This window comes from Winogradskyella sp. (assembly GCF_965228925.1).
Taxonomy (GTDB): domain Bacteria; phylum Bacteroidota; class Bacteroidia; order Flavobacteriales; family Flavobacteriaceae; genus Winogradskyella.
Window position 1 is genome coordinate 3,229,599 of record NZ_OZ245845.1, and the last position, 57,671, is coordinate 3,287,269.

Annotated in this window: 40 protein-coding genes (1 of these 40 only partly in view); 25 read left to right on the forward strand and 15 right to left on the reverse strand. The window is 39.8% G+C overall.

Annotation, left to right across the window (positions count from 1 at the left end; genetic code table 11):
* Window positions 1-10: 10 nt before the first annotated feature.
* The 4 genes from ACO052_RS13320 (at window position 11) to ACO052_RS13335 (ending at window position 2,212) form a co-directional block, all read left to right on the forward strand.
* Window positions 11-547 carry a hypothetical protein gene (locus ACO052_RS13320; protein ID WP_422104268.1) on the forward strand — a complete coding sequence of 179 codons (537 nt, stop codon included), beginning with the start codon at window positions 11-13 and terminating at the stop codon, window positions 545-547.
* Window positions 548-627: 80 nt separating this feature from the next.
* Window positions 628-1,047, forward strand: coding sequence for a type II 3-dehydroquinate dehydratase (gene aroQ, locus ACO052_RS13325; protein ID WP_422104269.1), 420 nt, complete (start codon window positions 628-630; stop codon window positions 1,045-1,047).
* A 1-nt stretch (window position 1,048) separates the two neighbouring features.
* The gene (locus tag ACO052_RS13330) at window positions 1,049-1,522 is read left to right on the forward strand and encodes an outer membrane beta-barrel protein (protein WP_422104270.1); all 474 of its coding nucleotides are present in this window, start codon (window positions 1,049-1,051) and stop codon (window positions 1,520-1,522) included.
* 144 nt (window positions 1,523-1,666) lie between these two features.
* Window positions 1,667-2,212 (forward strand): porin family protein, encoded by a 546-nt coding sequence (locus ACO052_RS13335; protein ID WP_422104271.1) that lies wholly within the window; start codon window positions 1,667-1,669, stop codon window positions 2,210-2,212.
* Between the two features lie 60 nt (window positions 2,213-2,272).
* Here ACO052_RS13335 and lpdA read toward each other — a convergent pair whose 3' ends face one another.
* The 3 genes from lpdA to msrB all read right to left on the reverse strand — a co-directional run bounded on the left by lpdA (window position 2,273) and on the right by msrB (window position 5,015).
* Entirely contained in the window at window positions 2,273-3,649 is a 1,377-nt protein-coding gene (gene lpdA / locus ACO052_RS13340) for a dihydrolipoyl dehydrogenase (protein ID WP_422104272.1), read from the reverse strand.
* A 128-nt stretch (window positions 3,650-3,777) separates the two neighbouring features.
* Complete coding sequence (locus ACO052_RS13345) at window positions 3,778-4,332, reverse strand: DUF1572 family protein (protein ID WP_422104273.1); 555 nt, start codon at window positions 4,330-4,332, stop codon at window positions 3,778-3,780.
* A 152-nt stretch (window positions 4,333-4,484) separates the two neighbouring features.
* The gene (gene msrB, locus ACO052_RS13350; protein WP_422104274.1) at window positions 4,485-5,015 is read right to left on the reverse strand and encodes a peptide-methionine (R)-S-oxide reductase MsrB; all 531 of its coding nucleotides are present in this window, start codon (window positions 5,013-5,015) and stop codon (window positions 4,485-4,487) included.
* A 178-nt stretch (window positions 5,016-5,193) separates the two neighbouring features.
* On the opposite strand from msrB, the gene glgA reads away from it, so the two are divergent.
* From glgA to ACO052_RS13400, 10 genes are all read left to right on the forward strand, one after another.
* The gene (gene glgA / locus ACO052_RS13355; RefSeq protein WP_422104275.1) at window positions 5,194-6,396 is read left to right on the forward strand and encodes a glycogen synthase; all 1,203 of its coding nucleotides are present in this window, start codon (window positions 5,194-5,196) and stop codon (window positions 6,394-6,396) included.
* Between the two features lie 5 nt (window positions 6,397-6,401).
* Window positions 6,402-7,670 (forward strand): glucose-1-phosphate adenylyltransferase, encoded by a 1,269-nt coding sequence (locus tag ACO052_RS13360; RefSeq protein ID WP_422104276.1) that lies wholly within the window; start codon window positions 6,402-6,404, stop codon window positions 7,668-7,670.
* Window positions 7,671-7,798: 128 nt separating this feature from the next.
* On the forward strand, window positions 7,799-9,739 hold the full coding sequence (locus ACO052_RS13365) for an alpha-1,4-glucan--maltose-1-phosphate maltosyltransferase (protein WP_422104277.1): 1,941 nt from the start codon (window positions 7,799-7,801) through the stop codon (window positions 9,737-9,739).
* 3 nt (window positions 9,740-9,742) lie between these two features.
* The gene (locus tag ACO052_RS13370; protein WP_422104278.1) at window positions 9,743-11,377 is read left to right on the forward strand and encodes a trehalose synthase; all 1,635 of its coding nucleotides are present in this window, start codon (window positions 9,743-9,745) and stop codon (window positions 11,375-11,377) included.
* A 4-nt stretch (window positions 11,378-11,381) separates the two neighbouring features.
* Window positions 11,382-13,292 (forward strand): 1,4-alpha-glucan branching protein GlgB, encoded by a 1,911-nt coding sequence (gene glgB, locus ACO052_RS13375; RefSeq protein ID WP_422104279.1) that lies wholly within the window; start codon window positions 11,382-11,384, stop codon window positions 13,290-13,292.
* A 377-nt stretch (window positions 13,293-13,669) separates the two neighbouring features.
* Window positions 13,670-16,069 (forward strand): glycoside hydrolase family 31 protein, encoded by a 2,400-nt coding sequence (locus ACO052_RS13380; RefSeq protein WP_422104280.1) that lies wholly within the window; start codon window positions 13,670-13,672, stop codon window positions 16,067-16,069.
* Window positions 16,070-16,164: 95 nt separating this feature from the next.
* Entirely contained in the window at window positions 16,165-16,998 is an 834-nt protein-coding gene (locus ACO052_RS13385) for a M48 family metallopeptidase (protein WP_422104281.1), read from the forward strand.
* Between the two features lie 68 nt (window positions 16,999-17,066).
* Entirely contained in the window at window positions 17,067-18,410 is a 1,344-nt protein-coding gene (locus tag ACO052_RS13390; protein ID WP_422104282.1) for an MFS transporter, read from the forward strand.
* 18 nt (window positions 18,411-18,428) lie between these two features.
* Window positions 18,429-19,343 (forward strand): hypothetical protein, encoded by a 915-nt coding sequence (locus tag ACO052_RS13395; protein WP_422104283.1) that lies wholly within the window; start codon window positions 18,429-18,431, stop codon window positions 19,341-19,343.
* Between the two features lie 205 nt (window positions 19,344-19,548).
* Entirely contained in the window at window positions 19,549-20,139 is a 591-nt protein-coding gene (locus ACO052_RS13400; protein ID WP_422104284.1) for a DUF4136 domain-containing protein, read from the forward strand.
* 74 nt (window positions 20,140-20,213) lie between these two features.
* Here ACO052_RS13400 and ACO052_RS13405 read toward each other — a convergent pair whose 3' ends face one another.
* Genes ACO052_RS13405 through ACO052_RS13420 form a run of 4 tightly spaced genes read right to left on the reverse strand, consistent with a single transcriptional unit; the run spans window position 20,214 to window position 23,181 of the window.
* Window positions 20,214-20,930: a head GIN domain-containing protein gene (locus ACO052_RS13405; RefSeq protein WP_422104285.1), complete on the reverse strand. Its 717-nt coding sequence runs from the start codon at window positions 20,928-20,930 to the stop codon at window positions 20,214-20,216.
* A 52-nt stretch (window positions 20,931-20,982) separates the two neighbouring features.
* Window positions 20,983-22,071, reverse strand: coding sequence for a hypothetical protein (locus ACO052_RS13410; protein WP_422104286.1), 1,089 nt, complete (start codon window positions 22,069-22,071; stop codon window positions 20,983-20,985).
* Window positions 22,049-22,618, reverse strand: coding sequence for a hypothetical protein (locus tag ACO052_RS13415; RefSeq protein WP_422104287.1), 570 nt, complete (start codon window positions 22,616-22,618; stop codon window positions 22,049-22,051). The genes ACO052_RS13410 and ACO052_RS13415 overlap by 23 nt, the downstream gene beginning before the upstream one ends.
* 11 nt (window positions 22,619-22,629) lie before the next feature.
* Window positions 22,630-23,181: an RNA polymerase sigma factor gene (locus tag ACO052_RS13420; protein ID WP_422104288.1), complete on the reverse strand. Its 552-nt coding sequence runs from the start codon at window positions 23,179-23,181 to the stop codon at window positions 22,630-22,632.
* A gap of 227 nt (window positions 23,182-23,408) precedes the next feature.
* Here ACO052_RS13420 and lon point away from each other — a divergent pair, with 227 nt between their 5' ends.
* The 4 genes from lon (at window position 23,409) to cmk (ending at window position 28,616) form a co-directional block, all read left to right on the forward strand.
* Window positions 23,409-25,862, forward strand: coding sequence for an endopeptidase La (lon, locus tag ACO052_RS13425; protein ID WP_422104289.1), 2,454 nt, complete (start codon window positions 23,409-23,411; stop codon window positions 25,860-25,862).
* Window positions 25,846-26,661, forward strand: a complete 816-nt coding sequence (locus tag ACO052_RS13430; RefSeq protein ID WP_422104290.1) for a LysM peptidoglycan-binding domain-containing protein — start codon at window positions 25,846-25,848, stop codon at window positions 26,659-26,661. Before lon ends, ACO052_RS13430 begins: the two co-directional genes overlap by 17 nt.
* Window positions 26,662-26,896: 235 nt before the next feature.
* Complete coding sequence (gene porQ / locus ACO052_RS13435) at window positions 26,897-27,931, forward strand: type IX secretion system protein PorQ (RefSeq protein WP_422104291.1); 1,035 nt, start codon at window positions 26,897-26,899, stop codon at window positions 27,929-27,931.
* The gene (cmk, locus tag ACO052_RS13440; protein ID WP_422104292.1) at window positions 27,912-28,616 is read left to right on the forward strand and encodes a (d)CMP kinase; all 705 of its coding nucleotides are present in this window, start codon (window positions 27,912-27,914) and stop codon (window positions 28,614-28,616) included. The genes porQ and cmk overlap by 20 nt, the downstream gene beginning before the upstream one ends.
* 23 nt (window positions 28,617-28,639) lie before the next feature.
* On the opposite strand, the gene ACO052_RS13445 is transcribed toward cmk, so the two are convergent.
* Both ACO052_RS13445 and ACO052_RS13450 read right to left on the reverse strand, forming a co-directional pair.
* Window positions 28,640-29,617: a hypothetical protein gene (locus tag ACO052_RS13445; protein ID WP_422104293.1), complete on the reverse strand. Its 978-nt coding sequence runs from the start codon at window positions 29,615-29,617 to the stop codon at window positions 28,640-28,642.
* A 97-nt stretch (window positions 29,618-29,714) separates the two neighbouring features.
* Entirely contained in the window at window positions 29,715-30,092 is a 378-nt protein-coding gene (locus ACO052_RS13450) for a LysM peptidoglycan-binding domain-containing protein (RefSeq protein ID WP_422104294.1), read from the reverse strand.
* Between the two features lie 387 nt (window positions 30,093-30,479).
* Between ACO052_RS13450 and rpsA the strand changes: the two genes are divergently transcribed.
* Window positions 30,480-32,315 (forward strand): 30S ribosomal protein S1, encoded by a 1,836-nt coding sequence (rpsA, locus tag ACO052_RS13455; protein ID WP_422104295.1) that lies wholly within the window; start codon window positions 30,480-30,482, stop codon window positions 32,313-32,315.
* A gap of 64 nt (window positions 32,316-32,379) precedes the next feature.
* Here rpsA and glgP read toward each other — a convergent pair whose 3' ends face one another.
* A complete protein-coding gene (gene glgP, locus ACO052_RS13460) occupies window positions 32,380-34,029 on the reverse strand; it encodes an alpha-glucan family phosphorylase (RefSeq protein WP_422104296.1) in 1,650 nt (549 codons plus the stop codon).
* 175 nt (window positions 34,030-34,204) lie between these two features.
* Between glgP and pyrR the strand changes: the two genes are divergently transcribed.
* From pyrR to ACO052_RS13480, 4 genes are read left to right on the forward strand one after another with little or no spacing between them, the layout of a single operon-like run.
* Window positions 34,205-34,744, forward strand: a complete 540-nt coding sequence (gene pyrR / locus ACO052_RS13465; protein WP_422104297.1) for a bifunctional pyr operon transcriptional regulator/uracil phosphoribosyltransferase PyrR — start codon at window positions 34,205-34,207, stop codon at window positions 34,742-34,744.
* Between the two features lie 11 nt (window positions 34,745-34,755).
* On the forward strand, window positions 34,756-35,685 hold the full coding sequence (locus tag ACO052_RS13470; protein WP_422104298.1) for an aspartate carbamoyltransferase catalytic subunit: 930 nt from the start codon (window positions 34,756-34,758) through the stop codon (window positions 35,683-35,685).
* A 3-nt stretch (window positions 35,686-35,688) separates the two neighbouring features.
* Complete coding sequence (locus tag ACO052_RS13475; RefSeq protein ID WP_422104299.1) at window positions 35,689-36,021, forward strand: ribonuclease Z; 333 nt, start codon at window positions 35,689-35,691, stop codon at window positions 36,019-36,021.
* A gap of 3 nt (window positions 36,022-36,024) precedes the next feature.
* Entirely contained in the window at window positions 36,025-36,930 is a 906-nt protein-coding gene (locus ACO052_RS13480) for a ribonuclease Z (RefSeq protein ID WP_422104300.1), read from the forward strand.
* Here the strand turns inward: ACO052_RS13480 and ACO052_RS13485 are convergent.
* Entirely contained in the window at window positions 36,927-37,340 is a 414-nt protein-coding gene (locus ACO052_RS13485; RefSeq protein ID WP_422104301.1) for a hypothetical protein, read from the reverse strand. The genes ACO052_RS13480 and ACO052_RS13485 overlap by 4 nt on opposite strands.
* Before the next feature lie 96 nt (window positions 37,341-37,436).
* On the opposite strand from ACO052_RS13485, the gene pdxH reads away from it, so the two are divergent.
* Complete coding sequence (pdxH, locus tag ACO052_RS13490; protein WP_422104302.1) at window positions 37,437-38,084, forward strand: pyridoxamine 5'-phosphate oxidase; 648 nt, start codon at window positions 37,437-37,439, stop codon at window positions 38,082-38,084.
* Window positions 38,085-38,283: 199 nt separating this feature from the next.
* Complete coding sequence (locus ACO052_RS13495; protein ID WP_422104303.1) at window positions 38,284-38,778, forward strand: CAP domain-containing protein; 495 nt, start codon at window positions 38,284-38,286, stop codon at window positions 38,776-38,778.
* 61 nt (window positions 38,779-38,839) lie between these two features.
* Here ACO052_RS13495 and ACO052_RS13500 read toward each other — a convergent pair whose 3' ends face one another.
* From ACO052_RS13500 to ACO052_RS13515, 4 genes are all read right to left on the reverse strand, one after another.
* Window positions 38,840-39,739: an ATP-grasp domain-containing protein gene (locus ACO052_RS13500; RefSeq protein WP_422104304.1), complete on the reverse strand. Its 900-nt coding sequence runs from the start codon at window positions 39,737-39,739 to the stop codon at window positions 38,840-38,842.
* 88 nt (window positions 39,740-39,827) lie between these two features.
* Window positions 39,828-41,729, reverse strand: coding sequence for an OmpA family protein (locus tag ACO052_RS13505; protein WP_422104305.1), 1,902 nt, complete (start codon window positions 41,727-41,729; stop codon window positions 39,828-39,830).
* A 12-nt stretch (window positions 41,730-41,741) separates the two neighbouring features.
* Complete coding sequence (locus ACO052_RS13510) at window positions 41,742-42,677, reverse strand: type IX secretion system membrane protein PorP/SprF (protein WP_422104306.1); 936 nt, start codon at window positions 42,675-42,677, stop codon at window positions 41,742-41,744.
* A gap of 9 nt (window positions 42,678-42,686) precedes the next feature.
* A protein-coding gene (locus tag ACO052_RS13515) for a DUF7507 domain-containing protein (RefSeq protein WP_422104308.1) crosses the window boundary here: on the reverse strand, window positions 42,687-57,671 show its 3' portion. Its footprint extends 1,740 nt past the window's final position; 14,985 of the gene's 16,725 nt are visible here — the last part of the coding sequence; the start codon falls outside the window, past its right edge — the gene reads right to left on this strand; its stop codon occupies window positions 42,687-42,689.

Genomic DNA, 57,671 nt, shown 5'->3' on the forward strand with positions numbered 1-57,671 from the left:
CTTGAAACAAATGAAAAAATTATTACTTATGGCTGCAGTTGCAGTGTTCGGATTTACAAACTTAAATGCACAGGATGATGAAGGTGGCCAAACTTCAGAAGGTACTTGGTTGGTCGAAATCAATACTGGCTTTGGTGAATCTTCTACGTCCAATACAGGTTTTTCATTAAGATCTATTGATGGTACTACAGCTTGGTCTGTTGGAGGTGAAGCAGGCTACTTTGTAATTGACGACTTAGCCGTTAAAGCTGGTCTTGGATACTCAGATCTTGGTATCGATGGCATTGATGGTACATTTAACTGGAAATTAGGTGCTAAGTATTATGTGGCGAGCCAATTCCCTGTTGGAGTCGATGTTAATGGTTCGTCAGGAAATGACGTATCTCCTCTATGGGTAGGTTTACAAGCAGGTTATGCATGGTTTGTAGCAGACAATGTGAGTATTGAACCAGGTATCCGTTATGGTATTGGATTAAACGAAGATGCAGGTGATGGAGACTTCAATGTTTTTGGTGTTAACATCGGATTTAATATTTTCTTCAACTAGAAGAATTCCATAATTGAATTAAAAAAACCGAAGTTAATAGCTTCGGTTTTTTTATACACATATTTTAATATCTTTACTTTATGAAGCGACTTATCATTATTAATGGCCCAAATCTCAATTTATTGGGTAAGCGCGAACCAGAGATCTACGGCAGCCAAACATTTGAAGATTACCTCCTAGTATTGCAATCAAAGTATAGTAATGTACGAATAGATTATTATCAATCTAATATCGAAGGGGAGCTTATAGATAAGATACAAGAAACAGGCTTTAACTATGATGGAATCATCCTTAATGCGGCCGCTTATACGCATACTTCCGTTGGTATAGGCGATGCTGTAAAAGCTGTTGAAACGCCTGTAGTAGAGGTACATATTTCCAATACCTTTTCTAGGGAAGAGTTTAGACATCAATCTTTTATATCACCAAATGCTAAAGGAGTCATCCTTGGTTTTGGACTTAAGAGTTACGACCTAGCAATAGAAAGCTTTATTAAATAGGATGAAAAAAGCGGTTTTACTTTTCATTTTTGTCATTGCATTTAGTCATATATATGCTCAAACTGATTTTGGTATAAAAGGAGGCCTAAATATTACCTTTTTTAAAGTGGTTGAAGGTGACTTTGGAACGAATCCAAGTGAAGAAATCGGTTATTATGGTGGCGTTTTTCTTGATATGAAGTTCGAAGATAAACTACATCTTCAGCCAGAATTGCTTTACATTCATATCAGGGATTTTCAATTTTTAAATGCTCCTATTTATTTGGAATACGATATCAATAAAGACTTCCATATTCTTGTAGGCCCTAGTCTGAACTACTTTTTTGACTTTTTTTCAAATAAATTCAAGGTGCGGGTAGATATGAGTTTGGCTTATAATTTTACTACCAATTTGGATATGCACATGAAATATACTATTGGTTTTGAAGAACTCTCTCCTAACGTACTATTTCTTGGTTTGGGCTATAGGTTGTAAACTGCACGTTATTTTTATCATAAAATATCAGGCCTTTTTCACACACAATTAACCTTTTTTTTCGGTTTGATTATGATTTGATTGGTACTAATTAACATTTGACATAGTTAGGTTTGTCAATATTAATTCTAACACCAATCAATTATGAAAAACTTTTTATTTTCAGTAGTCGTACTATTTTCTATTTCTAATGGACTAGCACAAGAAGTTACAGAAGCTAAATCAAAAACTTATGATTTTGGAGTAAGAATAGGGTATAACAATTATACTATAAATTCTACTGGTCAAAATCCAAGTGGACACGGCTATTATGGTGGCTTATTTCTTGAACGGTCGCTATCAGAAAAATTGGCGCTTCAAATAGAAATAAATTACAATTATTCAGGATCTTCGACCTTGCAACTTCCATTATTATTAAAATATAGGATTGCTGATAAGTTTGAAATCTTTTCAGGACCACAGCTAGACTTTTCTTTCGAACAAAAAACGTTAAATGAAGAGTCTAGAAACAAACGTTGGGGAGCATCCTTACTTTTTGGTGTACAATACAACATTAATTCACATTGGTTTGCTGATATGCGTTATATTCTAGGTTTAACCGACCAATTCCCGATTTTTCAAGGTGTTAATGTCGAGTCAATTTATGGAAAAAGGCGCTCATTTAATATAGGATTAGGCTATAAGTTCTAAAAAAAATGCGATTCATTTGAATCGCATTTTAATATCTAACGGTCTAATTTTTTAAATAATTTATAAATGAATAACTTCATCATAAGCATCTGCAACAGCTTCCATAACGGCTTCACTCATCGTTGGATGTGGATGAACAGCTTTTAAGACTTCATGACCTGTAGTTTCTAGTTTACGACCTAGCACGGCCTCTGCTATCATATCAGTAACACCAGCACCAATCATATGGCAACCTAGCCATTCGCCGTACTTAGCGTCAAAAATAACTTTTACAAAGCCTTCTTTGTTTCCACCTGCACTGGCTTTACCTGACGCAGAGAACGGGAACTTACCAACTTTAATATCATAGCCTTGTTCTTTGGCTTGGGCTTCAGTTAAACCAACACTAGCCACTTCTGGCGAGCAATAAGTACAACCAGGAACATTGCCATAATCTAGGGCTTCAACATGATGCCCAGCTATTTTTTCAACACATAGTATACCTTCTGCTGAGGCTACGTGAGCCAAAGCCTGACCTGGTGTCACATCTCCTATGGCATAATAACCAGGAATGTTGGTCTGGTAGTAATCGTTGACCAAGATTTTATCCCTGTCCACTGCAATACCAACGTCTTCAAGCCCAATATTTTCGATATTTGATTTAATACCAACCGCAGATAATACAATATCGGCTTCTAAAACCTCTTCTCCTTTTTTGGTTTTTACAGTTGCTTTGACACCTTTACCAGAGGTATCTACAGAAGTCACTTCTGCCGAGGTCATAATTTTTATGCCCGATTTCTTGAAACTACGTTCGAGTTGCTTTGATACTTCGTCATCCTCAACAGGAACAATTTTTGGCATGTACTCGACAATGGTGACTTCGGTTCCCATGGAGTTGTAGAAATAGGCAAATTCAACACCAATGGCGCCAGACCCCACAACAATCATTTTCTTTGGTTGTTTGTCTAAAGTCATTGCCTGTCTGTAACCAATAACCTTTTTACCGTCTTGAGGTAAACTCGGTAACTCGCGAGAACGTGCTCCAGTAGCAATAATGATATGATCTGCTTCATAATCCTTACCATCGACCTCAACTTTTTTGCCTGGTTTTACCTTTCCATAGCCTTCTATAACATCGATCTTATTCTTTTTCATTAAGAACTTCACGCCATTACTCATACCATCTGCAACACCTCGACTTCGTTTTACAACAGCATCAAAATCATGTTCAGCATCTTTAACCTTCAAGCCATAATCCTCAGCATGCTTGAGGTATTCAAAAACTTGAGCGGATTTTAAAAGTGCTTTAGTTGGGATACAGCCCCAATTTAAACAAACACCACCTAGACTTTCTTTTTCGACAATAGCAGTTTTAAATCCTAATTGGGAAGCTCTAATAGCTGTAACATAACCACCAGGACCGCTTCCTAATACAATAATATCGTATTTACTCATGCGTAAGTTTTTTAGTTGAATTTTTGAGAGTACAAAAGTAACAAATTCCAAACACAATAAAGAAGCCTCGGAATTGAAATCTAAGCCAACGGACGGTACTTATTCCAATGGCTTATCACAAGTTAATTCTAGAGGTCATCCGTAAAGTGTCTTTTCGCTCTATCCTTAGAAAACTTTTCCGAATTATAAGCTTTTGATTTGCCCTTCGGAATGGAGAGCGATTGCCAATCTTTTCCTTTTATGATCTTCCCTAAGAATACAATTTGCCCCGTATGATAGGCATAGTGCATCATCTGTCTATTGATGGCTTCTGTTACCGTATGGCCTTGATTTCTTATGTAAATAACCCTTTCTAAATCACTTGTAGAAAGTGGCCTAATAGCGTTGAATAGGCAATTCCATCCCTTCTCCCAAGAATTAATGATAGCGTCTTTTGAATTAAGAGTATCCACAAACTCATCATCGCGATACCGCCATTCTTTTTCACCATCTTCAGTTAGAAAGTTGGTCCAGCGGCTTAACATGTTCCCGACCATGTGTTTGACTATGATTGCAACTGAGTTAGAATCTTCAGCAAATTCCTTTTTTAAATCCTCGTATGTTAATTGTCCGATGGTTTTGTCACCGAGGCTCTTGTAGTAGCTAAATTGTTTGATCGCACTAGTTAGATAAGAGTTTTCCATAAACTTAAAATTATAACTAAAAATAGTGCTATAAATTCATAAAAACTATACGCTATTATAGTTTGAATTTATAGCACTATTTCGTTAAAAAAGACGGTGTCTTATTCCCTTAAGGAACAAACTTTAAATTTATATCAGCTTATGATATTGATTTAGTTCCCATATTTTTCACTCCATTCTTTTACGATTTCAGGCAATTCCTCGCCATCAGCAACAAATAGTAAAGAAGCAGAGTTCATGCAATACCTTAATCCTGTTGGTTCTGGACCATCATTAAATACATGCCCTAGATGTGAACCACTTCCGCTATCGACGACTTCAGTTCTAACCATGCCATGACTTCTATCAACCAATTCTTCGACAGCATTTTCGTCAATTGGTTTATAAAAACTAGGCCAACCCGTACCCGATTTAAACTTGTGCTCAGAGCTAAATAGAGGCTGACCAGTTGCAGCAGAATAATAGATTCCTTTTTTCTTATTGTTCCAGTATTCTCCGGTAAAAGCTCTTTCAGTTCCAGCCCTGCGCAAAATGTAATACTGCTCTTCCGAAAGCTGATCTTTCCATTCGGCTTCGGTTTTTGTAATTGGATAGGATTCTTTTTTGTTGGTGTCTTTTTTTTGAGCGGTACTATTGCAACTAAATAGTACTGCCGCAAATGCAAATGCTAAAATCTTTTTCATATGGTAAAATTACAAATTTTTGACTGATTGTTTTGTCGTTAGCAACCATCGGAAATTACGAAATCGTTAAAGTTTATGTTTTTGTTAAGTAATTTGCTTTTATAGCTGGTAAAATCACATTATTTCGTTATTTTACAGTTTGATTTGTTAAAGTAATTTTCTTCCTAAACAGGAGTCCATGAAAGTATTATTTCTTACAAGAGAATTCCCGCCCTATGTCTATGGTGGTGCAGGTGTACATGTTGAATATTTAGCTAAAGAATTAGCCGAGCTTATAAAGGTCGAAGTTAGAGCTTTTGGAGATCAGGATATTCAAGGTGACCAAGTAAGCGTAAAGGGATATCCATTTATTGATGGACTATTTGCAAACAGTGATGAGAGGTTAAAGTCCGTATTTAAAACCTTAAGCACAGGCCTGCATATGAATGCTGATGCTATCGATGCAGATGTTGTGCATTGCCATACTTGGTATTCGCATTTCGCCGGAATAATGGCCAAATTATGCTATGGTACGCCATTGGTTGTAACAACACATTCCTTGGAGCCATTAAGACCTTGGAAGCGCGAACAGCTAGGGCGAGGTTACGATGCGTCTTCTTGGTTGGAAAAAACAGCAATTGAAATGGCAGACTGTCTAATTGCGGTTTCGGAGGAAACCAAGGACGATGTGTTGAAGCATTTCGATGTCGATGAAGATAAGGTCAAAGTGGTCTATAATGGCATAGATTTAAAAGAATACGTCGTTGTTGATGAAACCGATGTTTTAGAGACCTATGGTATAGACCAATCCAAGCCCTATGTGCTCTTTGTTGGGAGAATTACAAGACAGAAGGGAATTATTCATTTGGTGAATGCCATAAAATATATAGATGCCGAAACGCAAATCGTTCTATGTGCTGGGGCACCTGATACTAAAGAGATTGCCAAAGAAATGGAAACCGCTGTGGCTGAGGCTTCAAAGCATAGGGATAATATCTTCTGGATTGACAAAATGCTGGATAAAAAAGATGTGATTCAATTGTACTCGCATGCCGATATATTTTGTTGTCCGTCGATTTACGAGCCTTTTGGAATTATCAATATAGAAGCCATGGCTTGTGAGACCGCTGTAGTGGCAAGTGCCGTTGGAGGCATAAAAGAAGTGGTGGTTGAAGGTGAAACCGGATTGCTAGTTCAGCTCGAGCAGCAGTCGTCTGCACCTTTCGAACCCGTAAATCCGGATCAATTTTCGAGAGATTTGGCCAATGGTATCAATACACTGACATCGGATAAGGTATTAAGAGATAAAATGGCTAAAAATGGAAGACGACGCGTTGAGGACTTTTTTGATTGGAGAGCCATAGCAAAACAAACCGTAGATATTTATAAATCGTTAACATAGATGCAATGATTAATCAAAAAGTAATTAGCATTATTCTCGGGGGCGGTCAAGGATCGAGGCTTTACCCTTTAACTGAAAATCGATCAAAGCCTGCCGTGCCTATTGCCGGTAAATATAGATTAGTGGATATACCCATATCCAACTGTATTAACTCGGACGTAAAACGTATGTATGTGTTGACACAGTTTAATTCGGCATCCTTAAACAGGCATATAAAAAACACCTATCATTTTAGCTTTTTTAGTTCGGCTTTTGTCGATGTCCTGGCTGCAGAACAAACCATAAACAGCGACAAGTGGTTTCAAGGGACGGCTGACGCTGTACGTCAAAGTATGCACCATTTATTGCAACACGATTTTGAGTATGTGCTCATCCTCTCAGGGGATCAGTTGTATCAAATGGATTTTAACGAAATGATAGAAGCCCATGAAAAAAGCGGTGCTGAAATATCTATAGCGACGCAACCCGTAAATGCAAAAGACGCTACGGCGTTTGGAATTCTAAAAACAGACGATAACAGTATTATAAAGTCTTTTATAGAAAAACCGGATGCCTCTTTGCTGCCAGAATGGACCTCTCCTGTTAGTGATGACATGAAGCGCGAAGGGAGGCATTATTTAGCGTCCATGGGTATATATATCTTTAATCGGGATTTGCTGGTGGAACTTATGGAAGAACCCAATAAGGTCGATTTCGGTAAGGAGATCATTCCCGATGCCATAGAGAAGCATAAAACACTAAGCTATCAGTTTGAAGGCTATTGGACGGATATAGGGAATATTGATTCTTTCTTTGAAGCCAATTTAGGCTTGACGGACGAAATCCCAAAGTTTAACCTTTATGATAATACACAACGTATTTATACAAATGCCAGAATTTTACCTACATCAAAAATTTCCGGCACCTTATTAGACAGAACCGTCATCTCTGAGGGATGCTTAATCCATGCGGCTAAAATTGAGCGTTCTGTTATCGGAATACGCTCTAGAATTGGCGCTGAATCTACAGTGATAAATTGCTATATGATGGGTAATGATCACTATGAGTCCCTAGAAGAAGTTGAGAAACATAAGATTAGTATTTTTATGGGAATAGGGGAGCGGTGTTTTATAAAAAATGTCATTCTAGATAAAAATTGCAGAATTGGGGATGACGTTCGAATAAATGGGGGTAAACATCTTAAGGATGTTGAGACGGATAGTTATTTGGTAAAAGATGGCATAGTCGTGGTGAAAAAGGACGCTATAATTCCTTCAAAAACCATTATTCAGTAGGTATTTTTAGTTGTTTTTTAAATAGTTATCCAATTCAAACGTTGTAGTACCTGGGCTGGTCATATCCTCTTTTTATATGTCAATATTCTATAGTACTTTCGTGCTGTAATTAACAATCAACCGAAACTATGTATAACCAAAAGCGAGTAGTTATTGACGCAGTGAAACCTCAAATTAACTGCGGAGAGTTTTTCATAAAACGAATTGTAAACGAAGTTGTAAATGTTGATGCACATGTGGTCGTAGATGGACACGATGTTATTGCGGCTTCCGTTTTGTTCAAGCATGAAAATGCTAAAAAATGGAATGAAGCCCGAATGTACCATGTCGTTAATGACGAATGGAAAGCTGCATTTACAGTAGAAAAACAAGGCTTTTACAGTTACAAAGTTCAAGGTTGGGTAGATCATGCCTTAAATTGGCAGCATGGAATAGAGCGCAAAATTGATGACGATCAGCATGTTAAATCCGAACTTCTAGAGGGTATTACATACTTAAAGCCCTTAGTAAAGAAAGCGACAAAAGAAGAGCAGCAATATCTTGAATTCTGCATCCATGCTTTTGGGGATGAAACTAAGTATGATGAGGCAATCAAAGAAGCTGTTAGTTCAGAGCTACACGATATTTTTGTAAAGTATCCTGAAAAACATTTGGCAAACGAATCTAAAGAATTGCAGGTTTATGTGGATCGCAAGAAAGCGCTGTTTAGTACTTGGTACGAGTTTTTTCCTAGATCGTCTTCAGAAGTACCAGGCGAGCATGGCACATTTAAGGATTGTGAACGTTTATTGCAACGCGTCGTAGATATGGGGTTTGACACGCTTTATTTTCCTCCCGTGCACCCTATAGGTGAAGTCAATAGAAAAGGTAGAAACAATACTACGGATGCTAAGGAAGGTGATTCGGGGTCGGCTTGGGGCATTGGGTCTAAACATGGTGGGCATAAAGATATACATCCACAATTAGGAACTGTTGAAGATTTTAAGGCGCTCGTTCAAAAAGCTAAAGATCTTAATTTAGAGGTGGCCATGGATTATGCCTTGCAGGCTGCGCCAGACCATCCTTGGGTTACTGACCATCCAGACTGGTTTAAATGGCGACCAGATGGAACGGTGCAATACGCCGAAAATCCACCTAAGAAATACCAAGATATTTTACCGATTTATTGGGAAGGTAAAGACTACAAGAATCTTTGGAAAGAGTGTTTGGACATCTTACTTTACTGGATTGAAGAATGTGGTATTCATATATTTAGAGTAGATAACCCACATACAAAACCTTATTATTTCTGGAATTGGGCTATTTCTGAAGTGAAAAAGAAACATCCTGACGTGTTGTTCTTATCAGAAGCCTTTACAAAACCCAAGGTCATGCAACAGTTGGCCAAACAAGGATATACACAGTCTTATACTTATTTTACCTGGAGAAATACAAAGTACGAGCTCACTGAATATATGACAGAATTGACGCAGACCGACCAGCGGGAATATATGCGTCCAAATTTTTGGCCGAATACTCCAGATATCAACCCATATCATCTACAAGCTTCTAATGAGTCAAAATATATTCAACGCTATGTTTTAGCAGCTACATTAAGCTCAAATATAGGGATTTACGGACCTGTATTTGAACAAATGATTGATGAGGCGATTCCAGGTAAAGAAGAATATTACATGTCTGAAAAATTTGAGGTAAAGCATTATGATTGGTTTATTCAAAACAAGCTGACGACTATAATTTCAAGAGTGAATCATATCCGTCATCAGCATGAAGCACTTCAGCAGACCAATAATATTAGATTCTGTCATATCGAAAACGATAACCTAATGGCGTTCTACAAATGGAATGATGCTAAGACCGATGAACTTTTAATTATTGTGAGTTTAGATCACCATTATGTGCAACAAGGTACGGTACAACTGCCCCTGAGTGAATTAGGTGTGCATCAAGGTCATCAAATTACTGTAAGCGATTTAGTTACAGAAAGCAGCTATAATTGGTATAACGAATGGAACTTTGTAGAGTTGCATCCCACTTTACCATTTCATATCTTTAAGATAAATAAATAGTAGATGGCTAAGCAACCAACCAAAACAACCAAACTTCAGCAAGCACCGTTTAATTTTGATGTGCCTTGGGAAGAACTCATGGAAAATAAAGATTTTGTAAAAATCTTTTTATCAGAGGTTTTGGAAGATTACATCGTCAGACAGCGCTGGTATGGCGGTAAGAGCAGTAAATTAAAATACATTGAATTATCCGAATATTTTAGAATTCAGAATAAAGAAGAAGTTTACTATGGGCTAATTTTGGAAGTAAATTTCTATGAAGCATTTTTTCAAAATTATTTTTTACCAATCGCTTTTGTCACGGACGAAAATTTTGCAAAAGACGATAGAATCCTACCCATCAGCATACAAAACCATGAGGGTTTCATAATTGACGCCATTAATCTAGAAGCGTTTCGTCGTGTTGTTTATGAGCGCATTAGAACAGCAGTACCAAACGATACGACGCGTGTTCAGTATTACAAAAGCCATCTTTTTGAGGATACGGATTACGAGTCCTCTCGTTTTATGGGATTGGAGCAAAGCAATACATCCATAATTTACAATGATACTTGTGTTTTAAAATTTTTCAGACGCATTTATCCCGATCGTAATCCCGATTATGAAATGAGTCGTTTTCTTTCAGAACGAAAGGGCTTTAAAAATGTTCCGGGCTATTTAGGTAGCATTCAAATTAAGGATCATGAGGGCGTCAATATTACCATTGGGTTAATGCAAGAATTAGTGCCTAATGATGGTGATGCTTTTGATTACTTTCTCAAAGAGATACATAAGGTGTTTTTAAATTTAGAGCAAAAATCTATCGATATACAAGGCCTTCCTATTTCTAAAAGATTTCACCGCTTGAGCATATCCGATATTCCACCACAAATTATAGATTGGGTTGGTTTAAATCTGTTTATCAAAGTCCAAAAATTGGCAGAACGTACCGCAGAAATGCACATAGCCTTAGGATCCGAATTTGAAGATACAGCATTCGAGCCGACGCGCTTTAACGGTGATTATACGGTTTGGTTAAAGAATAGATTGTTGTATCAATTTCAAAACCGGTTGAATTCAGTAGAAAATAATCTTCACAAATTAGATGGATTGGCTTTAGAATTAGCTGAGGAATTTTTAGAAAAGAAAAACGAAGTGCGAAAGCGTTTTGTGAATTTTGACTGGACTCAGTTAAGAGGCGAACGTCTTCGTGTACATGGTGATTACCATTTGGGTCAGGTATTGGTAAAAGATGATGATTTTTATATTATCGATTTTGAAGGAGAGCCGGAAAGTACCATTCAAGACCGAAAAGTAAAACAACCCCCATTAAAGGATGTTGCTGGATTGTTTAGGTCTTTTCACTATGCAATCTATGCGACAATATTCAATAATATTGATACGTATAAACATAGCCAAGAACAACTTTTTGAAGCAGGTGAGGTTTTATACCGTTACTTAAAAAATGTCTTTTTAGGGACATACGTTCAACTCATAAAAGATGCTAATATTAATATTGGATATCAACAAGAACGCATCTTTTTATTAAAGTATGCGTTGCTTGAGAAAGCAGTTTATGAGCTAGGTTATGAACTCAATTCCCGTCCAAGATGGGCAGTTATTCCCCTAAAAGGGATTTCAAATATTATCAACCACTAGATTTATGGCAGAAGTAATTGCACACAGTTTATTTACGGATTTTGATATTAACTTATTCAAATCAGGGAAGCATTATCGATTATATGAAAAATTTGGTTCGCACATCACTACGGTTAATGGCGTAGAAGGGACTTATTTTGCAGTTTGGGCGCCGAGCGCAAAGTCTGTTTCTGTCGTAGGTGATTTTAATTACTGGTTGGAAGGCGACCACAAATTAAGAGTAAGATGGGACGAAAGCGGTATTTGGGAAGGCTTTATACCGGGAGTTGGTAAAGGCAGTACATACAAATATAAAATCCACAGTCATCACAATGATGTCAAGACAGAAAAAGCAGATCCTTATGCCAGAAGATGTGAGCATCCGCCAAATACGGCTTCAATAGTCTGGGAAGATGATTACAGCTGGGAAGACAATAATTGGATGCAAAACCGTAAAGACCGCAATGCTATCGACGCACCTTTCTCCGTTTATGAAGTGCATTTAGGGTCTTGGAAAAAACAAGTTGAGGAAAACAGATTTTTATCTTATACTGAACTGGCAGACGAATTGGTGGCCTATGTCAAAGACATGAATTTTACGCATGTAGAATTAATGCCCATCATGGAGTATCCATTCGATCCGTCTTGGGGTTATCAATTAACGGGATATTATGCGCCCACATCGCGATTTGGATATCCTGAAGAGTTTAAACTGTTAGTAGATAAGCTCCATCAAAATGACATCGGAATTATTTTAGACTGGGTACCATCTCACTTTCCAGAAGATGCACATGGTCTAGGATTTTTTGACGGTTCAGCATTATACGAACATCCAGATCGCAGAAAGGGCTATCACCCGGATTGGAAGAGCTTGATCTTTAATTATGGACGTAATGAAGTCAAATCTTTTTTGATTAGTAATGCTATATTTTGGCTAGATCAGTATCATGCCGATGGACTTAGGGTAGATGCCGTGGCGTCGATGCTATTCTTGGATTATAGTAGAGAAGATGGGGAATGGGAACCCAATATGTTTGGAGGTCGTGAAAATTTGGAAGCCATTTCGTTTATGCGCGAAATGAATGAAGCCGTTTATAGTGCATTTCCAGATGTACAGACCATAGCCGAAGAATCGACATCTTTTCCGATGGTGTCTAAACCTACCTATTTGGGTGGCTTAGGCTTTGGAATGAAATGGATGATGGGATGGATGCACGATACGTTACAGTATTTCTCCAAAGAACCTATTTATAGAAGGCATCATCAAAACGATTTAACCTTTAGTATGACCTATGCGTTTACCGAGAATTTTATGCTGCCTCTAAGCCATGATGAAGTCGTCTATGGCAAACGATCTATTTTAGGAAGAATGCCTGGTGATGAGTGGCAACGTTTTGCTAATCTAAGGCTGCTCTATTCGTACATGTTTACGCACCCAGGAACCAATCTTTTGTTTCAAGGTGCGGAATTTGGTCAAAGCGAAGAGTGGAACTTTCAAGAGAGTTTAGATTGGCATTTATTACAATATGATCCTCATAAAGGTGTACAGTCTTTAATCAAGGACCTTAACGCATTGTACAGAAAAGAGCCTGCATTGTACGAAAAACAATTCTCTGGTGAAGGCTTCGAATGGATTGATTATAACGATGCTGAGAATTCAGTATTGGTATATATCCGAAAAGGAAATGATTCAAAAGACGATTTGGTCATTGCCTGCAACATGACACCCGTACCAAGGGAAAACTACAAAATGGGAGTTCCGAGAAAAGGAAAGCTGAAAGAAGTGTTTAATAGCGATTTAAAAAAGTACCATGGTTCTGGTCAATATAAAAACAAAATTCAGGCTACAAAAGCCGAACCATGGCAGTTTAGGGATGATTCCATAGAGATTGCTATTCCACCTTTAGGAATGGTCGCATTTAAATATACCAAATAATCTAAAAAGCTATATTAGACTTTTATATGAACACGATTAATAGTTTGGCGCTTCTTTATTAAATAGATTCGCTATAGGGTTATTAAATTTTAGCCGAATATAAATCGATCTCTAGTGATCTGTATATACCTAAAGTTTTGTCTGATAGCAATGTTACCACCCGAAAAATTTTATTGAACGAGATTGAATACCTTAAATGGATTTTAAAAGGAAACTTAAATTATGAGTAGCCTTTTTTGATGACTTTGGCATTCATCACCAAGGTTTACCTTTTCGAAAACGTTATAGTTGACAATTGTGCATAATTAGGTTCTGATACGCTTTCTAAAGTTCTATTTTTTCCGTTTTTTTACGTGCTTTTACGTAAAAATCACGCCATGATTGTAAATACTGAATTAGAACACAAAGGGAATCAGTTTCCTTCAAAAATAATTGATTTTGAGAAAGATGTCGATAAGCTGTATTTCTCCACGAGTAATGATGTTATCCTTGAGCTAACGGTTTTAAGAGATAGCTTACTTCGTTTTAGATATACCACAGTTGGTAATTTCGATAAAGATTTCTCTTATGCGATTACTAAATATGCAAGTATAGGGTATAACAAACTCGATATTGAAGAAAAGGACGATTTGTTCATTGTCACCACTTCTAAATTACGTTGCGAAATTTCTAAGGAAAGTTTAAGAATTTCCATTTACGATGCTAAGGATAATACCTTGATTAACCAAGATGAAATAGGATTCCATTGGGAAGAGAGTTATGAGTTTGGAGGTAATATCGTAAAGATGAGCAAAGTCTCCAACGATGGCGAGAGTTATTATGGCCTAGGCGATAAGCCAAATCATCTCAATCTTAAGGGTAGACGCTATTCTAATTGGGTCACGGATTCTTACGCCTATGGAAAGGACACCGATCCGATTTATAAAGCGATTCCATTTTATACAGGGTTGCATCACGGTAAAGCTTATGGTATTTTCTTCGATAATTCGTTTAGCGCGACATTCGATTTTGCTCATGAGCGTAGAAACGTAACGAGTTTTTGGGCCCAAGGTGGGGAGATGAACTACTATTTCTTTTATGGTCCTAAGATGACGGATGTTGTAGAAAGCTATACCGATTTAACAGGGAAACCGCATCATTTGCCACCGATGTGGGCTTTGGGCTTTCACCAGTGCAAATGGAGCTATTATCCCGAAAGTAAAGTCAAGGAAATTACGTCAACTTTTAGAAAGTTGAAAATTCCTTGTGACGCCATTTACTTAGATATCGATTATATGGATGGTTTTCGTTGTTTTACTTGGAATAAAGACTATTTTCCCGAACCTAAGCGTATGGTTAAGGAACTAAGAGAACAAGGTTTTAAGACCGTGGCCATTATAGACCCAGGTATCAAAATTGATAAAAACTACCAGATTTTTAAAGAAGGTTTGGAAAAAGACTATTTCTGTAAGCGTGCGGATGGTGCATACATGAAAGGTAAAGTCTGGCCAGGGGAGTGCTATTTCCCCGACTTTACCAACCCCGAAGTAAGGGATTGGTGGTCAGGGTTGTTTAAAGAACTTATCGAAGAAGTCGGTATAAAAGGGGTATGGAACGATATGAACGAACCTGCGGTTATGGAAGTTCCGAATAAGACTTTTCCTGATGATGTGCGACATGACTATGATGGTAATCCTTGTAGCCATAGAAAAGCGCATAATGTCTACGGCATGCAGATGGCAAGGGCAACCTATCAAGGTTTAAAAAAGTATAGCTATCCTAAACGTCCGTTTGTAATTACTAGAGCTGCCTATTCAGGTACCCAACGCTACACATCCACTTGGACTGGAGATAATGTAGCCACTTGGGAACATTTATGGATCGCCAATATCCAAGCACAGCGTATGTCCATGTCGGGCTTTGGTTTTGCAGGTAGTGATATAGGGGGATTTGCAGAGCAGCCTCAAGGGGAATTATTTGCTAGGTGGATACAGCTTGGAGTTTTTCATCCATTTTTTAGAGTGCATTCGTCTGGGGATCACGGGGATCAAGAACCTTGGGCATTTGATGAGGACGTTACAGATATTGTAAGGAAATTTATAGAAATACGCTATCAGTTGTTACCCTATCTCTACACGGCATTTTGGAATTATGCGGACCACGGTACACCAATGCTAAAATCACTAGTACTGTACGATCAAGACGATGTGCAAACGCATTATAGAACTGACGAGTTTATTTTTGGTGAGCAGATATTAGCCTGTCCAGTTCTAGAACCAAATGCAAAAGGGAGGAGAATGTATGTACCTAGAGGAAATTGGTACAACTATTGGAATGACGAGGTGGTTAAAGGTGGAAAGGAAATGTGGGTGGAAGCCGATATAGATAGTATGCCAATTTTTATTAAGGAAGGCGCCATAATCCCGAAATACCCAATCCAGCAGTATGTTGGAGAAAAGGAAATAAAGGAAATTACTCTGGACGTATATTATAAGAAAGGCAAAGAAGAAAGCGAGTTATTCAGCGATGCTAATGATGGATTTGATTATAAAAAAGGACGTTATAGCTTAAGGAATTTTGCACTTACAGGACGCCCAAAAGAATTAATTATCAATCAATTTAAAGAAGGGAGGTATACAACGACATACGATACCTTTAAGGTTAGAATCCATGGATTGCCTTTTGAGATTTCCGAAGTTGAAATAGATAATAAAACGATCGATCATTTTAACTGTAAAGAAGGAAATGTAAATACTTTAATTGTAGATAAGAATTTCTCTGAGTTACATATCAAATAAAACATTAAAATCATTGTGACTTGATTTTAATTTTAGTGTCTAACAATTACAAATAGATTTTCGTATTTTTAATACGCCTAAAAAAACCACTAGCAATGAATTTTAAGAAAAAATTGTCATGCATAGGAGTAGTAGTTGTCATGATTTCTTGTGCGACAAATCCCTTTACAGGTAAAAAGACATTAGCACTACCGGGTACTGAAAATAGCACATTGTTTCCAGCATCTTTCTCGCAATATAATCAAGTATTAAGTCAGAGCAAGGTCATTACAGGAACTAAAGATTCTGATATGATTACTCGGGTTGGTCAGCGTATTGCGGTTGCTGCTGAGCGTTGGCTCAATGCCAATGGCTATCAAGGCTATTTAGATGACTATAAATGGGAATATAAGCTTATAGAGTCCGACCAGGTGAATGCTTGGTGTATGCCAGGAGGTAAGATTGCGTTTTATACGGGTATACTTCCTATTGCGCAGAACGAAACAGGTGTAGCAGCCATTATGGGACATGAAGTGGCGCATGCCTTAGCCAATCATGGCCAACAACGTATGAGCAAAGGCTTACTTCAGCAAATAGGTGCTGCCGGTGTTATGGTAGGTACGAGTGGTCAGTCCTCTGAAGCCCAACAAGCTTGGATGCAAGCCTATGGTGTGGGTTCAACACTGGGTATATTGGCCTATAGTAGAAAACATGAAAATGAAGCTGATAAGATAGGGCTGTACTTAATGGCCGTGGCAGGGTACAATCCAGATGAGGCGGCCGAATTATGGAAACGTATGAAAGCAAATAGCGGTGGTCAGGCGCCTCCTCAATTTTTAAGCACACACCCAAGTAATGATACCAGAATAGCCAATCTTCAGGAATTAGCGCCGATAGCAAAGTCTGAAGCTAGGAAGTTTGGTGTCACATCGTTTAGACCGATAAATTAATATTGAGTTAAACAAAAATTGACTATTTTAAGGGCTGCTCAATAAGAGCAGCTTTTTTATTTTTTATTATGGGTCAATTACAAAAAGGAAGTAAAAAACTTCTCAATGCTTGGGCATTTTATGACTGGGCTAATTCTGTTTACACATTAACAATAGCCTCATCCATATTTCCAATTTTTTATTCGGCATTATTTGTCTCAGAAATCAAACGCGTCGTAGCATTTGGTTACGAGTTTAAGAGTACCGCTTTAATTACGTTTGTCACGGCTTTTACCTTTTTGGTCGTTGCCGTAATCTCACCAATACTGTCTGGTATTGCGGATTATGTAGGCAATAAGAAAAGCTTTATGAAGTTTTTCTGCTATGTGGGTGCAGCAGGTTGTATCGGTTTGTATTGGTTTAGTTTGGACAGGATACATCTTAGTATCCTATTTTATTTTATGGGACTTATTGGTTATTGGGGCAGTTTGGTATTCTATAATTCGTATCTCCCTGATATTGCCTATGAAGAACAGCAGGATAGTGTAAGTGCTAAAGGTTTTGCCATGGGTTATATAGGGAGTGTTATTCTACTTATTATTAACCTTGCTATGGTGATGTATCCAGGTGTTTTTTTAATTGAAGATAATATTGCAGCAGATGGAACCGTAACAGAGACGGCGGCGCAAGTTGCTATGCGTTACTCCTTTATTATGGTTGGGTTATGGTGGGCCTTATTTAGTCAATATACATTTCATGTGCTTCCCAAGGGAGTTTCATCGGGTCATAAAGTCACTAAGTCTGTTGTTTTTAATGGCTTTAAGGAATTAAAAGGGGTGTGGAACCAACTCAAGGGCAACTTGAGGTTAAAACGTTACTTATATGCCTTTTTTGTATTTAGCATGGCCGTGCAAACCATTATGCTCGTGGCTGTTTATTTTGGTGAAGAGGAAATAGCTTGGGGGAGTGATGATGCCAAAACCATGGGATTAATCATTAGTATCTTAGTGATTCAGCTCGTTGCCATTGTCGGTGCTATCTTAACGTCTAGAGCTTCATCTAAATATGGAAATATAAAGACGCTCATTGTCGTCAATTTCATTTGGATGGCCCTTTGTTTTTACTCTTATTTTATGGAAACCCCAATTCAGTTTTATATTGCAGCTTCTTTAGTTGGACTGGTGATGGGAGGTATTCAATCTTTGGCAAGATCTACCTACTCAAAATTTTTACCAGAAACTGAAGATACCACTTCGTATTTCAGTTTTTTTGATGTGGCCGAAAAAATAGGCATTGTCATTGGTATGCTCATTTACGGCTTTATAGACCAGATTACGGGAAGTATGCGAAATTCAATTCTATTCTTATTCTTGTTCTTTTTGATCGGCATTATTCTGCTCTACAGAGTGCCGAAACAAGAAATTGGGAAATAATGCGTATTTTTAAGGGCTATGTTAAAGAAAATATCCCTACAATTCATCTCTATTGTATTTGTATGCCTTGTCAGTTGTGACAATGAACCTTACGAAGGAGAGATTATAACCGAAGATAATACTTGCCAATCAGCCATCGCTTCTACAATCGGTGCAGCCTTAGATTTTGGTACAGCTACAGACGACAATTACAGTATATTATGCGAAGTTTATAAAGGCGCATTGCAACGGCAAATTGATGCCTGTGGAGATGAGGATGGTAGCTTACAGATGATTATAGATCAATTAGGGACCTGCGAATTGGAGAATCCTTGTGATGACGCCATAGCGGCCAGTGAAATAGCTCGAATTACTTATGAGGCAGCGGTCGGAAATGCTTTCGAAATAGCGTGTAATACTTACAAAGAGGCCTTGGAGAATCAAATCGTAATTTGTGGTGATGACGGTACCTTGCAGAGCCTTATTGATGAATTAAACGATTGTGAACCAGAAGAAGTTGTGGAAGTCGTGGGAACATGGAAGTTAGTATCATGGAATACAGATGAACTTAGGGATTTGGACAATGACGGTATTGTCACTAATAATTATTTAGACGATATTGATTGCTATGATAATGAAACTATATTATTTAATCCAGATGGTACAGGTACCATGTTTTTGCGATCTACCGCAGAGTTCACCTTTACCCCAAATGATGGCCCCGAAGGCGGAGAGGATTTTTTTGTGGTTTGTACGGATATTAGTGAAGATAGAGACTTTACATGGACAGAAACCATAAACAGTGTGATGTTATCATTTAACGATGGCACAAGTTTAGGGCTATTTAAAAATGGAAATCTCTATACCGCGATCAATGATGCGTTCTATGCATCAAGTACAGTTGATGATTCGGTTATTACCGAAAGAATCACCTTTGTTTATGAGAAACTCTAATCTTTCTGCGAGATTTTGTTTCGAATTCCGATTAACATAAAAATAACAGTTTTATAGACGACTGATAATCAATTAAGTATTATCTTTAGTAATAGATGAATTAGACCTTGTATACTTCAATAAAGTTTTAGTTCACTTATTGAGATATAAGGTGCTGTAAATAAATTCATTGCAACTTTAATTATCACTTAATAACTTACGCGCTATGAAAACAATTTCTAGACTTCTTCCATGTTTTGGACTACTTATCTTAATGAGTTGTGCCTCTAATATTAAATCAAAAAAATACACGGATGACGATTTTAAAAGTTTTAAAACCTTTGCTTATTTACCTAATACAGCTTTTAAGGTCGATGAGTTTAATGCGGAATCCGATGCTTCCATTGAGGAGTCCTTAATCGCTACGATGAACGATAAAATGGTCGAAAAAGGATTTACTTTAGATACTAACAATCCTGATTTATTGGTGCTATTAAGTACGTCGAACGAGATTAAAAGTAATTTGCAAAACCAAAAAAATAATTATGAGCAGGCACCTTCAGGCGGAAGCTCTGCAGGTAACAGCCCTAATTATGCTTCTGTAAGTTCTACAGATTATAAGCGCTACTTTAGTAGTAGTGAAGATGCGCTTTATAACAAGCCTTACAAAAAAGGGACTCTGATAGTTCAGGTGTTCAGCAAAGCATCTAAAGAATTGATTTGGGCTGGGATGGCCGAAGATTTTAAGGCGCATATCTCCGATCAAACCCTAATGACTCGAATGATCAACGAAATTTTTAACGAGTTTCCTATTTAAGAGACATAAATGAATAAAAAAGGACAAGCATATTTACTTGTCCTTTTTCTTTTTTTGGTTGATTGATTGTGTCACTAGTTGCTTACGCTACCAGAGCCAGAAATTTTAGTGTCTTTATTGGTAGGTGTTCCAGAATAATTAACATCACCAGAACCAGAAATCCTTACTTTTAATTTGCCATTGCAAACCACATCGGCACCACCCGAACCTGAAATCTTGGCTGTAACATTAACACTGTCAAGGTCTTTACCTTCAAAATCTCCTGAGCCTGCAATTCTGGTTTCTAGATCCGTTGTAGAACCCCGTAACTCAATATCACCAGAGCCGGCGATACTGCTTTCTACAGAATTAGTATCAATGTTTAGATTAATATCTCCAGAACCTGCAAGTGCTACTTCAAAGTCGTCCGCTTTTATAGTGCCAGAGTTCTCAATATCACCAGAACCAGCTAAGGTCACAAAGTTGATAGACTCATAAGGCACAGTGACTACAATAGTTTTTGTCGGTTTTAAGTTTGCACCTTTTTTAGTCTTTACAATCAGCTTGCCGTCTTTAACTTCAGTGATGATATACTCCATTAGGTTGGCATCGCCTTTAATTGTAATTGTGCCCTCTTTACCTTCTACAAGCTTAAAGTCCATGGGGCCTCCCGCTTTAAGTCCGTCATAGTCTCCTGTAGATCTCGTGATGGTTGTTATGTTGCCATCACCTTTTACTTTTTTCCATTGTGCATGAGATGTAGCTATGCACAGCAAAAATGCTAGAACTGAAATTGATTTTAAAAGTTTCATCGTTTAATTGTTTGGTTTATGTTTATATTCGTTTTATGATTGTTCTGTTCTGTTATTGTTGCTTAAAGCTTACACTGCCATATTCAGATTTAATGATTACCATATTTCCTGAGCCTTTACTACCGTGATAACCATCATACTTTTTTTCGGATCCACTGACATGTTTATTCGTAAAATTGAAACCCTCAGAGCTGCGTAAGGAAGCGTATTCCAAATCAATATCAAAATCGAAATTATAGCCACTATCATAGCCGATAGTTATGCCCATAAACTCAGAGTTGATATCAATGTTTTCAGCTTTGGATGCCATACGGTCAATTTTTAAGGAACCGTAGTCGCCCCTAATTTTTACGTTTTTATAGACATTACCCAATCGCACTGAAAGATAATCGCCATTGCCTTCTATATTATTGACGTTCTCGACTTTAAGAGCTCCGTAGTCACCGTTATATATAATGTTCTCCGCGGTTTCTATTGTGGATTTTGTATAATCTGCCGTAATTATAAGATTTTCGGCTTTAGCCACAGTATAACCACTATAATCAGCGTTTATTTTTCCACTTTTAATAAATTCAAAGTAACTATTATTGGTGTAATCAAAACGAAATTCGTTGTTATCGCCCATCAATTCTTTAGTGGTAATTTTCCCGTAGTCGCATACAATTTTTGCATGTCCTTCTAATCGATCTAAATTAATACTTCCATAGTCATTATTTAAATCCACACTGCCGGATACAGGCATTTTTACCACATAATTGATTTGGAGTTTAAGATTATTTTTCTTTCCCCAATTCCACCAGCTTTTATTTTTCTTTCCAATTTTGGTTATTGCAGAAACCAAATCATTACTTGCGGAAAAGTCAACATCAATATCGTTAAGTCGTTCCTGTACTTTTTCTTCATTATTACCACTCACTTTTATAGTAATGTCAAAATCTATTTGATTTTGGTCCCAGGTAATGACATCTAAATTGCCATAACTATTATTGATTTTTAAAGTGGCATTAGACGATACATTAAAGGATTTTTTAATGCTACGCTCTTTTGTCGTTTTTGCAGCTTCAATTTCAGTATTTGCTAATGCTACAAACGGCATCAGCAACATGAAAAGTGCTATTTTAAATGGTATTTGTCGGTTCATCGTTGTTATTTTTTAGTTGTTTTATTGTTTCAATTTGTTCTAGAACGGTGTTTAAAATGTCAATTCTATTTTGAAAGTTGCTAATCATCGCGTAGATAACGCGTTGGTCTTCACTACTTTCTGTTAAGTCTGTTTTTAAATTTTGGTAGTCTTCTTCCAAACGTTCTATTCTATTTAAGGCGTCGGTAATCACTTGTTCTGTTAAAGGTGAACGTTCTTGGTCCAACTTCTTGAGTTCCGTCGCTATGGTCGCTGTAAAGAAATCTTGTGTTTCGGAAAGTTCTGGGGAAACACTTGCTAAATCCATGACTTCAGGTTCGCTATTTATTGTTGTAAATACACTGAAGCAAATCACTAAAGATGCTGCGATAGCCAGAAGCGGTTTCCAATTGATCCCTGACGACTTTTTAGAATCTATATCAATAGAAGCAACATCGCTCGCTCTCAACTTGTCCAAAAATCGATGCTCATGGCCTTGATGGGGTTCGTTGATATCGAACTCGCCTTTAAGATTCTCAAATAAATGGTCTAAAGTGTCCTTTTCCATCGTTATAACTTTTACACGGTTTGCATTAACTTTTTACGTAAACTTTCTTTTGCTCTCGAAATCATGGTCCTACAGTTAGAGTAAGAGATATCCATAATTTCGCAGATTTCTTCATAATCGTAGCCTTCTATAAGGTGTAAAGACAAGCCCAAACTATAATTTGGTTTTAAAGTTTTCATCACACTCATGATGTGCTTTACTTTATCACTATTTTGACTACTTTCTTCAATGCCATTGTCATCTTCTACTTTGTACATTACCGGTTCTAGAGGCACTTCATTTAGTTTGGCGGTTTTATTGTAATGTGCAATACTATTATTTACCACGATACGTTTTAACCATGCACCAAATAATTTGGTGTCCTCGAGTGAACTTAGTTTTGTAAATGCTGTCAAAAATGACTCTTGCATAATGTCCTCGGCCTTGTAAGAATCTTTCACGATTCTAAAGGCTGTATTATACATTGCTTTGTTATATCTATTGTAAACCTCCAGCTGTGCACGTTGGTTGCTAGACTTACAAAGCAACAGTAACTGTTCGATATCTTGATTGGTTGATGTCAAAAAAACAATTGCTTTGGTATAATGATGAGACGTTTCATAGATTGTTACAGTTTGGCACAAAAACTTTTACTTTTTCTAAGAGCAATGGCATAACAATTGAATTTATGTTAGTGTGAATAACTTTGAATATCTTCTAATGTGTTGATATTCAGTATAAAGTTAATTATTAATACTTTTAAATAAATGCTAATCTGTTTGTTTTAATGACAGATTGGCTTAAAAATAATATGAAAAAATCAAATTTTTTAAGTCTTGACAGTTTGTCATTTCAGGATTTTGACGAAAATTCAGAATTGATTCCATTAATGACTCCCGAAGACGAGGAACTAATTAATAATGAATCTTTACCAGAATCCCTGCCCATTCTTCCACTTAGAAATACGGTTTTGTTTCCAGGGGTCGTTATCCCAATTACAGCGGGTAGAGATACTTCCATCAAACTGATAAATGATGCTAATAAAGGAGGAAAAGTTATTGGCGTAGTGGCCCAAAAAGATGAATCCGTAGAAAAGCCATCTGCCCAAGATATATATAAAACAGGAACTGTAGCACGAATTTTAAAAGTGCTAAAAATGCCAGATGGCAATACAACCGTCATCATTCAAGGTAAAAAACGTTTCCAAATTAATGAGCTAATTTCTGAACAGCCATACTTGACGGCTACAATTTCTGATTTACCAGAAACCAAACCGACACGAGACAACGAAGAATTTAACGCCATTATCGACTCTATAAAGGATTTATCTTTAGAGATTATAAAAGAGAGTCCCAATATTCCAACCGAAGCTACTTTTGCCATTAAAAACATTGAAAGTAATTCGTTTCTGGTAAATTTTGTATCCTCAAATATGAACCTTAAGGTTCAGGAAAAGCAGGAGCTGTTAAAAGTTAACGATTTGAAGGAGCGTGCACTTCAAACGCTTAAGTATATGAATCTGGAATATCAAAAGTTAGAACTTAAAAACGATATTCAGAGCAAGGTACAAAGCGATATGAACCAACAACAAAGGGAGTATTTCTTGCACCAACAAATGAAAACCATTCAAGAAGAGTTGGGTGGCGGAGTATCTTATGGAGAAGAAATTGAAGAAATGCGAGAGCGCGCTAAATCCAAAAAGTGGGATGATAGGATCAAGTCGCATTTCGATAAGGAATTGGCTAAGATGCAACGTATGAATCCTCAGGTAGCCGAGTATTCGATTCAACGCAATTACTTGGATTTGTTTTTGGATTTACCTTGGAATGCGTTTAGTGAGGACCAATTCGATTTAAAGCGCGCCATGAAAATTTTGGATCGCGATCACTTTGGATTAGACGATGTCAAAAAGCGTATCATTGAGTATTTAGCCGTTTTAAAGCTGCGTAATGATATGAAGTCTCCAATATTATGCTTGTACGGCCCTCCTGGGGTTGGTAAAACCTCATTGGGTAAGTCTATTGCAGAAGCATTGGGCAGAGAGTATGTGCGGATTTCATTAGGAGGCTTGCGTGATGAAGCAGAGATAAGAGGCCATAGAAAGACTTATATCGGAGCTATGCCAGGGCGTATTATTCAGAGTTTGAAGAAAGCAGGTACCTCCAATCCGGTTTTTGTATTGGATGAAATCGACAAACTATCAGTAGGCCATCAAGGAGACCCTTCTTCGGCCATGTTAGAAGTCTTGGATCCAGAGCAGAATAATGAGTTTTATGATAATTTCTTGGAAATGGGCTACGACTTGTCCAAGGTAATGTTTATTGCGACCTCTAATAGTCTAAATACCATTCAGCCAGCACTGAGAGACCGTATGGAAATTATCAATGTAACGGGTTATACCATTGAGGAAAAGGTCGAAATAGCGAAACGTCATCTGCTACCCAAGCAATTAAAAGAACACGGTTTAGACAGCAAGGCACTTAAGATTGGAAAATCACAACTAGAGAAGATTGTTGAGGGGTATACAAGAGAATCTGGAGTCAGAGGTTTGGAAAAGCAAATCGCAAAGATGGTACGTTATGCGGCTAAGAATATTGCTATGGAAGAAACCTATGACATTAAGGTGTCCAATGAGGCCATTATTGAAGTCTTAGGAAGCCCAAGATTAGAGCGCGATAAGTACGAAAATAATAATGTCGCTGGTGTGGTTACGGGATTGGCATGGACTAGAGTTGGTGGTGATATTTTATTTATAGAATCAATCTTATCGAAAGGCAAAGGTAGTCTATCAATAACAGGTAACTTGGGTAAGGTGATGAAAGAATCCGCAACTATCGCTATGGAATATATCAAGGCGAATTCAGATAAGCTAGATATAAACCCTGAAGTATTCGATCAGTATAATGTACATATTCATGTTCCAGAAGGCGCTACGCCAAAAGATGGTCCAAGTGCAGGGGTTACTATGTTAACATCTTTGGTATCCCTTTTCACCCAGCGTAAGGTTAAAAAGAGTTTGGCTATGACCGGAGAGATTACCTTGAGAGGTAAGGTATTACCAGTGGGCGGTATCAAAGAGAAAATCTTAGCGGCCAAGCGCGCACGTATCAAAGAAATCTTACTTTGTGAAGATAATAAAAGGGACATCGATGAAATTAAACCAGAATATCTGAAAGGCTTAACCTTTCATTATGTGAAGGATATGAGCGATGTTTTAGATATTGCCATTACGAATCAAAAAGTTAAGAATGCCAAGACATTATAGATTAGTACTTTCCATAATGGTTGTCTTATGGTCTGGCCTATTAGCCTTTGCTCAAGAACGACCTAAGTACAAAGATGTCTTATTAGATGGTAAACCCGCTAAACTTAATATCGAAACAGGAGAAGTCACTTTGGTAAGCGATATGAATCCAGGCAATCTAAGGAAAAAAGATAGCCTAACTATCACTAAGCCCGAGGTTAATGATTCAATAACTTCTAAAATAGAATCAGACTTTCATAAAGTAAAAGAAAATGAAACCCTCTTAGATATAGCGAATCGATACCATACCACACTTACCGAACTGAAACGTATCAATAATTTAGAAACCACGTTGGTGAATAAAGGACAAATAATTCTGGTGCGAGAAGATGCCATAGAATTAGTTGTGGATACCGAAGTCTCAGACACTCTAGTATCCGAGCCAGAACTAGTATCAAAGTCAAAAGTGCCCACAGCATCATCTAATCTAATAGAGTATTCCAAAAGCTCGACGGATTTTCATACGGTCTTAAAAGGTCAGACTCTATATAGTCTATCTAAGCTTTATGGACTGAGCATTAATGAGCTTAAGCGTTATAATGGGTTGAGCTCAAACTTAATCAAAATAGGACAGGAACTTCGTATTGCGAATTTTGATACGCGAACCACACAAGACCAGACAGCCTTTTGGACAGTGGTGAAAGGTGATACACTCTACAGTATAGCGCGAAAAAATGGATTAAGTGTTGATGAACTTAAACGCATCAATGGATTGACCAGCAATCTTATTTTGATTGGTCAAAAATTGAGCCTAAAGTAGAAAAAGAGATACACAAAAAATAAAAAAATCATATCCTCGTTTTAAGATAGATTTATTGATATAATTTTTCTTTTGAAATTGTTATTGAAGAAAATGATGATTTTTTGTTTTATACGAAATACAAAAATTAAGCATAGCCTTAGTTACGTTTTATTTTTTTATTGAAGTATAAAAGAAAAAAGAGCGTTTTATAATGATCATTTTAAAGGAAAAATTATATAATATTGCACAATCTATGATTAAGAGGGTTACCCGATTCTGTTTTATGCTCTTAGCATTGCCTTTGTTTGCACAATTGGGTGGCGAATCTACTTATCAATTCCTAAATTTAGTGTCTTCACCAAGACAAGCCGCTTTGGGTGGTAAAATCATTACCAACTTTGATCACGATGTTACTGAGGCACTCTATAATCCAGCCTCGTTAAATTGGCAAATGCACAATCAATTGGCTTTAAATGTATCCAGTTATTTGGGCGGTATAACTTACGGAACAGCTGCTTATGCCTACACATGGGATCGGCACGTGCAAACCTTTCATTTTGGGGTTACTTATATTAACTATGGAACCTTTGATGGCTATGATGTTAATGGTATTCCGACGGGAACCTTTAGTGGTAATGAAGTGGCCGTATCGGCAGGATACAATTATAACATTCCATATACTGATTTTTATATTGGAGGTAATTTGAAGATTATTACCTCTTTGCTAGAGCAATACAATTCTGTGGGTGGTGCGGTAGATATTGGTTTTATGTATATTAATGAAAAATTGGATTTTCATGCGGCACTAACAGTAAGGAATTTAGGAACTCAGTTTACGACCTATGCAGGACAGAATGAACCCTTACCATTTGAAGTTAATTTTGGAATGTCCCAAACTTTGGAGAATGTACCTATACGCTGGCATTTAACCTTAGAAAATTTGCAGGAATGGCCTATTGGTGTTGCAAATCCAGCCAGGGCAACAACGGATTTGGACGGGAATCAAACCCAAGAGGAAGTTGGATTTTTTAATAATGCCTTAAGACATTTAATTTTGGGGGCAGAACTTTGGCCTGAACGTGGCTTTAATCTAAGATTAGGTTATAACTTTAGACGTGCGGAAGAATTGCGAATAGTAGATCAAAGAAACTTTTCAGGACTTTCGGTAGGTGTCGGTATCAGATTGAATGCAATGCGGTTTAGTTATACGCATGCGAGATACACAAGTGCTTCAAATACGAGCTTTTTTGGGCTTCAAATCGATTTAGATGGGAGAAGAAGAAGATAAACAAAACATTGTCATTGCCATAGATGGATTTTCCTCAACAGGGAAAAGCACCATAGCCAAGCAGCTGGCCAAACAGCTCAATTATATTTATGTTGATACGGGAGCCATGTATAGAGCGGTGACCTATTTTGCATTGGAGAACCATTTGATAGGAGAGGGGTTCTTTCATTCAGAGCAGCTCATAGAAAAGCTGGATGGCATCAATATTACCTTTAGATTTAATGAAGCGTTGGGATTTGCAGAAGTGTATCTCAATGGAAAAAATATTGAGAAAGCGATTCGAACTCTTAAAGTCTCGAGTTATGTAAGCTTAGTGTCAACGATTTCCGAAGTGCGACAGAAACTTGTAGAACAGCAACAACTTATGGGTAAGGACAAAGGTATTGTGATGGATGGAAGAGATATTGGTACTGTCGTTTTTCCCGAGGCCGAATTGAAGATTTTTATGAGGGCTTCTGCTGAAACTAGGGCACAACGGCGTTATAAGGAATTGTTAGAAAGGGGACATAACCTGAGTTATAATGACGTCCTTGAAAATGTGACCACTAGAGACCAAATTGATTCTACGAGAGAAGATTCTCCTTTAGTGAAAGCTGATGATGCTATTGAAATTGATAATTCCGATTTAACAATTGAAGAACAGATAAAAACCATATTAGAAATGGTCTATGATCAAAGGTCTTAGGCCATAAAGGTGCAGGGTTTAAGTTAATCCACTGTACCTACAATTATCATATTTCTATTGAAATCTGTAGCATTAATAGTCACCATCTCGATGACATCAGTTTCAAAATTACATTTAAGAATCCCGTAATATATTTCTAATTCGGCAGATGAGAATAGATTGATGTACTCGTTATTTTTATAAATTGATGTTCCCGAAGGATTTGCATATCCCCAAGAATCATTATCTGACCTATCAATAAAAGTTTGATTTACCAAGTTCAATTCAATGGGTTTAAAATCATTGAAGATGTTGTTATTATTGTCAAATTGCATTAAAGCCAGTCTATTATTATCTATAACCGCTAATTTGCCTCCATTAATCAGAGTGTTACTGAACTCTAAATTATTTACCGAATTAGTTGTAAAGTCTACCTCTAAAAACCCTTCATTACCCGTTGTGATAAAGACGCTTTCATTTACAACCTGTATGGATGTTATGCCGTCTTCATTGAAAATTACACCAAGATTAGTCATTTCGTAAGATTCTAAATCAATAGAAACAATGTACTTGTTATTATTGCTTAACATATAATCTCCTGTTAAAACTGCAAGTAAGTTAGATCCGTAAGTTGCCAAGGCTGCAATTACATTTTCATTTCCAATGAGGTCATTAGGTATTTCTAATGGAACAATTTCGGTCGTACCACTTTCCTTATCAAAAACTAAAAGATTATTAGTTGGTCCAGGATTAAAAAAATACTCTGTAGCATATATTTTATCTTCGGATGATACGATGGTGCTTAAGTTCAAGAAAGTTCCATCAATTTGTTTTGATATAGTACCTGTTTGAGCTATTTCTCCGGTATTATTTCCAATTTCATAAACTTTACCCAAGTCATCAACAACTAAAAGATTATAATCATCAATGATAGTATTGTCTGGTTGATCGTCTGAAGTGTTGCAAGAAAAAACACCAATTAAAACTATTAATGTATAGAAGTAGATTTTGATAGATTTCATTCGCTAGAAAGTAAAATTGATTTAAGGCTATAAAAAAGCGACATCCAATTGCTTAAAGTAATAGGACAAGTCGCTTTTATATATGTTTCACTATGAATTAAAGATTCGGAATAATTAATTCTTGGTCTGGATGGATTAGATCCGGATTTTTAAGGATATCACTGTTTGCTGCAAAGATATCTTTGTATTTCATGGCATCACCATAGTAGTGCTTGGCAATTTTACCCAAAGTTTCACCAGAAACCACAGTATGTCTTGCGTAAACTGATTCGTCAGCTACTTTAATATCCGCCATAATATCTGTTGGGTTTTCACCACCAGCAGCCTTTATAGCATCCCAAAGTAAGTTCTTTTCGTATTGTGTAGCAGCAGTACCTTTTACTTTAAGTACGCCATTGTCTTCACTTACATCCCCGTTTTGAATGTTTAATTTTTCACCTAAGTCTAGCACAGCTTGGTATTTAGCTTTAACCATAATAGTTTTTATTTTAAGATTAATAGTATTGTAAAGATACCAAATTTATATACCAATTTGTTTCGTTTTTGGCATCATTTTGATATCTATGTTTATGACACAATCAGTATTGCAAGGTCACATTAATTATGTACATTTCTGTATAATTTCTTCTGACATTTGGAATAAGTTGTCCAATAGCGTGAATCGTAATTCTTATGTGAGCTAGTCATCTTACAGGATAAAAAGCATCAACTATTTGTTAATTAATTGAAAATGATTAATTTTGCGCTCCTTTTTGGCGGACTTTAGAAAGTAGAAAAGGATTGAAAAATTAAATAATTAATGAGCTTCTGTAGCTTGTCCGCATGACTTTCAAGAGCTACAGAATACAAATTTTAATCAGCAATGGCTGAAAATAAAACAGAAAAAGCAGAAGTTGAAACAACTAAAGCTACTACCGTTGAAGCTCCAGTAGTCTCTGAAGCACAAACTAACCCGGAAAAATTCTTAAAAGAGTTCGATTGGCACAATTACGAAGAAGGTATTGAGCAAGTAGCGGACAAAAAATTGGCAGAATTTGAAAAATTGGTATCCGAAAACTTTGTAGACACTTTAGATGACGAAGTTGTAGAAGGTGAAGTGATTCATATCACAGATAGAGATGCTATCATCGACATTAACGCAAAATCTGAAGGTGTTATCTCACTCAATGAGTTTCGTTACAACCCAAATTTAAAAGTTGGTGATAAAGTAGAAGTATTAATTGATGTGCGTGAAGATGCCACGGGTCAATTGGTGTTATCTCACAGAAAAGCTCGTGTAATTAAAGCTTGGGATCGTGTAAATAACGCGCACAACACTGGTGAAATCGTAAACGGTTTTGTGAAATGTAGAACTAAAGGTGGAATGATTGTCGATGTATTTGGTATAGAAGCCTTCTTGCCAGGTTCTCAAATCGATGTGAAACCTATTAGAGATTACGATCAGTACGTTAATAAAACTATGGAATTCAAAGTGGTTAAGATCAACCACGAATTTAAGAACATTGTTGTCTCTCACAAAGCGCTTATCGAAGCCGATATCGAGGAACAAAAGAAAGAAATCATTGGTCAGTTAGAAAAAGGACAAGTACTAGAAGGTGTGGTTAAAAACATTACGTCTTATGGTGTGTTCATTGATTTAGGTGGTGTTGATGGTTTAGTTCATATTACGGATTTATCATGGTCTCGTATCAACCATCCAAATGAGATTGTTGAATTAGATCAGAAATTAAATGTTGTTATCCTAGACTTTGATGAGAATAAATCTAGAATCCAACTAGGTCTTAAGCAATTGTCTAAGCACCCATGGGAAGCTTTAGGTGAAGAGGTAAAAGTTGGTGATAAAGTAAAAGGTAAAGTTGTAGTCATTGCAGATTACGGTGCTTTTGTTGAAGTTGCTGATGGTGTTGAAGGTTTAGTACACGTTTCTGAAATGTCTTGGTCAACGCATTTGCGTTCAGCTCAAGATTTCGTGTCAGTAGGTGATGAAATCGAAGCACAAATCTTAACCTTAGATCGCGAAGATCGCAAAATGTCTCTTGGTATTAAGCAATTAACACCAGATCCATGGACAGATATTACTGCTAAATACCCTGTTGGTTCTAAACACACAGGTATTGTGCGTAACTTCACCAATTTTGGTGTGTTTGTTGAGTTAGAAGAAGGTATTGACGGATTAATCTACATCTCTGATTTATCTTGGACTAAGAAAATTAAACACCCATCTGAGTTCTGTAATGTTGGTGATAAGCTAGATGTCATTGTATTAGAGTTAGATGTGGAAGGACGTAAATTATCATTAGGTCACAAGCAGACCACTGAGAATCCTTGGGACAAATACGAAAAAGAATTTGCTCTTGGTACTTCTCATACAGCTGCCGTGACTGAGGTTGTTGACAAAGGAGCTACTGTAGCATTTAATGACGACATCGTTGCGTTTATTCCTTCACGTCATATGGAAAAAGAAGATGGTTCTAAGCTTAAAAAAGGTGAAGAAGTAGAATTCAAAATCATTGAGTTCAATAAGGAATTTAAGCGTGTGGTAGCCTCTCATACTGCTGTATTTAAAGCGGAAGAAGCGAAGATTGTAAAGCAAGCTGTTAAAAAAGCAGAAGCGCAAGCAGCAGAAGCAAAACCAACTTTGGGTGATGCTAACGATGCCTTACAAGCTCTTAAAGATAAAATGGACGGAAAGAAATAATTTCCTGAATATTTTGAAATAAAAAAAGCCTCTCGGAAATCGAGAGGCTTTTTTATGCGCTTAACTAATTGAATAGTTCCTTGTAATACTGGTCTGCCATACGATGGCTCGAAAACTCTGGTAGAACATCATCAATGCCCTTAAATACAATGTTTTGCCAATGTTCAGGTTTATTGTAATATGTCGGTATGACCTTATTTTCTAGGATATCATAGAGGTTTTCTGCATCCAACCGATCTTGCTCGCTCACCGGTGCTTTGTAATCTTGCTCAGGTAAGATGAAACTGTTTTTACTATTTTTTTCAAACTCAGGAATCCATCCATCATTTATGGAGACATTCACCGAACCATTCATGGCGGCGGTCATTCCACTTGTACCAGAAGCCTCTCTGGTAATGCGAGGCGTATTCAACCATACGTCGGACCCTTCTTTTAACTTTCGCGAAAGCTCCATTTCATAACCTGTTAAAACCGCAAGATTTGGTTCGTGCTTAGTGTAATGAACCAGCTTGTTAAACACGTCTATTCCGTAAAAATCTTTTGGATAAGGTTTGCCAGCCCAAATCACTTGTATTGGGTAATCTTTATTGGACAGAAGTCGTCTAAACCGTAGCTCGTCATATAGCAATAAATCTGCCCGTTTATAACCGGCAAAACGACGGGCCCAAACAAGTGTAAGCACATTAGGGTCGAACAATTTTTCTGTTTGATTCAGTACTTCATCAAATAGTTCTGCCTTGAGTTCTAACTTTCGTTTCTTAAAACTGGTATTATTTTTATTTTGCCAAGCTTTTTTCAGCTTTTGATCTTGCCAGAAATTTTGATTTTGTGCGTTAGTTATAGGGATAATTTTACAGGTCTTGTCATAATCCTTCCACATTTCCTTAGAGACTTTGGCATGTAATTTCGATACGGCATTGGCCTTTTTCGCCATGCGCAAAGCAGCAACCGTGTAGTTAATTTTTCCGCCATTAACGGCTTCATTTTGAAGCTCAGCATCCGAGAGATAACGTCCAAAAAAGCCACAGGTATTCAGAAAGTTAGCATCCCGTTCTTCATTACCTGCCTTTTCTGGTGTATGTGTCGTAAAAACCATCTGATTCTTTTTAACACCTTTATCTCTTAGGTAATAAAATGCAGGCAACGCATGACCCTCATTGAGATGATATCGATCAGCGCCTCCAAGCGCTTCTACAACTTTAGCCCCTCCAATACCTAAAACAATACTTTGGGAAATACGAGTAGTCTCGTTGGCATCATATAAATGGTCAGTTATAGTGCGCGATAAAAAATCATTGCCCTCAACATCTGTACTTAAGAGATATATAGGAACACAACCAAAAATCTCTGGTTTTAAAACATAGGCCTTAACCTTTACATTCGGATTATCGTGTAATTTTATGGTCACTTCAATACCAGTATCTTCTAAAAATGTATAAGTCTTTTCTACAAAATCGGTACGTAAGGTTTTATCCATATTGCGCGCCTGGTCGTAGTATCCATATTTCCAAAGCATCCCAACACCGATAAGATTTTGTTTCATTTCATACGCAGAGCGCATATGTGAGCCCGCTAAAAAACCAAGACCGCCTGAATAGATCTTTAAGGCTTGATGGATTCCAAATTCCATACTAAAGTAGGCGACCTTTTTGTCATACTTTTTGTTGACCTTATAGGGGTGGAACCAACGACTATATGTGCTCTCTGTACTCATTTTTTTAGTTTTTTACTCGCCAAATATAGTCATTTGTTGACCTCAGTTCTAGTGATATCAGTCATATTCTTAGTTTATTTATAAGAATTGTCAATGTTCTAATATTATTTTATATAAATGAGAATATCTAAAATTTTGCCTTACCTTTACACCCGAATAATCTTTGGTCACCTACATGAGTCAAAAAGTATTACTTAACTCTAAGGAAGTCAACATAACACTGCATCGATTGGCTTGCCAACTTATTGAAAACCATGACGATTTTTCTAAAACTGTATTGATTGGTATTCAACCAAGAGGAAAGTTTTTGGCTGATCGTTTAGCACAAATGTTAACTAAAGATTATAGGATTAAAAACATTCAATTAGGGCATCTTGATATCACGTTTTTTAGGGACGACTTTAGACGAGGCGATAAACCACTTGAAGCTAATACTACCGAAATAGACTTTATAGTAGAGGGCAAAAATGTGGTGTTTATAGATGATGTGTTATACACCGGACGAAGTATAAGATCTGCCCTTACGGCCATTCAGTCCTTTGGCAGACCAAATAATATTGAATTATTGACACTGATAGATAGACGGTTTAGTAGACATTTACCCATTCAGCCAAATTACAAAGGACAGCAGGTAGATGCTATTGATAACCAGAAGGTAAAAGTAAATTGGGTTGAACATGGAGGCGAAGATGCCGTTTACCTAATTGATAATTAGAAAATATAACTATGAGTGAACTAAGTGTTAATCACTTATTGGGAATTAAGTATCTAACTAAAGGAGATATAGAACTGATCTTTGAAACGGCCGATCAGTTTAAAGAGGTCATTAATCGACCTATTAAGAAAGTGCCTTCGCTCAGAGATATTACTATTGCCAACTTATTTTTTGAAAATTCTACCCGAACAAAGTTATCTTTCGAATTGGCCGAAAAACGACTTTCCGCAGACGTTATAAATTTTTCGGCATCACAATCTTCTGTAAAGAAAGGTGAAACTTTGATTGACACGGTGAATAATATCTTATCAATGAAAGTAGATATGGTGGTAATGCGCCATCCCAATCCAGGTGCTGGTGTTTTCTTATCAAAGCACGTTAATGCGAGTATTATCAACGCCGGGGATGGAGCACATGAGCATCCTACACAAGCCTTATTGGACTCCTATTCCATTAGAGAAAAATTGGGTGGGGTAAAGGGTAAAAATGTGGTTATTGTCGGCGATATTTTGCATAGTAGAGTAGCACTTTCTAATATTTATGCATTGCAATTACAAGGTGCCAACGTCATGGTCTGTGGTCCAAAAACACTATTGCCGAAATACATAAAAGAACTTGGTGTAAACGTTGAAACCAATCTGAAAAAAGCTTTAGAATGGTGCGATGTCGCTAATATGCTCAGAGTACAGAATGAGCGTATGGATATCAGTTATTTCCCAACAACCAGAGAGTATACCCAACAATTTGGGATCAACAAGGACCTATTGGATAGTATAGGCAAGGATATTGTTATTATGCATCCTGGACCTATAAATCGGGGAGTGGAAATAACAAGTGATGTTGCAGATTCTAAACAAGCCATCATTTTAGATCAGGTGGAAAATGGTGTAGCTGTTAGAATGGCTGTGATTTATTTGCTGGCTTCCAAAATAAAACAATAAGCTATGATTGTAGATAGAGATGGACATATTACCATAATAGCGCAAGAGAACGCATCAGTAAGTGCTTTGATAACTACTATTGAGCAGTCTTACGATAAATACAAAAACTACCATCTTATTGTAAGATTATCGAGTCTCGAAAAAATTCTATTAGAAGATATCATAGAATTTTTACGCTTAAGTAATACCCATCGCAGTGCAAAAAAATCCTTTGTCGTTGTTTCAGATAAAGTGAACTTGGATGAAATGCCAGATGAAATTGTGGTTGTTCCAACGATACAAGAAGCCTATGATATTATTGAAATGGAGGATATAGAACGTGATTTAGGATTTTAATGTATGAAGTTAACCATCCTAGGCTGCCATAGCGCTACTCCTCGTACCAATACCAATCCAACATCACAAGTCTTAGAAATTAAGAATCATATGTTCTTAATTGATTGTGGAGAAGGTACACAAGTCGAGTTACGTCGTAACAAAATTAAGTTTTCCAGAATTAAACACATTTTTATTTCACATCTTCACGGTGATCATTATTTTGGGTTGATAGGCTTGGTTAGTACATTTCAGTTATTGACTCGCGAAACCGAACTTCATATTTATGGACCAAAGGGGATAAAAGAGGTCATTACGCTTCAGCTTAAATTATCAGAATCTTGGACCAGCTATCCTTTGATCTTTCATGAGCTGACATCAAAAGAGTCAGAGAAAATATATGAGGATGATAAAGTGGAAGTGCATACCATTCCATTAAAGCATCGGGTGTACACCAATGGTTTCCTATTCAAGGAAAAGGAAAACGAGCGTAAGTTAAATATCAGTGCCGTTTTAAACGCCAATATCAATGTAGCCTATTATAGAAAGCTAAAACAAGGAGCGGACGTAGAAAACGAAGACGGTATTTTGGTTAAGAATACATCCGTAACCAAAGATCCCCTACCATCGAAAAGCTATGCCTACTGCAGTGATACGGTTTATTATGAAGCCATCATTCCAATAATTAAAGACGCCACTGTACTTTATCACGAGTCTACATTTTTGGATAAAAATGAAGCGTTATGTGAACGTACGAAGCATAGTACAGCTCGACAAGCCGGTAAAATTGCCAGAAAGGCCAATGTAGAGACTTTGCTTCTTGGACATTTCTCAACGCGCTATAATGGTTATGACGTGTTTGAGTCCGAAGCGAAAGAAGAGTTTGATAATGTACTTTTGGCTCAAGATGGGAAAAGTTTCGAGTTTTAGTTAAACTCTTTAAGCCGCTGTACCCAACTAATCGCTTCTTCTAGACTCGTAGCACGTTTCATGGGAATAGAAGCCATTTGTTTCTCAATATTGGCATTAATGTAAGTAGAATCTCTATAACTTACGATAGATGCTGCTATTAAAATACTATCATCTTTATCAAAGTAAGACCATAGCACCGGATCAATGGAATAGGAATTAACACGATTGGCGATATAAGCCAAAGCTTTATGATTACCATAGTACGCTCTAAGGGAGTCTAAAAGTGCATATAGTTTATCCCAGTTAAGATGTTCGCCTTCATTGACTTCCAAAATAAAATAATCTTCAAATAAATAATAGGATCCAAAATCTAAAATAACTTTATCATAAGTTAATAGTTTTGAAAAGGGTGAATCTTCAAAGTACATATTAAATTAAGGGTTAAATTTTTTTGTACGGGTAAGACTTTCCAAAACTACACTTTTTTTGACAGAAACAAAATTATGGATTAATTTCGTAGAACTATGGAGAAAGATCTAAGTGATTACAGAAAATCATATCAGAAAGGAGAGTTGTTATTGGATAATGTACCAGAAAATCCTCTCGAATTATTCCGCGACTGGTTTATGGAAGTGGATACCCACTTTAATGTAGAGGAGACCAATGCTATGACTATTTCTACCTTAGGATTAGATGGCTATCCTAAAAGCAGAGTGGTATTACTAAAAAAATATACTTATGAAGGTTTTATTTTTTATACCAATTATCTTAGCGAAAAAGGAAATGCTATAGCACATAATCCTAATGTTTGTCTATCGTTTTTTTGGCAGTCTGCCGAACGACAGATTATTATAAAAGGCAAGGCCGAAAAAATCGCAGAGAATTTAAGCGATGGTTATTTTGAATCACGACCCCGAGGAAGTCAGTTAGGAGCCATTGTCTCAAACCAGAGTGAGATCATTAAGGATAGAAATGCTCTAGAAGAAAGATTAAAGGCTTTAGAACTGCAGTATGAGGGCAAAGAAATAGAGCGCCCAAAATACTGGGGAGGCTATATTGTAAAACCCATTGAGCTCGAATTTTGGCAAGGCCGGCCCAACCGATTACACGACCGTATTCGCTATAGACTGCAAGCCGACTACAATTGGAAGATTGAGCGACTTTCACCATAAATAGGGTTTTTAAATATCCGATTAAACGCCGTATTTTACCGCTTAAGAGCGTATTTTTTTGGTTTGAACGTGTATTTCATCGATGTTTTACAATAAAAATCGATGAAATACACGTTTTTAATCGAAATTAACATTTCTTTAACGATTATACCTAAGTAGGCTTGTAAATTAGTAATCCCAAATCTAAAATAACCTACTTATGAAAGCTGCTAAACTATTGCCTTTTGTGGCTATTGTTGCCCTCTTAGGCTTTACATCTTGCTCAACAGAAAATATTGAGGACCAAATTGATGCCATCGAAGTACCTGTGGCACCCCAAGCGAAACAAATCGAGATAGAAATCATGGAGCTTATCAATGCCCATAGAATTACAGAAGGCTTATCTGTACTAAATGACCATAATACTGTAAAGGCTGTAGCCTTTACGCATACAGACTATATGATAGAAGTCGATAACATCTCTCACGATAACTTCTTTCAGCGCAAGGAGAGTTTACAGATTAACGCCAATGCTAGCATTGTTTCAGAAAATGTAGCGTATGGTTTTAACTCCGCTGCAGCCGTAGTTAACGCTTGGTTAAACAGTCCAAGTCATAAAGATAATATAGAAGGCGATTTTACCGATTTCGATATCTCCGCCGAACAGAATAGTGAAGGGAAGTGGTATTTTACCAATATCTTCATTAAGCGTTAGACCGCATAAAAAGTTGATTAATAGCAGGTGAGCCATAACGAAAGTTATGGCTTTTTTGTTTCTACTTATTTTTGTTAATAATTTGACGAAGCTTACTATAAAAACTAATTCGATTAACGTTATCTGGAAGTCCAGCAACCTGCCCATCACCTAATTCCATTATAATCCAATCATCGTCTTTCTTTTTCGCAATGTCAATAGTGAAAAAATTACTATTGATGGCATTAATATTGTCTCGAAAGATATTTATATCCAGATTTTCTGATGCATATACTCCTTCATCCCAATAGTTAAAAATTCCAATGATATTTTTATTAAAGACAACCGCTCTAAATTCAGTCGTTAAGGGCATATTACTCTTAGAATGATTGGTAAGAAACTTTAAATCAACAAACGCTCTCAAAACAATACCTTCATTTAAATGTTTTCCTCTTAGTTCTAGAAATTTAGTCGCTATTCTTTCTACACAGTCTTTGTCCGAAGCCTTCGGAATAAAGCAAGCCTCATTCCATTTGTGTTTCTCAGATTTCACATAATCCTTTATTATAATTGGCTTATCACCAAATTTAGATGATAGATTAATAATATTAGCGATGGATATATCTGTCGTCCAAATGGATTTTGGCGTTTTGTCTTTAATCTTTTCATATGATTCTGGTAAATGATGACAATGCCTATAGGCCTCAGGGCTATTAATCAATTGAATATTCTTCCTTAAAAGACCATCATAGAATTGTTTATACATATTTGGTGGCATCATCCAGCCTCTGTATATGGCCATAGCTTTATCTTCTGAACTTTTAATGTATTTTAATGCATTTGATAAACTTCCTTCTTCTAATGCCTCATAACTAAAAATTTCAGTCTCAAACCCATTTTCTTTGGCAGCATCAAATTCTGATTGATAATCTGGTTCTACAAGCTTATTATCCATAACACTATCGCAAAAAATAATCTTCATCTGTTCTAAAATTTACATTCTAAATATAAAACCAAAAAAGCAAACCCATAAAGAGTTTGCTTTTACTTAAGTAATTTTGAGGGTAAAATTAGTCCTTTACAATATAGAAGTAAGAACGTCTATTAAGCTGATGTTCTTCTTCTGTACATTTTACGCGATTAGCACATTTATTGAGCAATTGTGATTCGCCATATCCGATGGCACTTTCAATTCTGTTGGCCTCGATACCTCTAGAGATGATATAGTCTCGTGTAGACTTGGCACGCCTATCAGATAGTCTCATATTATAGCGATCACCACCACGACTGTCTGTATGCGATTCAATTTTAATCACCATAGTAGGATGCTTTCGCATTACATCGACGATATTCTCAAGCTCATACTGAGCGTCAGTTCTAATGTTCCATTTATCAAAATCAAAGAAAATAGGGTTAATAACGATTTGATCATCGACAATTAAAGGTTCTAGATTAAGATCTACAGTATTTACTTTTTCGTTATCTGTTGTGGTGTTAACAGTTTGCTGATCGTCTTTGTAATCAGGTTTGCTACCCACTACGGTATAGGTCTTATCACAATCAACAGTAAACGTGTATTCACCATCTTTTGTAAATGCTTCATCAACGATTTTACCGGTTTCATCTATCAATCGTATAGTAACACCTGTAAGTACAATATTGCTTCGACTATCTCTAGCAGTACCTGCAATGTCTTGTTTACACTGTTGTGAGTTAAAGCTATAAATATCATCACTGCCTTTACCATTGGGTCGGTTCGAAGAGAAATAACCTCTCTGGGTATCGGAGTTTACAAAAAATGCAAAATCATCATAGCCACTATTATAGGGAGCACCTATGTTTTCGGGCTCTGTACGAATCCCTTTTATGATATCGGATTTAAAGATATCTAACAGTCCTAAATTTAGATGACCATCGGAAGAGAAATAAAGCGTGCTGTCCTTAGCTACAAAAGGAAACATCTCACGTCCTTCTGTATTTACTTTTTCACCAAGATTTTCTGGCTCACCATAAGAACCATCCTCATTGATGGCGACAGCGTATAGGTCGGACTGTCCTAATCCACCTTCACGATCTGAGACAAAATACAAGGTCTTGTTATCAGGGCTAAGCGCTGGATGTCCAGTAGAGGAGATGTCATCATTAAAAGGCAACTCAACGATATTGGTCCATTGGTCATTCACGAGTGAGGCTTTGTAAAGCTTTAAGTGCGTCGTCCCTCGTTTATCATATTTTAGTCGATTGCGTTTATTGACATTATCTCGAGTAAAATAAAGGGTTTTACCGTCATTCGTTAAGGCCACAGAAGCTTCATGGTATTCTGTATTAACACCATTCGAAGGCAATTCTAAGGCTGTTCCATAAGTTATAACACCATCATCATCCGTAAGTTCAACCTGGAATAAATCCAGAAAAGGCTCTTTGTTCCAACTGTAGACCTTTCCATCATCATTTCTAGCTGAAGAAAAATAAAGCTTGTTATCGAAAATATACGGGCCAAAATCTGATTTTTCTGAATTAAACGGGAGGTTGTCTACCTTCACAACAACTTCATTTTTGGAAGTCAGTTTATCATATAAATCTACTTCATCAGGATTATAACCTTTTAATCGACTATCACCCTGTTGTGCAGCACTAAGCTCTTTAAACCATTGATCAGCTTCTTCATATTTGCCAATACTCCTAAGCGATTGAATATATTTATAGACATATTCAGCTTCAATGTTTTTGTGCTCCTTTAAAGCTTCTCCATACCAGTACGCCGCTTTTTCAGAATTGGAATTATTATAATAAGCATCACCCAAACGTGTCAGCACGTGAGCACTCTTATCACCTTTTTCCACTGCTTTTTCATAAAGTTCAATAGCCTTTATATAGCCGTAATTCTTAAAGAATTTATCTGCTAATTTTGTTTGTCCATACGATAGAGAACAGCATATTATAAATATGAGAGCTAATAGTCTTGTTTTCATAATCGTTTCTTTTTAGAAGTATCTTGGGGATTTTATACGTCTGCTTTTAAATACCTCAAACATAAGCAATACTTCGTGTGTACCACTTGTATAAGGTCTTAAATCTGAAATCGGATATTCGTAGGCATAACCAATTCTCAACTGTTTTGATACTTGAAAATCAGCGATACCACCAATGGCGGCTGCAGATTGGTTGATTCTATAACCAGCACCGACCCAGAAGGTCTCATTGAACAAGAAGTTAGCGGAAACATCAAATGATAAAGGTGCCCCGTTTGTCGCTTTTAACAAAACAGAAGGTTTTAGTTTAGTGGTTTCACTTAAGTCAAAAACATAACCGCCAGTGATATAATAGCTAACACGCTCTAGGGCCACATAATCTAATTGGCCTTGACGCCCATTATTATAATCAGTATTTAAAATCCTCGGTGCGGACAGACCAATATACCAACGTGGAGAGTGCCAGTAAAATCCAGCCCCAATATTAGGACTCCAACGATTAGAAACATCATTAAAGAACGGGTCATTAACAACAGAAGGGTCTGTAAGCAATTCTTCATCTAAATTATAATGTGTAAATCCTGCCTTAAGTCCAAAAGCTAGCTCAGAATTTGCACCTGTTCGGATCGTGTACGAAAAATCACCATAGATATATGAGAAGTTTTCATAACCTAATTTGTCATTGATAAATGACAAGCCTAAACCTATTTTGTCATTTCTCAAGGGAGAATGAACAGACAAGGTTTGAGTTTCTGGACCACCTTCTAATCCAACCCATTGACTTCTGTGCAAGCCCACGGCGCTGAAAGTTTCCCTACTACCAGCATAAGCCGGATTAATAGAGATGGTGTTAAACATGTATTGCGTAAATTGGGGTAGCTGCTGTGCAAAAGCAGTAGAAACACCTAATATAAAGAATGCAATACTTAAAAATTTAGATAACTTCATCGGTTAAGTTTATTTATCAGTTGCAACGTAAATAGGACCTGTAAATGGTGCCAATCCACTATTTCTTAAATTAATAATATAGTAATAAGTTCCTGTTGGGACTTTACCAGAGACACCAGCGGAAGATCCATGGGCGTCACCATTCCAATCATTTTGATAATTATTGTTTTTATAAATTTCTGCGCCCCAACGATTAAATATTTGTAACTCGATAACAAAGCCACAATCTTCAATACCAGTAACTTCAAATACATCGTTTATAGTATCGCCATTGGCAGTTACGGTCTTAGAAATAACCACATTATCCTGTCCACAGGCGAGTACAACACAATCATCATCAACAGTCACGTTGACTTCTACTTCTGTAGGACATGACCCTTCCGTGATCGCATACCTGAATGTATAAACACCAACTTCAACAGTAGACGGATCAAAGAAACTGTCATCTAGGGTTGCATCACCTGAAACAGCGGTCCAAGTTCCATTATCTTCGAAATCACCAGATAATAAATCGAATAAATCAAGTTCTTCATCTAGTACACAAAGGTTAGTATCTGAAGTGCTAATGACATTTTGGAATTCGACAAAAACATTTTGTGTGAATACAGCTTCATTACCACAATCGTCCGTAACGGTCCATGTTCTTATAATTTCGTAATCTTCGAAGTCATTAACTTGATTTGAATCCTCATTAAATACTACAGCGATATTGTTAGAACATGCATCTTCAAATATCAAGTTCGGTACATCAGGAACATCGTCGCACACTATGGTAATGTCCTCAATTGGAGTTACTAGTGTAGGCGCTGTTGTATCCTGAACAGTTATAATCTGAATATATTCGGTTTCATTTCCACAATTGTCGATCAGTTTCCAAGTACGTTCAATAATATAATCACCAATACAAACACTATCAGATGTAACATCTGAGTAAGTCGCATCTAGTCCTGTAGCACAATTATCGGCTTCATCGGTCACATCGCCAGTAATGCTAAGATCTGTTGAATCCACATCACATTCAATGGTAATGTCTGCAGGTCCGGTAAAGGTCGGAGCGGTTGTATCCTCAACATTAATGGTCTGTACAAGCGTCGTTATGTTATCACAGTCATCGGTCAAAGTCCAAGTACGCGTGATGATTGAGGCATTGGCACAACTGCCATCAGCGATATTATCAGAATAAACGGCCTCAAGGCCAGTAGAACAGTTATCGGCCTCATCGGTCACATCACCTGTAATGCTAAGATCCGTTGGATCGACATCGCATTCTATGGTGATATCCGCAGGCACGGTAAAAGTCGGAGCGGTTGTATCCTCGACGTTAATGGTCTGTACAAGCGTCGTTGTGTTATCGCAATCATCGGTCAAAGTCCAAGTACGCGTGATGATTGAGGCATTGGCACAACTACCATCAGCGACATTATCAGAATAAACGGCCTCAAGACCAGAAGAACAGTTATCGGCCTCATCGGTCACATCACCTGTAATGCTAAGATCCGTTGGATCGACATCACATTCAATGGTAATATCCGCAGGCACGGTAAAGGTCGGAGCGGTTGCATCCTCAACGGTAATGGTCTGTACAAGCGTCGTTGTGTTATCGCAGTCATCGGTCAAAGTCCAAGTACGCGTGATGATTGAGGCATTGGCACAACTGCCATCGGCGACATTATCAGAATAAACGGCCTCAAGACCAGAAGAACAGTTATCGGCCTCATCGGTCACATCGCCTGTAATGCTAAGATCCGTTGGATCGACATCACATTCAATGGTAATGTCCGCAGGCACTGTAAAGGTCGGAGCGGTCGTATCCTCGACGGTAATCGTCTGTACAAGTGTCGTTGTGTTATCACAGTCATCGGTCAAAGTCCAAGTACGCGTGATGATTGAGGCATTGGCACAACTACCATCAGCGACATTATCAGAATAAACGGCCTCAAGACCAGAAGAACAGTTATCGGCTTCATCGGTCGCATCGCCTGTAATGCTAAGATCCGTTGGATCGACATCGCATTCAATGGTAATATCCGCAGGTACTGTAAAGGTCGGAGCGGTTGTATCCTCGACGGTAATGGTCTGTACAAGCGTCGTTGTGTTATCACAGTCATCGGTCAAAGTCCAAGTACGCGTGATGATTGAGGCATTGGCACAACTGCCATCAGCGACATTATCAGAATATACGGCCTCAAGACCAGAAGAACAGTTATCGGCCTCATCGGTCACATCGCCTGTAATGCTAAGATCCGTTGGATCGACATCACATTCAATGGTAATGTCCGCAGGCACTGTAAAGGTCGGAGCGGTTGTATCTTCAACGGTAATGGTCTGTACAAGCGTCGTTGTGTTATTGCAGTCATCGGTCAAAGTCCAAGTACGCGTGATGATTGAGGCATTGGCACAACTACCATCAGCGACATTATCAGAATATACGGCCTCAAGACCAGAAGAACAGTTATCGGCCTCATCGGTCACATCGCCTGTAATGCTAAGATCCGTTGGATCGACATCACATTCAATGGTAATGTCCGCAGGCACTGTAAAGGTTGGTGCCGTGGTATCGACCACAGTAATTGTTTGATTAGCGGATACTGTATTACCGCAAGCATCAACAGCAGTCCATGTTCTGGTGATGGTTTTGGTGTTACCACAGTTAGGCGCTTCAGTATCTATAAAAGACACATTAGGTGCTGCACAATCATCAGTTGCCGTTGCTGTTCCTGTATTTGCTGGAGTTGTATCCTCAGTACACTCTATAGTAATGTCCGCAGGAATAGTTAAAACAGGATCCACAGTATCGATAATAGAATACGTAGCCGTAGTACTGGATGCATTACCACAATCATCGGTAGCAGTAAAGGTCACTGTAATAGCGCCATTGGCACAATCTACATTAGTGTTGGAGCCATAGTCATTAGACCATGTTACCGTACCACAAGTGTCGGTAGCCGTTGCACCGGCATTATTAGCAAGCCAAGCTTCTAAGGTGCCATCAGGTGTTACTCCACACTGAATAACAATATCGTCCTTATTCGTATTATCTATAGCCGGTGGCGTGGTATCTACTACTGTTATCATTTGATCGGCGGACACCGTGTTACCACATTCATCGGTTACAGTCCAAGTTCTTACAATGGTCTTGGTATTGCCACAAGCCGCAGTTTCTACATCAGATTCAGTGATGGTCACTGTTCCACAGGTATCAGTACCTGTAGCCATGCCCGTATTTGCAGAGGACTCATCTTCTGTACATTCAATAGTGATATCTGAAGGTACAGTCAACGTTGGTGCCGTTATATCTTGTACATTAATAGTTTGCGATGCTGTTGAAACATTACCGCATTCATCAGTGGCAGTCCATGTTCTGGTGACAGAATAATTCCCGGCGCAGCTACCGTTCGTTGTTACATCTTCAAAAGTTAATGTAAAGTCACTACCACAAGCGTCTGTTGCAGTAGCTGTTGCAAAACTAGGTGTATCTGGACAGTCTATTGTTGACTCAGCCGGTAACGTATCAATTACTGGTGCTGTATTATCTTCAATAGTAAATGTCGCCGTAAATGTGCTAGAATTATTTTGTATATCCGTTAATGTATAGGTTACATTAATTGTTCCAGCTGCTCCACAAGTTGTGACTAGGTTTGAAAATGCATAATCTGAAGTCACGCTAAAGTTATCGTCACAATTGTCAGTAGCACAGTCTTGAAGTGCTTGTATATTAGCCGTATTCCAGTTATCTGCTAGGGTTTCATTATTAACTCCGTTACATTCTATAGTTTCATCTAAAGGTGCGCAAGAGCTAGAATCTGGAGGAGTCGTATCCTTGACTAATTCTGTTGTGATTGTTACCATATCTGAGACAGAATCACCATTAACAACGCTTTGAGCATTTACTGTAGCCGTATTATCAACTTCTAAGGCAATAATATCGTCTGCTGTAATTGGATAATCTGCGGTATATATCCAAGTCTCAGTTGGATCTAACTCATTGTCATTATCAGCATCTCCAGATGTTATGAACTGAAGTGGTACTGATGGATTGGCATTATCAAGTAATGAATCAATAACTCCAATATTATCAAGACTTACATTACCTGTATTTGTTACCGTAATGGTGTAGCTAATAGTTTCTCCTAGTTCAGCACACTCATTTATACTTTCATTATTGAATAAACCAGTTTTAACTATACTTATTCCTGGATTAAAGCACAATGGTGTTACGGTAGGGTTGTTGTCTCCAACCGTAGCTCCCGAGGTATCGTTGACCTGGTTATCGGCAGGATCGTCGGCCGTTACCGAAGCGGTATTGGTGACCTGTCCTGCATCAATATCATCCTGTGTTACGTTGTAACTTCCGTTATAGGTCCATGACTCACCGACGGAAAGGATACCGTCCCCATTGATATCTGTAGATACATCAAGGGTAGCATTGGCCACTAACGGATCGTTGAGTACGACATTGTCAAGGCTCACCGTACCTTCATTGGATACGGTAAATATATAATCTATGGTACCGTTGACGTCGATATCCAGACAGTTGTCGTTAGGGTCTAGGGTAACATCGGCTACCTTGACCAATCTGATTACTGCATCTGTACATATCGGCGTTACGGTAGGGTTGTTGTCTCCAACCGTCGCCCCAGAGGTATCGTTGACCTGGTTATCGGCAGGATCATCGGCCGTTACCGAGGCGGTATTGATGACCTGAGCGGTATCGATGTCATCCTGTGTTACGTTATAGCTACCGTTATAGGTCCATGACTCACCAACGGAAAGGATACCGTCCCCATTGATATCTGTAGAGGCATCAAGGGTGGCATTGCTCACCAACGGATCGTCGAGCACGACATTGTCAAGGCTCACGTTCCCTTCATTGGACACGGTAAAGATATAATCGATGGTACCGTTGACGTCGATGTCCAGACAGCTATCGTTAGGATCTAGCGTCACGTCGGCCACCTTGACAAGGGCAATGGCGGCATCTGTACATATCGGCGTTACGGTAGGGTTGTTGTCCCCAACCGTAGCTCCCGAGGTATCGTTGACCTGGTTATCGGCAGGATCGTCAGCCGTTACCGAAGCGGTATTGATGACCTGAGCGGTATCGATGTCATCCTGTGTTACGTTATAGCTACCGTTATAGGTCCATGACTCACCAACGGAAAGGATACCGTCCCCATTGATATCTGTAGAGGCATCAAGGGTGGCATTGCTCACCAACGGATCGTCGAGCACGACATTGTCAAGGCTCACGTTTCCTTCATTGGATACGGTAAAGATATAGTCGATGGTACCGTTGACGTCGATATCCAGACAGCTATCGTTAGGATCGAGCGTCACGTCGGCCACCTTGACAAGGGCAATGGCGGCATCTGTACATATCGGCGTTACGGTAGGGTTGTTGTCTCCAACCGTCGCCCCAGAGGTATCGTTGACCTGGTTATCGGCAGGATCATCGGCCGTTACCGAAGCGGTATTGGTGACCTGTGCTGCATCGATGTCGTCCTGTGTTACGTTGTAACTTCCGTTATAGGTCCATGACTCACCGACGGAAAGGATACCGTCCCCATTGATATCTGTAGAGGCATCAAGGGTGGTATTGGCCACTAACGGATCGTTGAGTACGACATTGTCAAGGCTCACCGTACCTTCATTGGATACGGTAAATATATAGTCGATGGTACCGTTGACGTCGATATCCAAACAGTTGTCGTTAGGATCGAGCGTCACGTCGGCTACCTTGACCAATCTGATAATAGCATCTGTACATATCGGCGTTACGGTAGGGTTGTTGTCTCCAACCGTCGCCCCAGAGGTATCGTTGACCTGGTTATCGGCAGGATCATCGGCCGTTACCGAAGCGGTATTGGTGACCTGTGCTGCATCGATGTCATCCTGTGTTACGTTGTAACTTCCGTTATAGGTCCATGACTCACCAACGGAAAGGATACCGTCCCCATTGATATCTGTAGATACATCAAGGGTAGCATTGGCCACTAACGGATCGTTGAGTACGACATTGTCAAGGCTCACCGTACCTTCATTGGATACGGTAAATATATAATCTATGGTACCGTTGACGTCGATGTCCAGACAGCTATCGTTAGGATCTAGCGTCACGTCGGCCACCTTGACAAGGGCAATGGCGGCATCTGTACATATCGGTGTTACGGTAGGGTTGTTGTCCCCAACCGTAGCTCCCGAGGTATCGTTGACCTGGTTATCGGCAGGATCGTCAGCCGTTACCGAAGCGGTATTGATGACCTGAGCGGCATCGATGTCGTCCTGTGTTACGTTGTAACTTCCGTTATAGGTCCATGACTCACCGACGGAAAGGATACCGTCCCCATTGATATCTGTAGAGGCATCAAGGGTGGCATTGCTCACCAACGGATCGTTGAGCACGACATTGTCAAGGCTCACGTTCCCTTCATTGGACACGGTAAAGATATAATCGATGGTACCGTTGACGTCGATGTCCAGACAGCTATCGTTAGGATCTAGCGTCACGTCGGCCACCTTGACAAGGGCAATGGCGGCATCTGTACATATCGGTGTTACGGTAGGGTTGTTGTCCCCAACCGTAGCTCCCGAGGTATCGTTGACCTGGTTATCGGCAGGATCGTCAGCCGTTACCGAAGCGGTATTGATGACCTGAGCGGTATCGATGTCATCCTGTGTTACGTTATAGCTAGCGTTATAGGTCCATGACTCACCAACGGAAAGGATACCGTCCCCATTGATATCTGTAGAGGCATCAAGGGTGGCATTGGCCACTAACGGATCGTTGAGTACGACATTGTCAAGGCTCACCGTACCTTCATTGGATACGGTAAATATATAATCTATGGTACCGTTGACGTCGATGTCCAGACAGTTATCGTTAGGATCTAGCGTCACGTCGGCCACCTTGACAAGGGCAATGGCGGCATCTGTACATATCGGCGTTACGGTAGGGTTGTTGTCCCCAACCGTAGCTCCCGAGGTATCGTTGACCTGGTTATCGGCAGGATCATCAGCCGTTACCGAAGCGGTATTGATGACCTGAGCGGCATCGATGTCATCCTGTGTTACGTTATAGCTACCGTTATAGGTCCATGACTCACCAACGGAAAGGATACCGTCCCCATTGATATCTGTAGAGGCATCAAGTGTGGCATTGCTCACCAACGGATCGTCGAGCACGACATTGTCAAGGCTCACGTTTCCTTCATTGGATACGGTAAAGATATAGTCGATGGTACCGTTGACGTCGATATCCAGACAGTTATCGTTAGGATCGAGCGTCACGTCGGCCACCTTGACAAGGGCAATGGCGGCATCTGTACATATCGGCGTTACGGTAGGGTTGTTGTCCCCAACCGTAGCTCCCGAGGTATCGTTCACTTGGTTATCGGCAGGATCGTCGGCCGTTACCGAAGCAGTATTGGTTACCTGTCCTGCATCAATATCATCCTGTGTTACGTTATAGCTACCGTTATAGGTCCATGACTCGCCCACGGAAAGGATACCGTCCCCATTGATATCTGTAGATACATCAAGGGTAGCATTGGCCACTAACGGATCGTCGAGCACGACATTGTCAAGGCTCACCGTACCTTCATTGGATACGGTAAATATATAATCTATGGTACCGTTGACGTCGATGTCCAGACAGTTATCGTTAGGGTCTAGCGTCACGTCGGCTACCTTGACCAATCTGATTACTGCATCTGTACATATCGGCGTTACGGTAGGGTTGTTGTCTCCAACCGTAGCTCCCGAGGTATCGTTGACCTGGTTATCGGCAGGATCGTCAGCCGTTACCGAAGCGGTATTGGTGACCTGTCCTGCATCGATATCGTCCTGTGTTACGTTGTAACTTCCGTTATAGGTCCATGACTCACCGACGGAAAGGATACCGTCCCCATTGATATCTGTAGAGGCATCAAGGGTGGCATTGGCCACTAACGGATCGTTGAGTACGACATTGTCAAGGCTCACCGTACCTTCATTGGATACGGTAAAGATATAATCTATGGTACCGTTGACGTCGATATCCAGACAGTTGTCGTTAGGGTCTAGCGTCACGTCGGCTACCTTGACCAATCTGATAATAGCATCTGTACATATCGGCGTTACGGTAGGGTTGTTGTCTCCAACCGTAGCTCCCGAGGTATCGTTGACCTGGTTATCGGCAGGATCATCGGCCGTTACCGAAGCGGTATTGGTAACCTGTGCTGCATCGATATCGTCCTGTGTTACGTTATAGCTACCGTTATAGGTCCATGACTCACCGACGGAAAGGATACCGTCCCCATTGATATCTGTAGAGGCATCAAGGGTGGCATTACTCACCAACGGATCGTTGAGCACGACATTGTCAAGGCTCACGTTCCCTTCATTGGATACGGTAAATATATAATCTATGGTACCGTTGACGTCGATGTCCAAACAGTTGTCGTTAGGGTCTAGCGTCACGTCGGCTACCTTGACCAATCTGATTACTGCATCTGTACATATCGGCGTTACGGTAGGGTTGTTGTCTCCAACCGTAGCTCCCGAGGTATCGTTGACTTGGTTATCGGCAGGATCGTCAGCCGTTACCGAAGCGGTATTGGTAACCTGCGCTGCATCGATATCGTCCTGTGTTACGTTATAGCTACCGTTATAGGTCCATGACTCACCGACGGAAAGGATACCGTCCCCATTGATATCTGTAGAGGCATCAAGGGTGGCATTGGCCACTAACGGATCGTTGAGCACGACATTGTCAAGGCTCACGTTCCCTTCATTGGATACGGTAAATATATAATCTATGGTACCGTTGACGTCGATGTCCAAACAGTTGTCGTTAGGGTCTAGAGTAACATCGGCTACCTTGACCAATCTGATTACTGCATCTGTACATATCGGCGTTACGGTAGGGTTGTTGTCTCCAACCGTAGCTCCCGAGGTATCGTTGACTTGGTTATCGGCAGGATCGTCAGCCGTTACCGAAGCGGTATTGGTAACCTGCGCTGCATCGATATCGTCCTGTGTTACGTTATAGCTGCCGTTATAGGTCCATGACTCACCGACGGAAAGGATACCGTCCCCATTGATATCTGTAGAGGCATCAAGGGTGGCATTACTCACCAACGGATCGTTGAGCACGACATTGTCAAGGCTCACGTTCCCTTCATTGGATACGGTAAATATATAATCTATGGTACCGTTGACGTCGATATCCAGACAGTTGTCGTTAGGGTCTAGCGTCACGTCGGCCACCTTGACAAGTGCAATGGCGGCATCTGTACATATCGGTGTTACGGTAGGGTTGTTGTCTCCAACCGTAGCTCCCGAGGTATCGTTCACTTGGTTATCGGCAGGATCGTCGGCCGTTACCGAGGCTGTATTGGTAACCTGAGCAGCGTCGATATCGTCCTGTGTTACGTTATAGCTGCCGTTATAGGTCCATGATTCGCCCACGGAAAGGATACCGTCCCCATTGATATCTGTAGAGGCATCAAGGGCGGCATTGCTCACCAACGGATCGTCGAGCACGACATTGTCAAGGCTCACCGTACCTTCATTGGATACGGTAAAGATATAGTTAATGGTACCATTGACATCAATATCCAAACAGTTGTCGTTAGGATCGAGCGTCACGTCGGCTACCTTGACCAATCTGATAATAGCATCTGTACATATCGGCGTTACGGTAGGGTTGTTGTCCCCAACCGTAGCTCCCGAGGTATCGTTGACTTGGTTATCGGCAGGATCGTCGGCCGTTACCGAAGCGGTATTGGTGACCTGTCCTGCATCGATATCATCCTGTGTTACGTTATAGCTACCATTATAGGTCCATGACTCACCGACGGAAAGGATACCGTCCCCATTGATATCTGTAGAGGCATCAAGGGCGGCATTGCTCACCAACGGATCGTTGAGCACGACATTGTCAAGGCTCACCGTACCTTCATTGGATACGGTAAATATATAGTCGATGGTACCGTTGACGTCGATGTCCAAACAGTTGTCGTTAGGGTCTAGGGTAACATCGGCTACCTTGACCAATCTGATTACTGCATCTGTACATATCGGCGTTACGGTAGGGTTGTTGTCCCCAACCGTAGCTCCCGAGGTATCGTTGACTTGGTTATCGGCAGGATCATCAGCCGTTACCGAAGCGGTATTGGTAACCTGTGCTGCATCGATATCGTCCTGTGTTACGTTATAGCTACCGTTATAGGTCCATGACTCACCGACGGAAAGGATACCGTCCCCATTGATATCTGTAGAGGCATCAAGGGTGGCATTACTCACCAACGGATCGTTGAGCACGACATTGTCAAGGCTCACGTTCCCTTCATTGGATACGGTAAATATATAATCTATGGTACCGTTGACGTCGATATCCAGACAGTTGTCGTTAGGGTCTAGCGTCACGTCGGCCACCTTGACCAATCTGATTACTGCATCTGTACATATCGGCGTTACGGTAGGGTTGTTGTCTCCAACCGTAGCTCCCGAGGTATCGTTGACTTGGTTATCGGCAGGATCGTCGGCCGTTACCGAAGCGGTATTGATGACCTGAGCAGCGTCGATGTCGTCTTGGGTTACGCTATAGCTAGCGTTATAGATCCATGTCTCATCGACCTGCAGTATATTATCGCTATTGCTATCGCCCGATACAAGGACAATACTCGCGTTATTGATTATGGAATCATCTATTGTAACGTTATCCAAGCTCACGTTTCCTTCATTGGATACGGTAAGGATATAATCGATGGTACCGTTGACGTCGATATCCAAACAGTTGTCGTTAGGGTCTAGGGTAACGTCGGCCACCTTGATAAGGGCAATGGCGGCATTGGTACATATCGGCGTTACGGTAGGGTTGTTGTCTCCAACCGTAGCCCCAGAGGTATCGTTGACTTGGTTATCGGCAGGATCGTCGGCCGTTACCGAAGCGGTATTGGTGACCTGTCCTGCATCGATATCGTCCTGTGTTACGTTGTAACTTCCGTTATAGGTCCATGACTCTCCGACGGAAAGGATACCGTCCCCATTGATATCTGTAGAGGCATCCAGAGTGGCATTGCTCACCAACGGATCGTTGAGCACGACATTGTCAAGGCTCACGTTTCCTTCATTGGACACGGTAAAAATATAGTTAATGGTACCGTTGACGTCGATATCCAGACAGTTGTCGTTAGGGTCTAGGGTAACGTCGGCCACTTTGATAAGTGCAATGGCGGCATTGGTACATATCGGTGTTACGGTAGGGTTGTTGTCTCCAACCGTAGCTCCCGAGGTATCGTTCACTTGGTTATCGGCAGGATCGTCGGCCGTTACCGAAGCGGTATTGGTGACCTGTCCTGCATCGATATCATCCTGTGTTACATTATAGCTAGCGTTATAAATCCATGTCTCATCGACCTGTAGTATGTTATCGCTATTGCTATCGCCCGATACAAGGACAATACTCGCATTATTGATTATGGAATCATCTATGGTTAAGTTATCCAAGCTCACGTTTCCTTCATTGGATACGGTAAGGATATAGTCTATGGTACCGTTGACGTCGATATCCAGACAGTTGTCGTTAGGGTCTAGGGTAACGTCGGCTACCTTGACAAGGGCAATGGCGGCATTGGTACATATCGGCGTTACGGTAGGGTTGTTGTCTCCAACCGTAGCTCCCGAAGTATCGTTCACTTGGTTATCGGCAGGGTCGTCGGCCGTTACCGAAGCGGTATTGGTGACCTGTCCTGCATCGATATCGTCCTGGGTTACGTTATAGCTACCGTTATAGGTCCATGATTCGCCCACTGAAAGGATACCATCTCCATTGATATCTGTAGAGGCGTCCAGGGTGGCATTGCTCACCAACGGATCGTCGAGCACGATATTGTCAAGGCTTACGTTCCCTTCATTGGATACGGTGAAGATATAGTTTATGGTACCGTTGACGTCTATATCCAGACAGTTGTCGTTAGGATCGAGCGTCACGTCGGCCACTTTGATAAGGGCAATGGCGGCATCTGTACATATCGGTGTTACGGTAGGGTTGTTGTCTCCAACCGTAGCTCCCGAGGTATCGTTGACCTGGTTATCGGCAGGATCGTCGGCCGTTACCGAAGCGGTATTGGTGACCTGAGCGGCGTCGATGTCGTCCTGGGTTACGTTATAGCTACCGTTATAGGTCCATGATTCGCCCACGGAAAGGATACCATCTCCATTGATATCTGTAGAGGCGTCCAGGGTAGCATTGGCCACTAGCGGATCGTTGAGCACAACATTGTCAAGGCTCACCGTACCTTCATTGGATACGGTAAAGATATAGTCGATGGTACCGTTGACATCGATATCCAGACAGTTGTCGTTAGGATCTAGGGTAACGTCGGCTACCTTGACCAATCTGATTACTGCATCTGTACATATCGGTGTTACCGTCGGGTTGTTGTCTCCAACCGTAGCTCCCGAGGTATCGTTCACTCGGTTATCGGCAGGGTCGTCAGCCGTTACCGAGGCGGTATTGGTAACCTGAGCGGCGTCGATGTCGTCCTGGGTTACGCTATAGCTAGCGTTATAGATCCACGTCTCATCGACCTGTAGTATATTATCGCTATTGTTATCGCCCGATACAAGGACAATACTCGCGTTATTGATTATGGAATCATCTATGGTGACGTTATCCAAGCTCACGTTTCCTTCATTGGATACGGTAAGGATATAGTCGATGGTACCGTTGACGTCGATATCCAAACAGTTGTCGTTAGGGTCTAGGGTAACGTCGGCAATTTTGACTAAGGCAATACATGCATTTTCTATAAACACATCAATTTGCTCTATACAATTATTATTGTCTATTACAGTTACTGTATAATTACCTTGGGACAAGTCCGAAAAACTCCCTATGCTTTGTGTTGTACTACCACCATCTAAGCTGTATAGATAAGGTGCGGTTCCACCAGATGCATTTATGATAACGTTTCCTGTACCACTGCATGTAATATTAGTTTGAGATGTTATAGATAATGAAAGTGGTGCTACAGGCTGTACCACGGTATAGGTCTGCACCAAGATACAATTATTGGCATCGGTAATGGTGACCTGATAGTCGCCTGCGGTCAATCCCGAAATATCTTCCGTCGCCTGTCCGCTGTCCCATGAATAGGAGTAGGGCGCTGTTCCTCCAGAAACGGTAATGTCTATGGCTCCTGTGGCGTCCCCGTTACAGAGTACGTCCGTGATAGCGGCTGTCTCCGAAAGGCCAGCTGAAGGTTGAGCCACGGTATAGGTCTGCACCAAGATACAGTTGTTGGCATCGGTAATAGTCACTTGATAGTCGCCTGCGGTCAATCCTGAAATATCTTCCGTCGCCTGTCCGCTGTCCCATGAATAGGAGTAGGGCGCTGTTCCTCCAGAAACGGTAATGTCTATGGCTCCTGTGGCGTCCCCATTACATAGTACGTCCGTGATGGTAGCTGTCTCCGAAAGGCCTGCTGTAGGCTGAGCCACGGTATAGGTCTGTACCAAGATACAGTTGTTGGCATCCGTTACGGTGACCTGATAGTCACCCGCGGTCAATCCCGAAATGTCTTCCGTCGCCTGTCCGCTGTCCCATGAATAGGAGTACGGTGCTGTTCCTCCCGAAACGGTGATATCTATGGCTCCTGTGGCGTCCCCGTTACATAGTACGTCCGTGATGGTAGCTGTCTCCGAAAGGCCTGCTGTAGGCTGAGCCACGGTATAGGTCTGTACCAAGATACAGTTGTTGGCGTCCGTTACGGTGACCTGATAGTCGCCTGCGGTCAATCCCGAAATGTCTTCCGTCGTCTGTCCGCTGTCCCATGAATAGGTGTAGGGCGCTGTACCTCCCGAAACAGTAATGTCTATGGCTCCTGTGGCGTCCCCGTTGCATAGTACGTCCGTGATGGCAGCTATCTCCGAAAGGCCGGCTGAAGGCTGAGCCACGGTATAGGTCTGTACCAAGATACAGTTATTGGCATCGGTAATGGTGACCTGATAGTCACCTGCGGTCAATCCCGAAATATCTTCCGTCACCTGTCCGCTGTCCCATGAATAGGAGTACGGTGCTGTTCCTCCAGAAACGGTAATGTCAATGGCTCCCGTGGCGTCCCCGTTACAGAGTACGTCCGTGATGGTAGCTGTCTCCGAAAGGCCTGCTACAGGCTGAGCCACGGTATAGGTCTGTACCAAGATACAGTTATTGGCGTCCGTTACGGTGACCTGATAGTCACCTGCGGTCAATCCCGAAATATCTTCCGTCACCTGTCCGCTGTCCCATGAATAGGAATATGGTGCTGTTCCTCCCGAAACGGTAATGTCTATGGCTCCTGTGGCGTCCCCGTTACAGAGTACGTCCGTGATGGTAGCTGTCTCCGAAAGGCCTGCTACAGGCTGAGCCACGGTATAGGTCTGTACCAATGTACAGTTATTGGCGTCCGTTACGGTGACCTGATAGTCACCTGCGGTCAATCCCGAAATATCTTCCGTCGCCTGTCCGCTGTCCCATGAATAGGAATATGGAGCGGTACCTCCAGAAACGGTAATGTCAATGGCTCCCGTGGCGTCCCCGTTACAGAGTACGTCCGTGATGGTAGCTGTCTCCGAAAGGCCAGCTGTAGGCTGAGCCACGGTATAGGTCTGCACCAAGATACAGTTGTTGGCGTCCGTTACGGTGACCTGATAGTCACCTGCGGTCAATCCAGAAATGTCTTCCGTCGCCTGTCCGCTGTCCCATGAATAGGAGTACGGTGCTGTTCCTCCCGAAACGGTAATGTCTATGGCTCCTGTGGCGTCCCCGTTACAGAGTACGTCCGTGATGGTAGCTGTCTCAGAAAGGCCGGCTGTAGGCTGAGCCACGGTATAGGTCTGCACCAAGATACAGTTGTTGGCGTCCGTTACGGTGACCTGATAGTCGCCTGCGGTCAATCCCGAAATATCTTCCGTGGTCTGTCCGCTGTCCCATGAATAGGAATATGGCGCGGTACCTCCCGAAACGGT

What these genes read in the sequence shown, in the direction of transcription:
- ACO052_RS13320 (WP_422104268.1), top strand. Translation starts at nt 11, where the DNA reads ATGAAAAAATTATTACTTATGGCTGCAGTTGCAGTGTTCGGATTTACA.
- aroQ (WP_422104269.1), top strand. Translation starts at nt 628, where the DNA reads ATGAAGCGACTTATCATTATTAATGGCCCAAATCTCAATTTATTGGGT.
- ACO052_RS13330 (WP_422104270.1), top strand. Translation starts at nt 1,049, where the DNA reads ATGAAAAAAGCGGTTTTACTTTTCATTTTTGTCATTGCATTTAGTCAT.
- ACO052_RS13335 (WP_422104271.1), top strand. Translation starts at nt 1,667, where the DNA reads ATGAAAAACTTTTTATTTTCAGTAGTCGTACTATTTTCTATTTCTAAT.
- lpdA (WP_422104272.1), bottom strand. Translation starts at nt 3,649, where the DNA reads ATGAGTAAATACGATATTATTGTATTAGGAAGCGGTCCTGGTGGTTAT.
- ACO052_RS13345 (WP_422104273.1), bottom strand. Translation starts at nt 4,332, where the DNA reads ATGGAAAACTCTTATCTAACTAGTGCGATCAAACAATTTAGCTACTAC.
- msrB (WP_422104274.1), bottom strand. Translation starts at nt 5,015, where the DNA reads ATGAAAAAGATTTTAGCATTTGCATTTGCGGCAGTACTATTTAGTTGC.
- glgA (WP_422104275.1), top strand. Translation starts at nt 5,194, where the DNA reads ATGAAAGTATTATTTCTTACAAGAGAATTCCCGCCCTATGTCTATGGT.
- ACO052_RS13360 (WP_422104276.1), top strand. Translation starts at nt 6,402, where the DNA reads ATGATTAATCAAAAAGTAATTAGCATTATTCTCGGGGGCGGTCAAGGA.
- ACO052_RS13365 (WP_422104277.1), top strand. Translation starts at nt 7,799, where the DNA reads ATGTATAACCAAAAGCGAGTAGTTATTGACGCAGTGAAACCTCAAATT.
- ACO052_RS13370 (WP_422104278.1), top strand. Translation starts at nt 9,743, where the DNA reads ATGGCTAAGCAACCAACCAAAACAACCAAACTTCAGCAAGCACCGTTT.
- glgB (WP_422104279.1), top strand. Translation starts at nt 11,382, where the DNA reads ATGGCAGAAGTAATTGCACACAGTTTATTTACGGATTTTGATATTAAC.
- ACO052_RS13380 (WP_422104280.1), top strand. Translation starts at nt 13,670, where the DNA reads ATGATTGTAAATACTGAATTAGAACACAAAGGGAATCAGTTTCCTTCA.
- ACO052_RS13385 (WP_422104281.1), top strand. Translation starts at nt 16,165, where the DNA reads ATGAATTTTAAGAAAAAATTGTCATGCATAGGAGTAGTAGTTGTCATG.
- ACO052_RS13390 (WP_422104282.1), top strand. Translation starts at nt 17,067, where the DNA reads ATGGGTCAATTACAAAAAGGAAGTAAAAAACTTCTCAATGCTTGGGCA.
- ACO052_RS13395 (WP_422104283.1), top strand. Translation starts at nt 18,429, where the DNA reads ATGTTAAAGAAAATATCCCTACAATTCATCTCTATTGTATTTGTATGC.
- ACO052_RS13400 (WP_422104284.1), top strand. Translation starts at nt 19,549, where the DNA reads ATGAAAACAATTTCTAGACTTCTTCCATGTTTTGGACTACTTATCTTA.
- ACO052_RS13405 (WP_422104285.1), bottom strand. Translation starts at nt 20,930, where the DNA reads ATGAAACTTTTAAAATCAATTTCAGTTCTAGCATTTTTGCTGTGCATA.
- ACO052_RS13410 (WP_422104286.1), bottom strand. Translation starts at nt 22,071, where the DNA reads ATGAACCGACAAATACCATTTAAAATAGCACTTTTCATGTTGCTGATG.
- ACO052_RS13415 (WP_422104287.1), bottom strand. Translation starts at nt 22,618, where the DNA reads ATGGAAAAGGACACTTTAGACCATTTATTTGAGAATCTTAAAGGCGAG.
- lon (WP_422104289.1), top strand. Translation starts at nt 23,409, where the DNA reads ATGAAAAAATCAAATTTTTTAAGTCTTGACAGTTTGTCATTTCAGGAT.
- ACO052_RS13430 (WP_422104290.1), top strand. Translation starts at nt 25,846, where the DNA reads ATGCCAAGACATTATAGATTAGTACTTTCCATAATGGTTGTCTTATGG.
- porQ (WP_422104291.1), top strand. Translation starts at nt 26,897, where the DNA reads ATGATTAAGAGGGTTACCCGATTCTGTTTTATGCTCTTAGCATTGCCT.
- cmk (WP_422104292.1), top strand. Translation starts at nt 27,912, where the DNA reads ATGGGAGAAGAAGAAGATAAACAAAACATTGTCATTGCCATAGATGGA.
- ACO052_RS13445 (WP_422104293.1), bottom strand. Translation starts at nt 29,617, where the DNA reads ATGAAATCTATCAAAATCTACTTCTATACATTAATAGTTTTAATTGGT.
- ACO052_RS13450 (WP_422104294.1), bottom strand. Translation starts at nt 30,092, where the DNA reads ATGGTTAAAGCTAAATACCAAGCTGTGCTAGACTTAGGTGAAAAATTA.
- rpsA (WP_422104295.1), top strand. Translation starts at nt 30,480, where the DNA reads ATGGCTGAAAATAAAACAGAAAAAGCAGAAGTTGAAACAACTAAAGCT.
- glgP (WP_422104296.1), bottom strand. Translation starts at nt 34,029, where the DNA reads ATGAGTACAGAGAGCACATATAGTCGTTGGTTCCACCCCTATAAGGTC.
- pyrR (WP_422104297.1), top strand. Translation starts at nt 34,205, where the DNA reads ATGAGTCAAAAAGTATTACTTAACTCTAAGGAAGTCAACATAACACTG.
- ACO052_RS13470 (WP_422104298.1), top strand. Translation starts at nt 34,756, where the DNA reads ATGAGTGAACTAAGTGTTAATCACTTATTGGGAATTAAGTATCTAACT.
- ACO052_RS13475 (WP_422104299.1), top strand. Translation starts at nt 35,689, where the DNA reads ATGATTGTAGATAGAGATGGACATATTACCATAATAGCGCAAGAGAAC.
- ACO052_RS13480 (WP_422104300.1), top strand. Translation starts at nt 36,025, where the DNA reads ATGAAGTTAACCATCCTAGGCTGCCATAGCGCTACTCCTCGTACCAAT.
- ACO052_RS13485 (WP_422104301.1), bottom strand. Translation starts at nt 37,340, where the DNA reads ATGTACTTTGAAGATTCACCCTTTTCAAAACTATTAACTTATGATAAA.
- pdxH (WP_422104302.1), top strand. Translation starts at nt 37,437, where the DNA reads ATGGAGAAAGATCTAAGTGATTACAGAAAATCATATCAGAAAGGAGAG.
- ACO052_RS13495 (WP_422104303.1), top strand. Translation starts at nt 38,284, where the DNA reads ATGAAAGCTGCTAAACTATTGCCTTTTGTGGCTATTGTTGCCCTCTTA.
- ACO052_RS13500 (WP_422104304.1), bottom strand. Translation starts at nt 39,739, where the DNA reads ATGAAGATTATTTTTTGCGATAGTGTTATGGATAATAAGCTTGTAGAA.
- ACO052_RS13505 (WP_422104305.1), bottom strand. Translation starts at nt 41,729, where the DNA reads ATGAAAACAAGACTATTAGCTCTCATATTTATAATATGCTGTTCTCTA.
- ACO052_RS13510 (WP_422104306.1), bottom strand. Translation starts at nt 42,677, where the DNA reads ATGAAGTTATCTAAATTTTTAAGTATTGCATTCTTTATATTAGGTGTT.